The organism is Psychrobacter halodurans, assembly GCF_017498075.1.
Taxonomy (GTDB): Bacteria; Pseudomonadota; Gammaproteobacteria; order Pseudomonadales; family Moraxellaceae; genus Psychrobacter; species Psychrobacter celer.
Genome location: NZ_JAGBKN010000010.1, coordinates 57,672 through 101,422, shown reverse-complemented (window position 1 = coordinate 101,422; position 43,751 = coordinate 57,672). Strand labels below are relative to the sequence as shown.

At 37.9% G+C, this 43,751-nt stretch carries 32 protein-coding genes and 1 pseudogene (1 of these 33 only partly in view); 13 read left to right on the top strand and 20 right to left on the bottom strand.

All coding sequences use genetic code 11. The features are described from left to right. The first annotated feature begins 21 nt into the window (after positions 1-21). From J3491_RS06475 to J3491_RS06465, 3 genes are all read left to right on the top strand, one after another. Positions 22-639 (top strand): trimeric intracellular cation channel family protein, encoded by a 618-nt coding sequence (locus tag J3491_RS06475; RefSeq protein WP_207969578.1) that lies wholly within the window; start codon positions 22-24, stop codon positions 637-639. A gap of 550 nt (positions 640-1,189) precedes the next feature. Then, positions 1,190-2,569, top strand: a complete 1,380-nt coding sequence (locus tag J3491_RS06470; RefSeq protein WP_207969577.1) for a dihydrolipoyl dehydrogenase family protein — start codon at positions 1,190-1,192, stop codon at positions 2,567-2,569. Between the two features lie 52 nt (positions 2,570-2,621). Next, entirely contained in the window at positions 2,622-3,185 is a 564-nt protein-coding gene (locus J3491_RS06465) for a TetR/AcrR family transcriptional regulator (RefSeq protein WP_207969576.1), read from the top strand. A gap of 259 nt (positions 3,186-3,444) precedes the next feature. Here the strand turns inward: J3491_RS06465 and J3491_RS06460 are convergent, their stop codons facing one another. Beyond that, on the bottom strand, positions 3,445-4,422 hold the full coding sequence (locus tag J3491_RS06460; protein WP_207969575.1) for a zinc-dependent alcohol dehydrogenase family protein: 978 nt from the start codon (positions 4,420-4,422) through the stop codon (positions 3,445-3,447). Between the two features lie 168 nt (positions 4,423-4,590). Between J3491_RS06460 and J3491_RS06455 the strand changes: the two genes are divergently transcribed. The 3 genes from J3491_RS06455 to J3491_RS06445 all read left to right on the top strand — a co-directional run bounded on the left by J3491_RS06455 (position 4,591) and on the right by J3491_RS06445 (position 6,134). After that, entirely contained in the window at positions 4,591-5,484 is an 894-nt protein-coding gene (locus J3491_RS06455) for a LysR family transcriptional regulator (protein ID WP_207969574.1), read from the top strand. 203 nt (positions 5,485-5,687) lie between these two features. After that, on the top strand, positions 5,688-5,843 hold the full coding sequence (locus tag J3491_RS06450; RefSeq protein ID WP_207969573.1) for a hypothetical protein: 156 nt from the start codon (positions 5,688-5,690) through the stop codon (positions 5,841-5,843). Between the two features lie 66 nt (positions 5,844-5,909). Next, a complete protein-coding gene (locus J3491_RS06445; RefSeq protein WP_201546016.1) occupies positions 5,910-6,134 on the top strand; it encodes a hypothetical protein in 225 nt (74 codons plus the stop codon). Between the two features lie 343 nt (positions 6,135-6,477). Here the strand turns inward: J3491_RS06445 and J3491_RS06440 are convergent, their stop codons facing one another. Beyond that, positions 6,478-7,353, bottom strand: coding sequence for a LysR family transcriptional regulator (locus J3491_RS06440; protein WP_207969572.1), 876 nt, complete (start codon positions 7,351-7,353; stop codon positions 6,478-6,480). Between the two features lie 308 nt (positions 7,354-7,661). On the opposite strand from J3491_RS06440, the gene J3491_RS06435 reads away from it, so the two are divergent. Next, a protein-coding gene (locus tag J3491_RS06435) for an IS3 family transposase (RefSeq protein WP_207969571.1) occupies positions 7,662-8,827 on the top strand; the annotation gives its coding sequence in 2 pieces (ribosomal slippage) (positions 7,662-7,920 and positions 7,920-8,827; 1,167 coding nt in all). 330 nt (positions 8,828-9,157) lie between these two features. Here J3491_RS06435 and J3491_RS06430 read toward each other — a convergent pair. From J3491_RS06430 to J3491_RS06400, 7 genes are read right to left on the bottom strand one after another with little or no spacing between them, the layout of a single operon-like run. After that, positions 9,158-11,005, bottom strand: a complete 1,848-nt coding sequence (locus J3491_RS06430; protein ID WP_207969570.1) for a phospholipase D-like domain-containing protein — start codon at positions 11,003-11,005, stop codon at positions 9,158-9,160. Continuing rightward, on the bottom strand, positions 11,005-14,625 hold the full coding sequence (locus tag J3491_RS06425) for a DEAD/DEAH box helicase (RefSeq protein WP_207969569.1): 3,621 nt from the start codon (positions 14,623-14,625) through the stop codon (positions 11,005-11,007). The genes J3491_RS06430 and J3491_RS06425 overlap by 1 nt, the downstream gene beginning before the upstream one ends. A gap of 29 nt (positions 14,626-14,654) precedes the next feature. Next, complete coding sequence (locus J3491_RS06420; protein ID WP_207969568.1) at positions 14,655-17,633, bottom strand: type I restriction endonuclease subunit R; 2,979 nt, start codon at positions 17,631-17,633, stop codon at positions 14,655-14,657. A 1-nt stretch (position 17,634) separates the two neighbouring features. Continuing rightward, complete coding sequence (locus tag J3491_RS06415; protein ID WP_207969567.1) at positions 17,635-18,759, bottom strand: restriction endonuclease subunit S; 1,125 nt, start codon at positions 18,757-18,759, stop codon at positions 17,635-17,637. 2 nt (positions 18,760-18,761) lie between these two features. After that, a complete protein-coding gene (locus tag J3491_RS06410; protein ID WP_207969566.1) occupies positions 18,762-20,234 on the bottom strand; it encodes a type I restriction-modification system subunit M in 1,473 nt (490 codons plus the stop codon). Continuing rightward, entirely contained in the window at positions 20,234-22,033 is a 1,800-nt protein-coding gene (locus J3491_RS06405) for a DUF262 domain-containing protein (RefSeq protein WP_207969565.1), read from the bottom strand. The genes J3491_RS06410 and J3491_RS06405 overlap by 1 nt, the downstream gene beginning before the upstream one ends. After that, positions 22,033-23,511 carry a type I restriction-modification system subunit M gene (locus tag J3491_RS06400; RefSeq protein WP_207969564.1) on the bottom strand — a complete coding sequence of 493 codons (1,479 nt, stop codon included), beginning with the start codon at positions 23,509-23,511 and terminating at the stop codon, positions 22,033-22,035. The genes J3491_RS06405 and J3491_RS06400 overlap by 1 nt, the downstream gene beginning before the upstream one ends. A 466-nt stretch (positions 23,512-23,977) precedes the next feature. On the opposite strand from J3491_RS06400, the gene J3491_RS06395 reads away from it, so the two are divergent. Next, positions 23,978-28,831, top strand: a complete 4,854-nt coding sequence (locus J3491_RS06395) for an NACHT domain-containing protein (protein WP_207969563.1) — start codon at positions 23,978-23,980, stop codon at positions 28,829-28,831. A gap of 18 nt (positions 28,832-28,849) precedes the next feature. Continuing rightward, positions 28,850-29,743: a hypothetical protein gene (locus J3491_RS06390; RefSeq protein WP_207969562.1), complete on the top strand. Its 894-nt coding sequence runs from the start codon at positions 28,850-28,852 to the stop codon at positions 29,741-29,743. Between the two features lie 98 nt (positions 29,744-29,841). On the opposite strand, the gene J3491_RS06385 is transcribed toward J3491_RS06390, so the two are convergent. Together J3491_RS06385 and J3491_RS06380 are read right to left on the bottom strand one after the other, a co-directional pair. Beyond that, positions 29,842-30,294 carry an IS630 family transposase gene (locus J3491_RS06385; RefSeq protein ID WP_207969585.1) on the bottom strand — a complete coding sequence of 151 codons (453 nt, stop codon included), beginning with the start codon at positions 30,292-30,294 and terminating at the stop codon, positions 29,842-29,844. An 85-nt stretch (positions 30,295-30,379) separates the two neighbouring features. Further along, the gene (locus tag J3491_RS06380) at positions 30,380-30,682 is read right to left on the bottom strand and encodes an IS630 transposase-related protein (RefSeq protein ID WP_201587056.1); all 303 of its coding nucleotides are present in this window, start codon (positions 30,680-30,682) and stop codon (positions 30,380-30,382) included. Positions 30,683-30,916: 234 nt separating this feature from the next. Here J3491_RS06380 and acmB point away from each other — a divergent pair, with 234 nt between their 5' ends. Then, a complete protein-coding gene (gene acmB / locus J3491_RS06375) occupies positions 30,917-32,107 on the top strand; it encodes a methyl acetate hydrolase AcmB (RefSeq protein WP_207969561.1) in 1,191 nt (396 codons plus the stop codon). Positions 32,108-32,259: 152 nt separating this feature from the next. Here the strand turns inward: acmB and J3491_RS06370 are convergent, their stop codons facing one another. After that, positions 32,260-34,074 (bottom strand): NAD(P)/FAD-dependent oxidoreductase, encoded by a 1,815-nt coding sequence (locus J3491_RS06370; RefSeq protein WP_207969560.1) that lies wholly within the window; start codon positions 34,072-34,074, stop codon positions 32,260-32,262. A gap of 517 nt (positions 34,075-34,591) precedes the next feature. Here J3491_RS06370 and J3491_RS06365 point away from each other — a divergent pair. Further along, positions 34,592-35,317 (top strand): hypothetical protein, encoded by a 726-nt coding sequence (locus J3491_RS06365; protein ID WP_207969559.1) that lies wholly within the window; start codon positions 34,592-34,594, stop codon positions 35,315-35,317. A 148-nt stretch (positions 35,318-35,465) separates the two neighbouring features. On the opposite strand, the gene J3491_RS06360 is transcribed toward J3491_RS06365, so the two are convergent. Beyond that, complete coding sequence (locus J3491_RS06360; protein ID WP_243456187.1) at positions 35,466-35,762, bottom strand: hypothetical protein; 297 nt, start codon at positions 35,760-35,762, stop codon at positions 35,466-35,468. 38 nt (positions 35,763-35,800) lie between these two features. Then, complete coding sequence (locus J3491_RS06355) at positions 35,801-36,088, bottom strand: hypothetical protein (RefSeq protein WP_207969557.1); 288 nt, start codon at positions 36,086-36,088, stop codon at positions 35,801-35,803. 220 nt (positions 36,089-36,308) lie between these two features. Here J3491_RS06355 and J3491_RS06350 point away from each other — a divergent pair, with 220 nt between their 5' ends. Beyond that, positions 36,309-36,530 (top strand): helix-turn-helix domain-containing protein, encoded by a 222-nt coding sequence (locus J3491_RS06350; RefSeq protein WP_207969556.1) that lies wholly within the window; start codon positions 36,309-36,311, stop codon positions 36,528-36,530. Between the two features lie 254 nt (positions 36,531-36,784). Then, positions 36,785-37,135, top strand: coding sequence for a hypothetical protein (locus J3491_RS06345; protein ID WP_207969555.1), 351 nt, complete (start codon positions 36,785-36,787; stop codon positions 37,133-37,135). Between the two features lie 319 nt (positions 37,136-37,454). On the opposite strand, the gene J3491_RS06340 is transcribed toward J3491_RS06345, so the two are convergent. The 6 genes and pseudogenes from J3491_RS06340 to J3491_RS06315 form a co-directional block, all read right to left on the bottom strand. Beyond that, the gene (locus tag J3491_RS06340; protein ID WP_207969554.1) at positions 37,455-37,868 is read right to left on the bottom strand and encodes an AraC family ligand binding domain-containing protein; all 414 of its coding nucleotides are present in this window, start codon (positions 37,866-37,868) and stop codon (positions 37,455-37,457) included. 312 nt (positions 37,869-38,180) lie between these two features. Next, positions 38,181-38,291: pseudogene (locus J3491_RS06335) on the bottom strand (glutamine amidotransferase-related protein); the annotation flags it as partial. Positions 38,292-38,736: 445 nt separating this feature from the next. Next, positions 38,737-39,195, bottom strand: a complete 459-nt coding sequence (locus J3491_RS06330) for a hypothetical protein (RefSeq protein ID WP_207969553.1) — start codon at positions 39,193-39,195, stop codon at positions 38,737-38,739. Next, the gene (locus J3491_RS06325; RefSeq protein ID WP_207969552.1) at positions 39,195-41,561 is read right to left on the bottom strand and encodes a hypothetical protein; all 2,367 of its coding nucleotides are present in this window, start codon (positions 41,559-41,561) and stop codon (positions 39,195-39,197) included. The genes J3491_RS06330 and J3491_RS06325 overlap by 1 nt, the downstream gene beginning before the upstream one ends. After that, positions 41,561-43,123 (bottom strand): site-specific integrase, encoded by a 1,563-nt coding sequence (locus J3491_RS06320; RefSeq protein ID WP_207969551.1) that lies wholly within the window; start codon positions 43,121-43,123, stop codon positions 41,561-41,563. Before J3491_RS06320 ends, J3491_RS06325 begins: the two co-directional genes overlap by 1 nt. Next, positions 43,120-43,751: the 3' portion of a site-specific integrase gene (locus tag J3491_RS06315; RefSeq protein ID WP_207969550.1), read on the bottom strand. It continues 610 nt past the right edge of the window; only the last 632 of its 1,242 coding nucleotides appear in the window; its start codon lies off the right edge, out of view; the stop codon is at positions 43,120-43,122. Before J3491_RS06315 ends, J3491_RS06320 begins: the two co-directional genes overlap by 4 nt.

The following is a 43,751-nucleotide window of genomic DNA, read 5'->3' as shown; positions in this document are numbered from 1 at the left end:
TAGATTTAAGGTGAGTATTCCATGCTTTTGAGTATAGTTTACATTATTGGTATTACAGCAGAGGCAATGACGGGGGCACTAAGCGCGGGACGACAAAATATGGATTGGTTTGGGGTTATGCTTATCGCGAGTGTAACAGCGATAGGCGGTGGTAGTGTCAGAGATATCCTACTTGGTAACTACCCCTTAACTTGGGTAGAACATCCTAAATATTTATTAATCGTTTGTGTGGCTGGTCTTATAACGACTTGGTTGGCTAAATGGGTTGTTAAATTTAATGGCGTTTTCATACGTTTGGATGCTTTAGGACTAGCGGCCTTTAGTATCATTGGTTGTCAAGTAGGGCTTAACATGGGACTCCATTACGGTGTTTGTATAGTTGCGGCCATTGCAACAGGTGTATTTGGTGGATTGCTGCGTGATTTAATATGTCGCCAAACCCCATTGGTTTTACATCATGAGTTATACGCTTCAGTTTCTTTGATCGTTGCGTGTTTATATTTAACACTTCAGCATTTTGCTGTTAGTAGTAATATCAGCGTCATTATTAGTTTAGTTGCTGGTTACTTAATCCGTATGGCAGCGGTTAGAGCAAAGTGGCGATTACCCGTATTCCATTTGTTGGAAACTTCTAAATAAAATAGTGAACCCACCGTCATAAGAATGTCTACGAGCGGGCTGGGTTATTTTAGAGAGTCGTTAAGGCTCTCTATTTTTTTACCATCATACTGACTTAACGCCACTAATATGACGATCTAGCTAAGTTTTAACATGTTCATAAGCCTCATTAGGGCTTAGTAAGTATGGTATGTATAGCCTATTAGATGCTCACAAGACCTCTGAGATCTATTTTATGATCTAGGGCGTGTCCCTATTTTAAAAATGGTGATAAAAATGAGATAAATTAAAGGCAAACAAGGAAAATAGCGCAGGTAATATCAAGATATTGACCAGCTATTTGACACCGTTTGCCAAAGATTTAGCCATTTTTAGCCTATTTAGTCATAAACGCTTGAATTAGGGACACGCCCTAGTACATTTATTCAAAAAAGTCCAAACGAATACTTTAAAAAATACTGGTTATTTTTGAGTAAATCCATTAACCTACTAAAGGTAACCTACCTTAAGTAGGTTGACTTAGTAACAGGTTTCTTTAGTGAAATAAGTTTTGGTATAAAAGGGTTCTTTTATGAGCATAAGTGACTATAGTAAATCCAAATTGTTATACGACCTAGTGGTCATTGGTGCAGGGGCTGGTGGCTTGAACGCAGCATTGACTGCTATGGAATATGGGAAAAAAGTGGCTTTAGTAGAGCGTAATCAGCCAGGAGGAGAGTGTACATGGTCTGGCTGCATTCCTAGTAAAGCGATGATACAAATGGCAAAAGAGATTAAAATCTCAAAAAAATATGGTTCTATAGAGATAAACTCTGCTGACGTTTTATCAAAAGTACGAGCATTAATTCAGAAGGCACATCAAGCAGAAGCTGTACCTGTTTTAGAAGCTGCTGGAATCGAATATTTCTACGGTGAAGCCGTATTTTTGGATAAAGATACTGTTCAAGTAGGTACAAATACTTTGCAAGCAGAGAATATAATGATTGCCACAGGCTCATCGCCTGTCGTTCCAGATATCTTTGGTATTAACACAGTTGATTATCTAACAAATGAAAATATTTTTCTTTTGACAAACCTGCCTAGTAGCATCATTGTGTTGGGCGCTGGGGCTATTGGCGTTGAGCTGTCACAAGCAATGCAAGCGCTGGGCGTAGAAGTTAAACTGGTAGAAATGGCTCCTCATATTCTTTATCGAGAAGAAGTAGAGCTTTCTAAGTTACTACAGGAAGTCTTAGAAAAAGATGGGGTAGATATTCTTCTAAATCAACGTGCTATTGCTGTCTCAGAGGATGCTACAGGTATTCAGCTAACACTTTCTTCGCCTGAGGGAGAAGCCATCGTTTGTGCGGAAAAAATCTTGTTTGCTTTAGGACGGCAACCTAATCTGACGACGCTAAATATAGCCGATATTGGCATTAAAGCTACCTCGCAAGGAATCACGGTGAATGACTACTGTCAAACCAACGTCTCTAATATTTATGCAACTGGAGATGTGGTAGGGCCTTACCTTTTTTCTCATATGGCTGGGTATCAAGCACGAAATGTAATCCATAATTTATATGGTGTAGGAGCACAGCCTATTGACTTATCAGGTGTCGCTTGGTGTACGTTCTCAGACCCCGAGTTTGCTCGTTGTGGCTTAACTGAAGTTGAAGCAAGCACGGAGCATAATGATATCAAGACTTTTACGTTTGACTATGAAGATTTAGATCGTGCCGTTGTGGATCAAAAAACAATAGGTAAAGCAAAAGTAATTTGTGACAACAAAGGATTAATACTAGGGGCTTCTATTTTAGGAGAACGGGCGTGTGAATTGTTGGGTGAGTTACAGCTATTAAAGCAGAATCAAATCCCCCTACAGAAACTGCAGGAGAGCATACATCCCTATCCGGGATACAGCGAGTTACTTTTTTATTTAAGCATGGATGCAAAAGCATGTTTCATCGCTTAAAGTGTTAATCAATACGTATGAATAAAAGAAGGAGAGAGAGGTGGGTAAGCGTATGACAAAAGAAGAACGTCGTATTCAGTTATTGGCCATGGCTGATCAAATTGTTCAGGAGTCAGGTACAGAGGCTTTAACATTAATTTCATTAGCTGATTACGCAGGAGTTAGCAAGCCCATCACATATGAACACTTCGGCTCAAGAGAAGCGTTACTTTCAGCCCTCTATCAAAGCTATGATCAACGTGTAATTGAAGCTATTGAGCAAGCGGTGGCTGAGCAACCGCTCTCTCTCGAAGCCACCGTCGATAGTGTTGTTAAGTCATATCTTGCTTGCGTAGTACATTGCGGATCTCAATACGAGGAAATTATTGCCGCTTTACAAGCTTACCCTGGTTACCGAAACCTCAAAGCTGATATTCGATACTACTTTTCTAAAGCCTATTGGCAGATTTTACAGCCTCATTTAACAGGGTCTTTCCAAGAAAACAAGGGGGTGTTATACGCTATCCACGGTACAATCGATGCTATTTCAGATGCAGTAATGATGGAGGGGTTAAGTTATGAAGCTGCTGAAAGCCTTTTACGAAAATTAATTCTTACTGTAGTTAGGTCGCTATAAAAAATTACAGTGAGTCTGGAGTAAAGTCTTCGGAGTACCTGTTGGTATACTTCCTAAAGTGTTAGAAACTTCTAAATAAAATATGACCCTACCGTTATAAGGATGTCTACGAGCGAGCTGTGTTATTTTAGAGAGTCGTTATTATCTGTGAACACCTCATTTTTAACACAGCTATTTGACGCAGTTATTTAATACAGTCTGGCTGCAATTTATCTCGTTTTTATCGTCATGTTCAAAATGAGGACACGCCTGAATACTACTATACAGTGAGCGTAATTTTACCCACTGCTTTACCTGATTCAAGATGGTCATGCGCGCGTGCTACTTCCCAAATAGAGTAGTTACTATCATCTATGATAGGCGTGATTTTGCCACTATCAACCAGCTCTGCGATCATTGTCAGGATACGACCGTGCGATTCATGGTTGACGCCATGAAATAATGGGATGAGCACTAAAACACCGTGAAAGGATAAGGCTTTGAGAGCAACTTGCAATGGATCAGCAATCGGTAAAATAGTGGCGACATGGCCATTGAATCTAACGGCTTGAAAAGATTTTTGTATATTATCACCAGCTACTGTATCAAAAACTTTGTCAAAACCCACGCTGTCAGTATACGTCGCCACATAGTCATCAACCTCCGCTGTTGTATAATCCACTAGATGATCCGCGCCTAGTGTTTGTGCTAGTGCACGATTAGCAGGAGAGTAGGTAGCAGTGACTGTCGCGCCAAGTACTTTTGCTAGCTGAACGGCAAGATGACCAACGCCCCCTGTTGCACCATGAATCAAGATGTTGTCGCCTTCTTTGACATTCATTTTTTGTACGAGTGCCTCATAAGAAGTGAGTGCGACCAACGGCAGGGCTGCAGCTTGCTTCATACTGAGTGTTTTAGGCTTTTTAGCCATCAAACGCACATCAACCAACATGAATTCAGCAAGTGCACCATCAATACTGTTAAGGCCACCAGCCATACCGTAAACTTCGTCACCAACACTAAATTCAGTGACGTCGGCACCTATCTCGCTCACAATACCAGCTACATCACCGTGTAGTATCTCTGGCAAATTCTCCGACCAAGGCAGCTCGACTGAGCGCAGCATGGTATCAATAGGGTTCACACTAGTGGCTTTCACTTCCACAACCATATGACCTAGTGTTGCCGTTGGTTTTGGTTTTTCTTCCAATTGAAAAACTGCAGTTGTACCGATTTCTTTAATGATCATCGCTTTCATGTTATTACCCTTTACTGGTGTGAATGTCTTATTGTTTGTTTCAGGACAATAAGTTTAGACGTTGCTAATCCAGCAAACCATTACCCAGTAAACAAATTACTTTTGCTTTTTGAGCAAGCCATGGTTACAGTTAAATGAAATACCTATCAACTTAATAGAGGAGTGGCAATGAGCTCAATAAATCGACTGGCATACTTCAATAGTGTTGTCGAAACCGGTAGCATTTCAGAGGCCAGCCGCATCTTTGATGTACAGCCGTCTTCCATTTCACGGCAGTTAGCAGTGCTTGAAAAAGAGTTGGGCGTACGTCTGCTCAATAAAACGACCAGAAACACCAGTTTGACTGAAGCGGGGCACAAATATTACGAATACTCTCAGCGAATTGTGTCAGAGTTTGATAATGCCAAAAGAGCCGTTAATGATTTACAAATAACGCCACAGGGTAAGCTGAAAATCAGCATGACAGTTGGTTTTGGTGAAAGCATGGTATTGCCGTTAATACCGAAATTTATGTCGTTATATCCAGATATTGATATAAAAATTGAGTTAACAGAGCGGGTTGTAGATCTTATAGAAGAAAATATTGACGTGGCTATTCGAAGTGGACGCTTATCTGATTCGACCATGATTGCCAGACATTTGGTATTTAATGATTTTCTGCTGTGTGCAAGCCCCCAATATTTAAAAAATAATGGCACACCTCTTAGGATTGATGATCTAGCTAATCACCAATGTATCCGATATGGTTATAACGGTTGGAAAGAGTGGTTTTTGATAGCAGAAGATCGTAAAAAGTTGATGATTAATAGTCAGGTTTCAGTCAACTCGGTGAATGGTCAGAAGCAGCTGGTATTGAATCATACAGGTCTGACGCTAATACCATTGTGGGCTGTTAAAAGTGAATTGGCGAACGGGTCATTGGTTCAAGTCATGCCAGATCATATTTTTAGTCCCTATGAAAAACTTAGTGCTACTTACGCTATTTATTTGAAGCGAGATATGATCTCACCAAAAACACGCGTTTTTTTAGATTTTCTGGTAGAACAGATGATAGGGATTTGAGTTTGGGTCTACAGCTTGGTCGCACAAATTTTTATAGTCGATGATTGCTAAATACACTTTCATGAATATTGATGTTCTTAAAGACCGAGTATGAATAGTTTATGGAAAAATAGGAGAGCACCCAATCCGCGTATTATTTCATATACGATATATGCCTAAGCACTCATTACTTGATAGACGTACTTATTGGTTAGGATATTTATATGAATACTAAGATGATAATAATCATTGTTGTCACTGCCATCCTTGCGTTCTGGCTAGGCATCAAAGCCCATGAATTCTATTACAATGATATTTGTTTGGATCTGGGCGGTGGTCAGAATCCAGGAAACCATCATATTTGCGTCATTCAGCAATAACTATACTGCAATAACTTTTGAATAAAGATAAATTATTATTGCTAATTCTCATCTAACGGAGCTTTTATGACATCTAAATTATTTATCAGTGGTTCAATTATGCTGACCCTCGCTGCACTGTCTGGACTGATGGAGAGCTTATTTTACGGTGACATTGGTGCTGATGGCGTGCTCCAAGAAAGCTTGTTTTTACCTTTGGCTTTGATTTTTTTAGCCTTAGCCATCATCCTTTATGGCTTATCATTAATCATGCAGGTAAAAACAAGAGTGACAGGTACTCACATGAGCTAAACACTTATTCCCCAACTACATTATCAACCAGCATCACCTCTTCGCTCACTGTAAACGTTAGATCATGAACACTAGATCTGACGTTTTTATTTTGGTCAGTCTTTGTTGGGTATACTCAATGAAATCAGACAAACAGCCTCACTGAACATTTTTCGATACAGTACAGTTATAAAGTTCAATGCTAGGTACATATAATCATTTAGGGCGAGTCGTCAATTAGCACATTAATGCATTTAGTGGCCTTAAAATGGCTAAATTTTGCTAAACATTTTCAGTAATCTTGTCTATCTACCATTTTTCTCATTTTAAGCCTCACAATCTAATTGATGACACGCCCTAGGTTTCACTTTTTTAATAATTGTACGGCCATTTTTATAAATGCCTGTGCTGCAGGAGAAGCTTGCCGGGTACTGTGCAGTGCTAAACCAATCGTTCGTTTGTATTGCGGCGCTACTTGCCGAACCACATAGCCATCAGTTGGCAAAGCTTGAGGGAGTGCTAATTCAGCAACAAGGGCAACACCTTCTCCTTTTGCAACCAAGGCAATTGTCGTCATCAATTGGGTCGTTCTGTAGCGAATATCGGGGATCAGATCCTCGGATGCAAATAGCTTGGAAATGAGTTGCGCTGAACCAGCTTCAGTCAGAATAAAAGGAACATGACATAAATCTTGAAGTACAATTTCATCTTTATTCGCCAATGAATGTGTTTTAGGAATAAGAGCAACCATTTGATCTTCAATCAATGCAAAGGTATCAAAATGCTCATCAGGAAGTACCACAAAGCCAACATCAACACGCCGCTCTTGTAACCACTGTACGACCTGCTGATCATTTCCTTCATCAATACGCACCTCAATATTGGGAAATTGCTTACGGTAACTCTCTAGAATCTCAGGAAGTAAGCGCAAAGAAGAAGTAGGGCCGAAAGAACCAATACGCAGGCTACCTAGTTGCAATCCCTTAATATCAGCAGCTTCTTGGCGTATGGTCTCAGCCAACCCCAGTATTTCTCGAGCGCGGGGTAGTAATCGAGTGCCAGCGACAGTCAGTTCAGCTTGTGACTTATTGCGCTCGATAAGGCTTACTCCTAAATCTTCTTCGAGTTTTTTCAGTGTGTGCGAAACAGCTGACTGACTAATACCTAACTGTTGGGCTGCCAAGGTAAATCCACACAGCTCTGCAACGACCACAAATATTTCAAGTTGGCTAAACGTCATGACCTTTTGCTCATTTTACTATGACTTAACATTAGTGAAATACTATAGCACATATCAGGTTAACTCTTATATTGAGCGACATCATGCAACCAACTACCAGTACCTCTAACGACTTAGCTTTACCCTCTATCTGGCCAATATATTTCAAACTTGTCCTAGTCGCCTTACTGTGGGGAGGGACTTTTATCGCAGGGCGTTTACTTGCCGAATCGCTTTCACCGTTAATGTCAGCGATAGGCCGTTTGAGCGGTGGTGAAGAAACCTTACAACTAAACTTGGTAAACTAAGCGTATTGACAGGAGTTTACCATGACCAAGAAAGTAAGAACCTACAGTGACGAATTTAAAGCCGAAGCTGTTAAAAAGATAGCAGACAACAACGGCAATATTTCAGCGACTGCAAAGCAGCTTGGCATTGCCATGCAAACCTTATCGAACTGGCATAACAAAGCCAATCAAGGCAAGCTTATCGGCACAGAGCAATATGATCCTGACCTTATGAGTGCGCTTAAAGAAATAAAGCAGCTCAAGCGTCAGCTCAAAGTGGCTGAAGAGGAGCGCGAGATTCTAAAAAAGGCGACCGCGTACTTCGCGAAAAACAGCCCGTAAAGTACGCTTTTATCAAAGACAATCGTCAGATATTTAGCACCACTACTATGTGCCGTGTATTAAGCGTTAAGCCCTCAAGCTACTACGATTGGCTAAGTCGTGACATCAGCGAACAGCAGGTACACCGCAATCAGTGCGAGCTACTAGTTAAAGCCGCTCACAGTGAAATGAAAGAACGTTATGGCGTAGATCGATTGCATGCTCATCTAAGCAAACAAGGCCACAACATTAGCCTGTATATGGTAAGAAGCATCAAAGAGGAACACGGCATCAAATGCCGTCGTCATAAGCGCTTTAAAGTCACTACTGACTCAAACCACAACAAGCTGGTCTATGACAATGTTTTAGATCAGAGGTTTGACGCTAAGCGTCCTAACGAAGCATGGGTCAGCGACATTACCTATATCTGGACTGCTGAGGGCTGGTTATATTTAGCTGGAGTGAAAGATTTATACACCAAAGAGCTTGTCGGCTACGCTATCAATAAGCGCATGACCGCTGATTTAGTATGCCGTGCACTCAATATGGCAATCAAGAACAAACGACCTACTCAAGGACTGATTGTTCATTCAGATAGAGGTAGCCAATATTGTAGCCATGCGTACCATAAGATTATCGAGCAGCATAAGTTTACAGGCTCAATGAGCGGCAAAGGTAATTGCTATGACAACGCACCTATAGAAAGCTTCTGGGGCGTCTTGAAGAATGAACTAGTATATCATCAAGATTATAAAACGAGGTTTGCAGCCATTAGCGATATCATTGGGTATATTGAGCTGTATTATAATCAGACTAGGATTCAAAAGGGCTTGGGCTATCGAGCGCCAAGACAGGTGTGGTTTGACTACTATCGTCAGGCTGCGTAATTAAAATCTCCCAAGTTTAACTGTACGGATTTGACGGCAGGGGTCAGATGATGCCCCATCCAATTTTGCCAATAAAGCCGCCGATGAGTTCTGTGATGAATACATCGATTATCTCAGAAAGCAGCGTATGGAGGAATAATGACTATACCTGCCAGCATCGCAAAACAGCCGCTTATAGCGGCTGTTTTGCGTTTAGGATGATACCACCTTACAACTAAACCGGACTAACAACGCCCATAGAGCGAAATAACAGGCTTATCTATTAATCGTGGCTGGCACGTTGGGCTGTTTCAAAATCGTTTTTTGGTAATTGATAGCATTAGTTTGAATTTAAAGGCTTCTAAACACTTTAATAAAATCTTTAGCTACATCCCAACCTTTAATATAAATACCTATTTCATGATAAACCTCTAAGAAATTATTAGGAGCACTTGCAGACAGCCAATTTAAGCTAGTAATTAGCAAGTCATTATTATCCCAAGCTAATACCTTGGCATGACTGTTGGAGTGATGCGCACCCAATTGAGATAGAGAGTCGGCAGACTTCAGGTCATCATGCATCTCAACAATTTCTGAATGATCGATATAACTTGATTTCTTAGAGTAATAGTAATATTTTTTAGCTTCTGACTCTTTTAAAGCGTCAAATATAGGCCTTATAGGTGAGGTGTTTATAAAGTCACTTATAAGATATATCCTGTCTTTTGCTTGAGCGGCTAAGTCAATATAACTATGATGCTGGTGCTTTAAGACTAATCGCAGCTCTAGCTTTTCATTATTAGGAATATTAATGTCATTTGGTGTATCAACTATATTGCTTGAAAACCCTCGAAACTCCTTGCGCACTTTGCTGTCAAAAGTGCTTTTTCCGCAGCAAATATTAGCAGCAATCTCTAAAAAATATTTAGTAAATTGATCGTTATAAACAACAACTGACGCCTCAAATCTTTCAAATTTTGCATATAAGAAGTTGCATGAGCTGACCATAGTACACAACCCTCTGTCTCCATGATTGGTTATAACGAATTTTGCATGCGAGTCGGTACGCCTGAAGTCATTGTAATTTACAACATTTAGCATGCCTTCCTGATGGCAGCTTTCATTGAAGTCTCTTAATTTGCTTTCAACAGCCTTATCTTCACTATCTGATTTTTCAAAGTTTTCATCTGTTTCTTCAGCATTACTCTTTCCCCATAAAATATAAACTTGAACACCTCGTTTCAAAGCCTCTTTAATTTCTAGAAAAAAATGAGTATAGCCATCATCATTGACAATGCACCATTTACCTATGAAAGTAGAGTGAATGACTAGAAAGTCAGTAGAGGACTGAATTAGCTCAATGAGCTTGGCTTTGGCGTTTTGACCGCCGTAAACAAAATCTACATCGCCTCTCTTGGCAACAACCTTGATTTCATAGTTATTTTCATCTTTGCTCAAATGTGCTTTAAGCAAAGAATTATCGTCTTTGACTATAGTTGGAAGTGTATTTTCGATTTGTCTAATAAGCTTGTTATTCAGCTTCTTTACTTTGTTGTCATCGATTATCCTTCCTTTCTTACGACCTTCTATATACAACATATCTACCAGTAAATATTTTTTAGTAGTTAATGTATACACAGCCTCGTCACGTACGTTGTCTATCTTTTCATGCTCTCTGGCCATAACGCTGTACATTTTTGTGTATTTGGGATAAGAATTGCTATCATCTATAGGCAGGGTAACTATATTCTTGTTTTTATTAATCTCAGTCATATATCTTGCATGAGTAAGCAAAGTGGAGTCAAAACTATAAACGCTGTAATAGTTATCAAAATAATCTACAAAAACTTCTCTTCTTCTTTGATATTTATCGACCTTACAAATTAGTTCATGTTCTTTAACGCTTAAAGAATAGGCTATCTCACCCATCTCCGTTATTCTAAAAATAAAACTGTCTCTAGAAGTAACAATATCAATCCACCCAACATTACACATGGGTAGTAAAATCTGAATAACAACTTGAGTTTCTAGATTGGAGAAGTCGCTAAGACTCTTAACAGTCATCTCTCTTTGACTTAACTCTTTTAAGAAAAGGTAATCGATAATTGACCAATTGGTTTTTCTACTAATACTAAATGTATATTCATTAGTGAGGAATGGGATAGCAATCGTATATTTTATAGTGTTTTCTTTATTCATTAGAGGCCCAAAAATGATTTTGATTGAACAAAGTTAATGTTATTAAATACCTTATTTTCAGTATCAATTGAATGATCATTCATTAATTCAAAATCATCAATAAACATTTCAACAAAGATATTCAAAAAGTCCCTGTCCATATCGTCTAAATAACCCCTATTGTTAGCATAAGCTTTATTTTCAAGCAGCTGCCAATATCTGAATAAACCGAAACAGCCAACAATAATCATTTTATGTTTAGCTCTACTCAGCAATACGTTCATTCTGCGCATATCTGACAGAAAACCCAAAGCAGAAGTAATAGGCTGATAACTATTATGCCTTACTAGGCTAATGATGATAACGTCGGCCTGGTCACCCTGATAAGAGTCTACTGTTTTTGCTATGTCTTGATCATTATTTTTACTTAAAAAACAGCTATTTATCTCACTCTTTTCAACCAGGTTATTGATCATATTCACCTGATTGACATAAGGGCTCAGTATTTTGATTGAATAATCTTCATCACTATTAGTATGTATTTTGGATAATAATTCTTTAATAATACGGATTTCGTGTTTATTGACGTTCTTATTTTCAAGACTACGCATCCTAACGTCACTATTTTTATCAGGTAAATCGACCCATATTACTGCATTATCTTTATTTAGCCCTTCTAATTTAGAGTCCTTAAAGGCAAATGGGGATGCGCTATTATAGAAATCTGCGGTTTCAGGATAATCTTTTAATTTACCATCATATACAGCGTTAGAAACAATCCGAGAAATCTGAGGGTGCATTCTATGCTGTGTATCGATCATGCTACCAAAACTTTCTTTCCCTCGACTCCTAATACTTTCTGCACTTTGACACAGACTTTTGAATAAAGAAAAATATTTAGAAAGGTTGCTAAAATGCTCAGCTTTAGAGGTTTTGTTTATGTCAGCATAGTTAAAATCAAGATCAAAAATAATACCTTTTCTAAATCCTATATTTGACAGCTGCTCTATAACTAAGCCCATATCAAACTTACCAGAGTTTCTAATAATTTTTTGGACATCCTGTTCTGAAAATGCTGGAAGTTGCTTGTAATCACCAATAAGAACTCTTTTGCTGGATACTATCATTGGTGACACCAACTCGATACCTGATGTCTTACCGCACTCTTCCATAACAGATACATCAAAATTGATATTATTCTCTATCAATCCTTCCATTAATTTAGAGTTAGAGGTTGTAAATACTAGATTGGCAGCACGTAAAACTTGATTAAAAAACTTAGCGTCTGATTTACTAACAAATTTATCGAGCTTCTGCTTAATAAGCGGTTCTTTGGAGTATTTATTAAACATCTCGCTTTTTTTGAATTTATCAATATAAGGATTTGTTGCGTTCTGGATGAGTGTTTCTACATTACTACCATCGTCATTTTTTTTAGCCTTAAAGTTTGGAATGATAATTAGGCCATCAAAAGCCCCATGCTCTCTTAGCTTTTCAGTGATTTCATCGTAAAGCATATTGACAGTGGCATGACTCTGAGCAGACAAAAGCACCTTTGAGCTATTTTCTTCATGGAAAAGATAATCTACATAGGTGGTTATAAGGTGTGTTTTACCCACACCTGGAGGGCCTTCAATGAAGTAGTTTGGTTGGGTTTTCACCAAAGAAGAAAACACTTCTTTTTTGGATTCATCTAATGAAGTAAGAGAAGCCTCAAGATCAAATTTGCGAGAGGTGACAAAGAATTTTTTGGCCGGGTCTGCGATACTTGATATTAAAGAGCTTTGATTGAGTAAAAAATAAAATATTCTCGCCCGCCTTTCAATTTGGGCGATTGTTCCGTCATGGTCTTTAGGGTAAATTCTAACTAATTCTTCTGATAGATTGTTTATGCTCCGCTCTAACGGTTGTTTTGTGGAGAATATATAACCTAGCTTTGGTGACTGCCCTATATATTGCGCATCTAACTTGTCTTTTCTTTCCATGCTTCTACGAGGGTTGGTAGTAGTTTCAATAACCCATTTGTCAGTAAGTTTAGAGGGATCGCTAAAATGTTGTTTAAATCTATCAAAAGGCTGTCTTAGGCTTAGTGAGTCTGATAGCTTGTTATTAATATCATTATTTTCTTTTTTGTACTCTAATGTATAATAAAATAGCCCATCATCTAGGATTAACCCTTTTCCTTCTTTTAGCCGATCATCTTCAATGCGATCTAGGCTAACTAGGTACTTTTCCGTTTCCGAGCGCGCTACGTCAATCGCAAAAGATAACAATAACCCCTGAAGGCATTCTAGCTCAGAGTCTGTATACTTCTGCTCTTTTTTGAATTGTATTAACTTTAGCTTCCATGAGTTTTCATCCGAAAATTCGTTCTTTTGCATAAGCCTAAATGCATTAGGTACAAAAACCAAATTCCCCTTAATTTCAATGGTTTCTGCGTAGTTCAGCCAGTCAGGGACGCTATCATATATTGCCGTTATGTAGGAAACATACCAATCACCAAAGTTATCGTGCCTGAACTCTTTAAATCTATATAGAAAATTCTTCCCTTTTAAAATAAATTCATTGCGATACCTATCATTGAATACACGAAAGGGGTCTAATGTAATATCTTCTTTGATAATGTCGATAACATCAGACTTTGTTAGATTCTGAGCATCATAATTTTGAACTGCATTGTTGATTAAGTAGTTTTTAATAACCTCTCTAATATCACCAAATGTCTCAGATTCAAAGCTTGCTGTTGTGATATGAAATACCGGCGAGAATGAATTATCAACTTCTGACAAGTCTGTAATGGCTTGCTCTACTAATAACTTTAGCTGAGTCTTATCCACTAATTTAGTATGGCCGGTTGAATGGCCCTCTAGTAGAAGTCTTACCACCAATGCTTCGTTGCGCAGTAGTTTTTCTTGAAAACTGTCGGACTCAATTCCCAATAATTCTAATATTAAAACACCTAAGTCGCTCCAGTCTTGATGAGTCGTGCAAATAACATCCTTGTGCTCACCCATAAATATAGGTTTATTAATCTTGTTAAAATCTAATGACTTTTCAAAACCACTCAGCACAAATCTTTCTGTGTCGTCAACTTCTTCGCTTTCTTTATAAATAACGCTATTAGTACTGATGTTTCTGTGAATGATGTCTTGGCCATGCAATATCTCAATACCCTCTACCAGCCTTAATACGTTTTTCCATAAAAGCATTCTACTGGTAGTAGACATTATCTTGTTTTTGCTTAACCAATGACTTTTGCTCTTAGAAAACAAACCTATCCTTGCGGGCTTGGCTTCTACTTCTAGTAGCTTGGTATCCAGTATTTTAGACTCTTCATCAGTTGGGTAAATTAAGCAGTAATTACCACTGTTATCGATAAAGCTATCATGGATTACTTCAAGATATTTTTCTGCATTAGTAACAGACTTTAGCTTATTTAATTGCCGAGTTTCATTTAACCAAATCTCTTTGGCCAACTCTTCATTAAGTGAGTTTTTTGCATACCAAAATTTCAGTTTAAACACTGTGTCATTATCTAAATACTTCCACACTTCTAGTAAATCGGTCTGTGACTCTTCTTTAATTCTAATCTTGAGTTCATCATCTATTGAGTCTATAAATGCCATTGTTGTAAGTTCCATATGAATGCTGTAGCTGCATACTTAATAAATTAATAATACTCTTTAATATAAGCATAGGCTCGATTGAATAGCTCTTGGTCCTTATGTAGCTTATACTTCAACAGTGCTTTGCGTAAGGACTTTTGTACTTCGCGCTCGCCAGCGCTGGTGGTTTGCCAGCCAGGAAAGCGAACAATTCTCACAATGGCATCGATATCAGCCACAATGCGTTCGACCACTGCCGGTGTTTGATCTGTTTTTAGCTCTAAAAACAACTCAGACAAAGCGGCTGTCGGTGATTTCTCTTGAACATCAATCTCTAGCTCTTTTTCTGCTTGTACCGTTTCCTTAGCAATCTTACAAAGCTCTTTTACAAAATCAATTGAAGCTACTAAACCTTTCTCAGCTTTATCACGTAAAGCTTCGAGTCGTTCACTTAGAGATTTAAAAGTAGGTAACTCTCCGGCATTCTTGAAACGCTCAATTAATGCCTTCTCTAACTGCTTTACTTTTTTCGGACTAGGATTATTGAAGATTTCCTCGATGATATTTGCATCCATTACAAACTCATCTAATACATGCACGCTACCCACATGCACGTTGTCATGGATCAATTTGGTAGTCTGTGCACCCAGTGTCAACCAAAGCAGTTTTCCGGTACTGTCTGAAGCGGGTTTAACCGATTCATAAACCTGAGCCAGCCACTTATAGTCTTGGTTATAGCTATCTAACACTGAATCCGGTGATAACGACTCCCAAAGCTTAAATAAAAACTGAAAATCCAACGCAAAAGCATCTTTCTTTTCATTATTGGCTATAGCATTCTGTGCCGCTTCTAGGCCTTCAAAGCCTTCTAAGGTCCTATCCACACATTCAAAGTGAGACAAGGCATTGTTCATAGCTTGTGGTAGCTGTTCGCGTAGCTCTGACAGGTTAGTAATGATTTGCTGAGCACCTAGCTCATCGAACTCTAGTGCTTTTGCTGCATCATCAAACACACCAAAGTAATCAACAATGCAGCCAAAGGTCTTGCCTGGATATAGACGGTTGGTTCGGCAAATAGCTTGTAGCAAGGTATGGTCTTTCATGGACTTATCTAAGTACATGGTCTGACAAATAGGCGCATCAAAACCGGTTAAAAGCTTTGCAGTAACGATAATAAACTTCAGCTCTGAGCTTGCATCATTAAACTCATCAACAATTTTTTCTTGTTGGCTCTTGTCTATAGCCCATTTTTTCTTAAACTCAAAATCATCGTTAGCAGTAGTGGAGATAACTACCTTACTGGCCGCTTCATCAAAGTGCTCATCTAGTGCCTCTTTATACAAAACACAAGCGTGACGATCTGGCGTTACTATCATTGCCTTAAAGCCGTGAGGCTCTACTTTCTCCATAAAATGGATAGCAATGTCTTCAGCTATTTTAGTAATACGCTCAGGCGACTTTAAAAAGGCTGCCATTTTGGCTGATTTTTTGTTTAAGGCATCGGCGTCTTCATCACTCAGGGCTTGGCTTTCTTTAAAGTCAGCAAAGGCTTTATCGAGCAACTCTTTATCAATATGCACATCAACCAAGCGTGGCTCAAAATGCAAGGGTAGGGTGGCTTCATCACGAATGGAGTCATGGAAGGTATAGCGACTCATATAGCCGCCTTGGTCTTCCTCGGCACCGAACGCCCAGAACGTATTCTTATCCGCTTTATTAACGGGCGTACCCGTTAAGCCAAATAGAAATGCATTAGGTAATGCTGCGCGCATCTGACGCCCTAAGTCGCCTTCTTGAGTACGGTGGGCCTCATCTACCAGCACGATAATATTATCGCGGGTATTCATATTAGGCTTGGCGTCACGGAATTTATGAATGGTAGAAACGATTATCTTACGGGTATCACGCTCAAGCATCTGCTGCAATTCTTTGATGCTTTCGGTGCTCTCTACGTTAGCGATGTCTGCAGCGTTAAAGATGCCACTTATCTGTGTGTCTAAGTCAGTTCTATCTACCAGCACAATAACCGTTGGGCTTTTTAGCTTGGCTTCACGGCGCAGTTTTTGTGCGGCAAATACCATCAGTAAGGATTTACCTGAGCCTTGAAAGTGCCAGATTAGGCCCTTTTTGATTTTACCTTCAACGACGCGTTCAACAATTTTATTCGCGCCTTCATACTGCTGAAAGCGCGGTATAATTTTCATGCGCTGTTTTTTCTTATTACTGCTAAACAGTGAGAAGTTACGCATGATATCGAGCAGGCGCGCAGGGTTGAGCAGATCTTTTAATTCTTTACCGACTCCACCTAGACCAAAGCTTCTAGCAACAGCGTCGTCATCATTACTTAGACGCCAAGGTGCCCAAAACTCTAGTGGACAGCGTACAGAGCCATAAAAGAACTCTTTTCCTTCGGTAGCAAATGACAGGATATTAGGCACAAATAACTGTGGTACCGCGTTTTCATAAATATTATGTATTTCATGCGCGCCGTCTAGCCAGCTAATAGAGGGGCGAATAGGGGTTTTGGCTTCACCGACGACGACAGGAATACCGTTAATCATCATAACGATGTCGGGGATTTTGGTTTCTCTATAATGAATACGAAACTGGTTGGTAATGACGTACTGGTTGTTATCGAGGTTTTCAAAGTCGATTAGGCGAATAGACACATGATGATTATTCTCACCAAAAGGCATAGTCTTTTCGCCGGTTAACCACTGGAAAAACTCTTCGTTGGCTTTAACCAAACCAACTTGGTTCACCGAAACTAGAATAGCGCGTAAGGCGTGAATAACCTCATCAGCCAAGGCAGGATTCGCTTGGATCTCAGGATTTAAGCGCAACAGAGCTGCTTTTACTTGCGATTCAACCAATACTTCATTAACGCTACGACCAAGCTGTTCTGCCGATTGGAACTGCCATTGGGCACCATACTGACGGCGTGGTTCATTAACTTGGCTGCTGTCTTGAGACGCATTTAAATTAACACCGCTCATTTGATTGATGATGTAGTGCTCGACGCTGTTTAATTCAGTGAAGGACATTTTAGAAGACCTTGTTATTTAAGCTTTTTTGCAGCTCTTTATTTTGACTTATCTTTTCAATTGCTGATTTTTCTATACCCGCGTATAGAGCCATTTTATCTAAAACAGGTTTTTCATCCTTCAATACTTTAATGTTGTATTCACCTACTATCTTATGATTTACCCTTGGCATTTTTGTACCGAAGCCTTTGCTGGTAACATAATCAACAAAAGGTTTACTATGTAGATGGTACAAAACATACGGTTTAGAAGCCAAGGCAGTTTCGTATATCAATAGTTCTGTAGTTGAAACTGCATCAAAGTCAGCAATAAAAGCTTTATCTAAATAAGGTCTGAGTTTGCTATAACATAAGTCGCCTTTATCAATTAAATTACATTGTGCTAGAGCGTCTTTAGAGTCACCAAAATCAGAACAAAAATAAGACCCTGACTCAATATGCTCTAATCCAATATATTTTGACCTTTCGTGTGGAGGAAGGCTTTTGCTTTTCTTTTGCTTTAATATTTTAAATAGCGGTATCGATTCACCATTTGTTGATGCTACAAGTGATTCGAATACAATCCCTTTAGCAACCCTAGTTTGTGATAATAAACATTCATCTGCTTCTATTAGGCTATCAATTGAATTAAACAATTCCGCAAAACTTGATTGAATATGTTTTGGTGGAATTAAGAACTCTTGATGCTTCAACGTTCCCCAATTAATAGTTGGTGAAAGCGAACCAACAGAGATATCAACAGCCCGGTTCATAAACAAATCAGAGTGGATAAAGAATGGAAACAGGTCTGGATGAATTACATTAGGGTTAGCTCGTAACACTAGAGCATGTGCTGAGCAAAACCCATCCCACGTAGCAATACCGGCTTTGCGCTGATAAGCACGGCGACGACCAAAGATAATATCACCCTTATAAAATCTAATTTTTGTCCCATTTACATCATCAGGCGTACCATGCCGCTTAATATGCAGGGATTCTGAATCAATATGCTCTAGGCCAACATACACCTCTAAGTCAGTGTCATTAGGGTCAACACGCTCTGAAATGTTTTGGGCGATTTCATCAAAGCGGTAGGTTTTCCAGTCTGACTTATCCAAGTTATTGAGGTTAATTTTTTCTATTGCCATGATTAACCTAGCTCCTTAAATAATTGTTCCATACTGGCTTTTAATTGCTCAGAGGATTGAGTCCAGTTGGTTAAAGCGTCGTCGAGGCTTATTTGTTCTTCACTACTATCAACATTACTCACATATAGAGCCATATTCAGGCTGGCATTATGCTTTAGGACGTCCTCAGTGCTGACCACTTTGCAAAAGCCTTCTTCATCTTTGTACGTCGCATAGGCGTTATAAATGCGTTCAATATGACTGTCTTCTAAAAAGGCAATATTCTTGTCTTGACGCACTTCTTTGACGGCGTTGATTATAAGTATCTTACCTTGCTTGCTTTCATCTTTTTTAGTCTTAGTAATCAGCAGGCAAGCTTCCATTGGCGAGTTATAGAACAAGTTAGGCCCCAGACCGATCACACACTCCACCAAATCTTCTTCGATCATTTTGCGGCGCATCTGCATTTCAGCATCACGAAATAGAATGCCGTGCGGCCATAAAGAAATAGAGCGGCCATTACCTAAATCGAGACTCTTTTGAATGTGCTGTTGGAATGCATAATCCGCACAGCCTTGCGGTGGTGTACCCCAGAGATTTCTACCATAAGGATCGTTTTCAAAAAACTGTCTATCCCATGACTTAATCGAGTAGGGTGGGTTAGCCAAAATCACGTTGAACTTTTTCAGTTCACCATTTTCTATTAAGCCTGGATTGGCTAAGGTATCGCCACGCACAATCTCAAACTCTTCTATGCCATGCATAAACATATTCATGCGCGCAATGGCAGAGGTCAACAGATTAATCTCTTGGCCGTAAAGTTTTAGCGTGCGGTACTCTTTGCCTTCATCTTTTAAATGCAGCGCACAGTTAAGTAATAAACCACCAGAGCCACAAGTTGGATCGTAAACCGATTCGCCTGGCTGTGGGTCCATGATCATAGTCATCAGCTTGACTACCGTACGATTGGTATAAAACTCAGCCGCCGTATGGCCACTATCATCGGCAAACTCTTTAATCAGGTACTCATAAGCGTTACCCAGTTTATCGTCAGGGACAGTGGCGAGATTGAGCGTGTGCTGCGAGTAATGTTCAATAAGGTTGGTCAGCATGGCATCGGACAAGCGATCTTTGTTAGTCCAGCTGGCATCCCCAAAGATACCCTGTAAGGTATCAGGATTGGCTTGCTCAATAGCACGCATAGCGCTTTGCAATGCTTGACCGATATTGACCGTAGTTTCACGAACGTCTTGCCAGCGCGCACCTTCTGGAATTTGGAAATGGTGGTTTTCAGCAAAGGCAGCGTATTCCATATCTCCGTCTGACTCAGCTAGTGCTCTCTCAAACTCTTCATCGTACACATCAGATATACGCTTAAAGAATAGTAAAGGGAAGATATACTGCTTATAGTCGCCAGCATCAATGGTGCCGCGCAGGGTAGTGGCTGCGCCCCAGAGGTATTTTTCTAAGGATTTTTGGTCAAGTTCTTGGTTCATTATTTAGCATTCGCCTCCGCGCTAGTAGCTCCCTCTTGTTCCTTTAAAGTCACATTTAATATTATTGCCAGCCGGTTTTTTAAGTCTTGCCGACGCTTGGCAGTGAAAGACAAAAAGTCATCAAACTCTAAAGATTGGTTGGTGCTAATATGATTTTGAATTAAAAATGCATTTCGATCGCTTTGCTCTGGAAAAATTACAGAGAGCCATTGTTCAAAAGGCTTATCACGCTTTTCAATATTTTGAGTAGCTTGCAATAACTGCAAGTTTGGCAGGATATCTCGCTGAGAGATATACGCATCTACTTTATTTTCATCGTAGCCTTTAGCACGCAATGCTTTCTTCTTAAAAAATGCTTGAGGGTGAATATGATCTTGGTGATACTTATAATTATTATTTAAGCCTGCATACAACAATGATAATACGCTATAGGTCTTAGCTTTGCCGTAGCGAGAATCTAACAGGCTATCTATATCATCTTCAGAGAATGTAATTGATTTGCGACTGCCTTTGTAATTATTAATAATCTCTGCCAACGGAAACTTACCAATATTGGCACTTATAAGATCACGCATTTTGGGGTATACCGAATCTGGCGTTCCACCAAACGTCCCTTTTAACAGCACTCGCGATAACCATTCATTGAGGCTTTTTCTATCTTGCTCTCTATCTGCATGATGTAAGATGGTATTTTCGAAGTTGTTTTTATAAATAAAATAAGCTATTGGTATTAATGCATTATTAGCAGTTAAGTTGTCTTTGTTGTAACCAAACTTAGCAACCAGTTCAATAGCTGAACGCATAGCTAATGATGTTTTATCCCAGTTTCTTTCAATGGTCGCCATATTCTCACGATTGAAGTTATCGACCTTAAACTTTACATCTTTGAAATCTGCCATAACTAAGCATGACTTAAGTACGAAATCTTTATTGAAACTAAATCCATCACCTATATTGTTTATTTCATCAACATACTCGTGAATAACCTCACGCGCATCTTTTTCCTTCCATTGTGCGGTTGCTATCGATAACAATAAGTCTGAATAACTGAGCTTAGTACCACCGCTATTGATACGAATAAAAATTTGCAACACTTTGTCTAGTTCTTCACTTTCTTCTTGGTAGTAACTGATGGTGCCTTTTTGATGAATAACGTTAAAAAAACCATTTAGAGTATTAATGGCGAATTCTGATTGCTGCTCTGTATAGACCGATGTGTCCATAAGTTTGTTTTTCATGAGATACATTGATGTTTTACTCATATCAGTAATATTGAGTATCTCACTGCATTGAAACCAGAAGTATCCTTCTGTTGGTTCTGCCTCTTTTTCTGTCAGAAACTTAAATTCGTATTCTTTTTCCAATTCATCTGATGGTTTTAACAAGTTGAGGTAGAGTTTTTTCTCTGGGTAGGCGTGCGCACTGCTCTTACGGTAATAAGGCATTTTTTTTGCGTAACTTCCGGTTAAGCCAATACATAATGATGTCATTCTTTGCTGGCCGTCCAGTAGCGCTATTACGTCCTCATCGTTGCTTAGTTCAGCCTTACGGTTATGCCGACACTTTTTCTGATGGTACTTATTGAGAAACTCATAAAACTGAAATTCGTTAATTTTATTCTTATCAACCTTCCAAAATAAGAATGTGCTAATAGGGTAATCGCGCATTAAAGAATCAAACAGAGTCTCAATTTGATTTGTGCTCCAGACAAATTCACGCTGGATTGATGGCAAAACGTAATGACGCTTTCTTATATTATCTAGGGCATTTTTTATTGTAATGGGGATTTGATAGGCCATTATAAAAATTTCTCCAATACTGTTTTAAATTCTTTTTCCGCTTCCAGGCTGGCTTGCCATGCTTGTTTTAAGTCCGCCATCGCTTCTTCTACACTGGGCAGGTTGTCCTCTATAATCTTCTCGACATAGAGCGGAATATTGAGATTAAAGTCATTTTCTTTTAAGTCTTCAAAACTGGCTACCTTGGCGTAGTTCTCAACATCTTGATAGTCGCTATACCACTCATATATTTGCTGAACATGCTCGGGCTCTAAGTGGTTTTGGGCACGGCCCACCCGTATTTGTTCAGAAGCATCAATAAACAGCACCTTGCCTTTTTTATCTGCATCTTTGTTTTGTTTAAAGACCATGACACATGCGGCTAACTGTGTTCCATAGAATACATTAGGACCTAAGCCTATGACGGCTTCTAGAATATCTTGTTCTAGCAAGGCTTGACGAATTTTACCCTCGGCACCCTTACGAAATAGGGCACCATGAGGCAATACCACGGTCATACGACCTGTATTGTTCATGGATCTAACCATGTGCTGTACCCAAGCCATGTCGCCATTACCTTTAGGTGGCACGCCGGCGATATTGCGTCCATAGGGGTCATTAGCCCAATTATCTGCGCCCCAATCTTTGAGTGAGAACGGTGGGTTGGCGATAACACAGTCAAAGGTCTTCAGTCCATCTGCTTGAAAGAAGGCCGGCTCGCGCAGAGTATCACCACGGACGATCTCAAAGTCCTCTATACCGTGCAAAAACATATTCATACGTGCGATCGCACTAGAGGTTAGATTTCTTTCTTGGCCATAGAGCTTGAGCGTACGGAAGTCTTCATTGTTATGTTTCAGGTTATCGACACACTCGAGTAGCATACCTCCGGTCCCACAAGCCGGATCATAGACAGACTCACCTTCGTGCGGATCAAGAATGAGACCTAGCAAATGTACGACCGATCTCGGGGTATAAAACTCACCTGCTTTTTTATTGGTCAAGTCGGCAAAGTGCTTGATTAGATACTCATAGGCATTACCTAGCATATCTGGATTGGCATTTTCATGGCCTAAACGATACTGCGAGAAATGCTCAATAAGGTCGATCAATAGCTTATCTGGTAGCTTGTTTTTGTTACTCCATTGAGCATCACCAAAGATACCGTACAAGAAATCTTGATTGGCGTGCTCAATGCCGCGTAAGGCTTGCTCTATGGCTTGACCTACATTCGTGGTGGTTTCGCGTACGTCGTTCCAGTGGCAGCCTTGTGGGATTTCAAATCGGTGCATTTCTGGCATAGAGGCATATTCGATATCACCGTCAGACTCTGCTAAGGCTTGTTGGTACTCTTCGTCATAAACGTCGGAGATACGTTTGAAAAATAGAAGGGGGAAAATATAGACTTTGAAATCTGAAGCATCGACGGGACCTTTTAAGATCCAAGCCGCTTTGGATAGGTATTGTTCTAACTGGGACAGTGATAAAACGTCACTCATTAATAGATTCTCTCAATAAAGCAGGTATGGATAAAATGTAGTAGGCTAAAAAATGGCAGACTAAAATCAAATTTTTACTGTAAAACACTGAACTATTCTTATAAGAGGGGATACTCTACAACTATTAGCCTTAAATATCTGTATCTAGCGATGTTGCCTACCTCTAAATGATTTCCTTGAATGCGAACTCTATTGTAACTTGAACAGGTCAAGGAGCAAAACAGACTGATGTTTAACTGCAATCAAGCTTGCTTCAAAAAAGCTATTTTTAGTTTGATCAAGTTTATAACTATATCTAAGAGTTAAATCCTTATCTACAACAGAGCTTATTTTTTAAGACAAGGTCTGTCTTTATTTTCCAAAGTTTTTTTACATATTTGTCGTTACTAGGAACTAACGCATAATTATAGTAGATTAGCTGTTAATCATACTGAAACCCTAGAAAACACTTAGATGGAACTAAAGCATGACACTCAACCCTTCATATCTTTATACCCCTTCAAGCTCCAGAGTCAATCCACCTATAAAAAATAAAATAGATGTTTTGCCAATTGATCAGTTGAAGTGGGAAGATTTTGAGAGATTATGCCTAAGGTTAGCTCAAGCAGATCACGGAAAAAGCAACTGTGAAGTATATGGTATTAAAGGCCAGAAGCAACATGGAATTGATATTTTTGGTTATAAAGGTGCTAAGTATGCATCTTATCAATGTAAACGATACCAAACTATTACTGAGAGTGAACTTGAGGAAGCAGTAAAGGTTTTTCAAGGAGGGAAGTGGTTTTCTAAAAGCAATGAGTTTATCTTCTGTACAAGTTGTACACTTGAGAAGACTCAAGTACAAGACAAGTTCCTAAAATTGAAGAACGATCTTAGTGCGCATGGTATTGCTTTTATCAAATGGGATAAGATACAGATATCCTCTATTTTGAAAGAGCATCCGCAAATTGTGTATGATTTCTTCGGAAGGGGATGGGTTAAAGCGTTCAATGGAGAAGACTTCCTAAGTAATATCAGTAAGGAAAGGAGGTTAGACGCAGTCCAAATCGCCAACTATAGAAAGCAGCTCTTTAACGTATACGCTACTATTTTTCAAAAGTATGACCCGAGTATACCGGCAAGTAAGTTTGGCAATCATACTATAAACATTCAAGATAGGTTTATCGTGCCTGATTTTATTGAAAAAAGAACCACTCAACAATATCACCGAATTAAAGATGTCGAAAAACCAAAGCGTGAGACTAGTGAGTTCCGCGATAAAGATAGTCAACAAGTAGAACCAAAAGGCTTATCATTTGTAGAGTATGAAAGTGAAGTTAGGTTAAACCTAGATAATAATTTGGCGACATCTGATAGGTTAATGATATTAGGTGAACCAGGTTCGGGGAAAAGCACTTTATTACGCTATTTAATTTTAGACTTACTGACCGAAGAGCCAAAGCTATTGAATACTGCCAAGCAGTGGGGTGGCTTACTACCTGTTTGGCTACCTTTTGCATTTATTACTAAAAAACTGAATGAGAACGAAGATTTAAATCTAGCTGAGTTGCTAAGGTTATGGCTTAGAAGCATTGGGCAAGAAGCACTTTTTGAGCTAATGAATGACGCATTAAATGATGAAAGGCTTCTACTAGTCGTAGATGGTGTTGATGAATGGACAAACGCAAAAGTAGCAAAACTAGCAATTTCTAAAATTGAAATACAATCTGCTATTCAAAAGACAACTATAGTCTATTCAAGTAGACCCTATGGATATCGAGTACAAAAGAACTCCTTCCAAGGACTCAAAGTTCAAACCATAGCAGAGTTCTCAATTGTTCAACAGAAGAAGTTTATAAGCTATTGGTATCAAAAATGGATAGAGGAACAAGGAAGGAATGATATAAGCCTCGTCGAAACTGAAACTAATCAGTTCTTATTAGAATTACAGCAATCTAAGGATTTGTTGCAATTATCAAGTAATCCATTGTTACTTAGCATCTTAGTTTCTCATAGATTTGGCAGAACTACCTTACCAAAAAATAAAATAGAACTCCTAAGTAAAATTACCGCATACTTAATCACAGATCATCCTGAAAGAAGACGGACATCGGCTAATATCTATGATGAGAGCGAATACGACTTCGATATAATCGAGATCTATACAGTTTTGGCAAAGCATGTTCATCAAGACTACCATGATGGCATCATCTTAAAAGAGGATGCTTGTGACATTATTAAAGATTTTTTACAGAAGGATATGGGCTATGAGAAGGCTAAAGCCAGAAAGGCTAGTCAAGATATTTTAAATATTGGTGCCAATCATATCGGTATTCTCGTTGAAAAATCTCCTGATGAGGTTGCATTTATACATCGTCAATTTCAAGAGTTTATGACAGCTAAGTTTTTAATAGACTCTTATCCACCTCTTATTGAAGAAATGCTTGAAAAATACGCTCATGACCCACAATGGAATCAAGTAATTCTCTTCTTTTTTGGGTTGATAAAAATGCGTAAAAGCCAAGATTTTGAAGATTATATCTCTATTGTAGAGCAAAAGAGTAAAGGGCTTGGTGGTTATACTAAATTACTCACCTATTCCTTAGGGCTAACGCTAAATAATGCACCTATAGCAATTACAGATCGTTATTTTAAAGAATTAGTTAAGGATTTTGAGTACGAAACGCATCCTAGTAAAAAAGAAGCTTTATGGAACGTACTGCTAAGTGCTCTTTATAACCCTAGAGTTAATGAAAAAGTTCTGGCGTATTTATTCAAGTATTTCCCAAATAGATATAGCTTTAGCGATCAGCGTCTGCAAGCACTAGAGTATTTATCCGAGGATGAACTCACCCATAGTATAAGACAGTTCATGGTCAAGTCTCTTATTAATGGTAATGAATATCAAAAACTAGAAGCCTCAAAACAGGTTGTACGACTTATTACTGACAAGTGGTTGTCTAATAAGGTTTTAACGCTTTTGTATAGTTGCTATAAACCTGGAATCATTGGTTATCTCATAAATAGTCTGATTTCTGATGAATTGGATGGAAAAACTAAAAAGGATATAGTTAGGCGGTATGATCGTTCAGAACATCCTGAAATAGCTTTGTTTGTTACTAAGTTAAAAATTCACTTAGGTATTCATACCGATAAGGATTTGGAGGAGCTAATAATTAAACAAAAAAATATCAGCTATAACCTGCATAGTGAAGTAGTGCAGACATTGATAGCAGGTTGGTACAATAGTGAGATGCTTTACCAATACTTAATACAATCCGTTGATGAGCATATATCTGATTCAGTCATTAGACATGAGCATGCATGGATTATATTATTTAAATGTTTCAACCATAAAGAAGAAGTTATTGACAAAATAATTTATGAACTGAAAAACGAAAAATACCCTTTTTCACATATGCATAATCCTAAAGGCTGGAAAGCTTTAGCAGAAAACTTTAAAGACAATGTAAGACTTATTCCTATTATTGAGGATTGGCTAAAAAAAATAGGCGGGCATCGGGAGATGTGGATAGCCTACGCCTGCTTAATAGGAAGAACAGAAGAAAACAAGCATCATCTTCTTAAACAATTAACCGAATCAAGCTTCTCACATTGGCAACTTATGGCATTGACATCTGGTTGGTCAGATGATGAAAAAGTGAGAGAAGAGCTAAAAGCTTATTTTCAAAGCGATAATAAAGGTAGAGATTATTCAGCTGGCTACATCAGTAATGTATTTTTAGATGAAAAGGGTGAAGGTGTTAGAATAGCAGAGAATATTTTGTTTAATCGAGCATTACGTCAACGTAGTAGAGCTTTGCCTGCACTTCTCGAGCTAGACAAAGACTATTTCGAGCAAAATCTTCTTGATGGATTTGTAGAGAATGAGTTGCCCCTGCTAGATAAAAAATGGGAAAACTATTATGAAACCCTATATGTTTTAATAAATAATTTTCATGAGCATGAACAAATCAAGCTATTAGCAAAAAACAATATATTTAAGGTTCCTGCTCTTATTATTCATTATTATCCAGATATGATGCAAGAGTTTGAGGAGGTGATTTCTACCTCGCTACCTATAGCAGATAATCTTAGGTTAAAACTCATAGAAGAGTTGAATCATAGATACTTCTTGAATAATATACAAGTGATCGAACAATTAAGTCTTTTTATGGATGAGCAGAACCTACAAATCAGGATGGCATCAGCCCTTGCTAATTTTGACCATTTAAAAGAAACTGCTCCCAATGCTATTCTAGAAAGATGCAATAGTCTAATTTTTTATTCAGGGGAAGACTATGAAGTACAAAGGCAGATTGCTTTTAGCGGTTATTTAAAACTAGGCAAGCTAGAGGAATATTTTACACTAGAAGACCCTAGCGAATATTATGCTGATAAAGCTATAGAAGATAGGTTAGCAAGTCCTAAAATTGAGTTATTCGATCATCATGGTCATAGTAGTATTATCGTTAAGTTACTGATTGAGAATTTTGACTATATTATCAACGTTTTAAATAACGATTTAAACAGGATCTCAATGTTTGGTAATAAAGAAGATCAGGACCAGAATCAATGGGGATTCATAGCAAAGTATTCAGATAAAGACTCACCTAGCACACCTCATATTATTAACTATATCAACAAGGTAAAAGATATCAGTAATATTGATCTGATTGATTTCTTGATTAGAACATCGTCTGAACCTAGTGATCTAAAACAAATACTTATCAAAAATATTGATAATAAAGATGAAGTAACTGCTCTCAAATGCGGAAAGTTGCTTGGAGAATTATTTAATGATGATCAAGAGGTGTATAACTTAGTAAGTAAAATACAAAGCGTTCATGAAAATCCAGGTAGAGTAATGGCTTTATGTCATGGCTGGCCTAGCCATCAATTGCTAAAAGATATCGTCAATGATTTATATAAAAATCAGACACGAGTAACTGCTGATCTGGCGTATACCATTAGATTTATGTTTGGAGATGCGAATAATATCCTAAGATTTTTAGAGGCCTTATTTGATAATTATAACGAAGCTCTTTATAGCCATAAGTTCTTTTATCCACTTCTTTTACAAAGAGCTAGAGATGATAAGGAATTGAAATCGATAATCAAACGCCTATTGTTATCCACCAACTCCATATCTGAAAAGGTCTCATTATATGCACTGCTTGAAAAAGTGGATGGTATTGATCAAGATATTATCACGTGGAAACAACAAGAGTTGCTTTCTCAGGAAGTGTATCGCTTTGGATATAACATTACTAGTAATAAACTCACATCACTGATCGAAGTACTGAATGAGACGAGTAATGATTTGACAGTATATAATTAAATATCAAAGGTAAGTCTTATGAAGCATGATACTGAAAAATATAGAAACGTTTTTGAAAAGATGTCTTCTGAGAAAATAGAAGAGATAAATCGTTTGAATGATGAAGAGCATCGAAGGCAAGCGCAGGCATTTGAGGTTGGTTATAAAAAGGATATTTGCTATTTATGTAATAAGCCCTTCAAAACTATAAGCAAAGATGATCCATGTCTACATTGGTTACTACGGCAATGCAAGTTTAAGAAAAAAGACTTCCCAAAAATCTACGAAAAATACGGCTATGGGAGTATTGCTGCATTTATTAGATGGTGCGCAAATCAAGAACGTTTAGTTTCGAATATTAATGATCTTGAAGAAGAGAAGTCAGATAGGAAGATTCTGTCATATACAGTTAAGTGGAAAAACATTGAATGGACGTTTGACTGTTCTAAGAATGATTTTGAAGGACACGTAGGAACTTCAATTGACTATCCTCATTATCATTTTCAAATGAGAATTGATGGTAGGCAATTCATTAACTTCAACGACTTTCATATCCCGTTCACTGATCAAGATCTATTCGTATTAAAAAATACTATGGAACAAAGCGACTGGTTTAAACATGATTTTGGGGCCATTGGCTCAGGCATGCAAGATGCTGTAAGTGTCGATTTTGACGATATACTTGAGCATACGTGTCGTTCAGATAATGAAGAGGAAGCTACTTATCATTTTTCGACGATGATAGATGCAAGAGATAATCCAATTTCTGGCGAAGAGATATATCAAATACAGCTGGAAGCTGAGCGAACAGGTAAATCTTTTGCTTTTGTAGCACAAAAAAAATTAAAGGATCGTGTAAAACTAAATACTATTATTAGTCCTTCCGACTCAATTCCCAACATTGCCTCTAGAACAGAGCATAAGCGAAGATGAAAAAATTTAGAAAGCCCATGTGTTCGGAGTTATTTGAGGGATATTTACATAGACTCATGACGAAAAACTAGTCACCGTAAAATATCGGTGTGTTATAATCAATCCAATTTAAAGTTGTAACAGCAAACATTGCTGAATAAATGATTTAGATTATTCTCACCCCAGCCTTGCCTAAGCTTTTTTACCTCAGCCCATTTCTTCTCAATAGGATTTAGATCAGGGCTATAAGGTGGTAGCCAGAGTATGCGATGACCATGTCGGTTTAACAGCTTTTTAATGCGTTTGTTCTTATGAAATCGTGCGTTGTCCATTACAATGACACTTTTGCGACCTAGCCTTGGAATGACGTTATATTTAAACCAGTCATAAACCACTTGCCAATTGATATTATGAGTAAACGTGTCCACGGCAAATAGACTTTTATGATGTAGCGCCCCAATGACGTTAGTTCTTTTTGTTTTTTGATAGTTATAAATATCGATACAAGGTTTACCTAATGGCGTATAGCCAAAGGCTCTGATGACCTCTTTCTCAAAGCCGCTTTCATCCATATAAATAATAGGATAGCCTTGGCATTGATAATGTTTGAGTTTTATGGCGTATTCTAAACGCTTAAGCCAACTTGCTTTAGGATGTTTAAGACTTTTTTTTACGAGTATAACCCAGTCGCTTCATGGCGGCTTCTATACCCGATTTACTGCAACTCAAACGAGCGGCTCTTTCATAGTAGTAAGCATCAGGATAGTCTGTAATGTCTTGTTTTAGGGCATCATTAGATATTTTGCGTGGTGTTCTGACGATGGGCTTGATACTGATGTCTTTTTTCCAGTTAATAATGGTGGTAGGACTTATATCATAAAGCTTGGCTGCGGTGCGTACGCTCATGCCCTGTTCAAGAGCTTTTAGTACCTTTTTACGAAGGATGATGGGATATGTCATAGTAATCAGTAAGCTGGAGTTTAGAGTTATTGTATCAATTCTTGGTGGGATTGAATATATTTACAATTCGAATATACCACTATCGAAGACGGGTTTAGCTTGACAGTATGCGTATTGTGCGATAGAAGTTAGTAAGGCTCTTTAATACTACTTTAGAAGTTAGAGCCTTGATAGAGTTTAACTTTCAAAGGATAGATTGTGTTCTACATTTGTCATGGCTCACGGAGAGAGTAAATGAAAGATATTAATAAGAGAATAAATAACTTGTTACAAGATATTGTATCTAGCACACCTGGTGTGCCTGGAGTTTCAGCTGTTGTAACTAATAAAACTGAGAATATCTATGTAGGCGCAGCAGGCAAACGAACGCTTGGCGGTGATGTCGATATGACACCCGATAGCGTTTGTGCAATATTCTCTACAACAAAAGCTATTACTGGTACTGTATGTCTTCAGTTAATGGAAAAAGGGGAGTTGGACTTAGATGCACCAGCCAAAGAATACGCACCAAAAATTGGTGATCTAAAAGTAATTGATGGGTTTGATAATAAAGGAAAGCCTATACTACGTGAGCCTAAGACTAATGTGACGACTAGGCAGCTGCTATTACACCAAGGTGGGTTTGGGTATGATTTTTTCAATGAAACTTATCATCGACTGGCACAAGAGCACAATCAGCCAAGTGTCATTACAGCGACACATGCCTCGCTTAATACTCCGATGCTCTTTGACCCTGGAACCGCATGGGAATATGGTACAAGTGTTGATTGGGCAGGACAGGTTTGTGAAAAAATTACTGGCAAGCGGCTGGGACAGTTAATGAAGGAAGGTGTATTTGATCCTCTTGGTATGGATAACTCTGCTTTTACTATGACAGAATCAATGAAGGACAGATACACTACCATGCATCAACGGGACGAGAAGGGTGTATTAACTGCGCTTACTGACTTCATGTTAGATCAAGATCCTGAGGTTCATATGGGTGGGCATGGATTACATTCGACTGCGTTAGATTATGCCAAGTTTATTAGAATGTGGTTAAATGACGGTGCAAGCTCAAGCGGACAGCAGGTATTGAAGCCTGAAACAGTACGTGTGGCTGAAAAAAATGGCTTAGGGGATATGAAGATTAAGGCACTGCCAGGAGTAATACCTTCTTTATCAAATGATGCTGAGTTCTTCCCAGGTATGCCAAAATCTTGGGGTCTTACTTTTATGATCAACGATGAAGATGCGCCAACAGGTCGTCCAGCCGGTTCGTTGGCTTGGGCTGGTTTAGCGAATCTATATTTTTGGATAGATAGAAAAAATGGTATTGGGGGATATTGGGCGACTCAAATACTACCATTCGCTGATGCTACTTCTGTTAATGGATACCTTGAAATGGAAAGAATAGTTTATCAATCAATGGCCCCTAATGCTTAAAGTAAAAACGATATAGAAATGGTGTCCGCATAAGTTAAGCAAAGCAACTCTTAATAATAGCTTACCCAATAAAAATAGCCGTACTGAATCAAACCAGTGCGGCCATCATGCTTACCATTTTTTGTCCGTTATTTAGAGTAGTAGCGCTCAAATTATGCTAAATGATGCACTTCCTGCAAACCATAAACAGGTGTTTCTATCCCTTCCATTCTGGCCTTAAGTTGCAGTGATAAGTATTGAGAGTAGTGCCGCGACTGATGCAAGTTTCCGCCATGGAACCATAACGCCTCTTGCTGCGTTGGTTTCCACATATTTCTTAACTCACCTTCCCAAGGGCCTGGGTCTTTTTTAGTATCTGAGCCCATGCCCCAACACTTACCGACTTTATCCGCTACTTCCTGTGAAATTATTTTCGCCGCCCAACCGTTCATAGACCCGTATCCAGTAGCATACACAATTAAATCAGCTTCCAGCTCTGTACCATCGGTTAATACGACTGAGTTAGTTTTAATGTGATCAATACTAACGCCAGATTTAAGCTTTATCTTCCCTTCCGCTACTAGCTCAGAAGCACCGACATCGATATAGTAACCAGAGCCTCGACGTAAGTATTTCATAAAGAGACCAGTATGATCTTCACCAAAGTCGAGCATAAACCCTGCGTCAGTTAACTTTTGATAAAAGTCAGCATCTAATTCTGCCACTTTACGGTAAACAGGCTCATGAAATTGCGGCATGATTTTAAAAGGAATAGAACCAAAGGTCAGGTCCGCCTTATAGGTAGTCATTCCATTCTCAACTGCTTCTTCTGAATATAAACCACTCAATACTTCATCCATTAAAGTATCTGATTTAATAATATGCGTTGATGAACGTTGTATCATGGTGACGTCTGCGCCATTTTCCCAAAGGGCGGCACAAATATCATGCGCTGAGTTATTGGCACCTAGTACGATACATTTTTTTCCTCGATAAGCCTCACCGCCTGGGTGCTGGCTTGAGTGATGCTGCTCTCCAGCAAAATCTTCCATACCAGAAATTTCTGGTATGTTTGGCAACCCTGACATACCAGTCGCCAAAACCAATTGCTTAGGATGTAATACTAAAGGTTCACCCGCTCTATCAACCTCTACATTCCACTGCTGTAACTCCTCATCGAATTCAGCACTGATACATTCAGTTGCCCCCCAGTAGTTTAACTCCATAACCTTGGTGTACATTTCTAACCAATCACCAATTTTGTCTTTTGGGGTAAATACTGGCCAGTTCTCAGGGAAGGGGAGGTACGGCATATGGTCATACCAGACAGGATCATGCAAACATAATGACTTATAACGATTACGCCATGTATCACCTGGTCTAGGCTGCTTATCTATGACAATTGTCGGAACGTCGAGTTGCCGTAAACGAGCTCCTAGACCGATACCGCCCTGTCCACCACCAATAACTAAGCAATAAGGCTGCTCGCTATAACCGAGGTTTTTTTCTTCAATTTCCCGTTTTTCCTGCCACGTTAAACGATCAGGGTCAGCACCATGTTCAGCGCCTTTTGGACGTAATCTTTTACGCTTTTCAGGGAAATCTTTGAGCTCGGTCATAGTGGTTAATAATGTCCAAGCTTTACCATTACGCAGACGTAAGTGTCCATAGCCTTTTGCCACCTTGGTGTTGAAGGTTATCCAAGCTTCTATAACACCATCGTTTTCTACTGCATCTTCTTCAAGCTGCCAATTATATGGTTCAGCCGTTTCTAGGGTATGCGAGAGCATATCTTTAATTTCATCTTGTCCCTCTAATGTCTTGATATTCCAAGTAAATGAAACTAAATCACGCCAATACCCTTCGGCTTCAAAGTACTCAGCTGCTTGGTCTATATCTTTTGTGCGCAAGGCTTGATCAAAACCTTGCAGCCAATTAGTGACTTGTTGGCTTGCGGATAACTCATTATCATGCTTTTGAGTAGTCATAAAATTCCTCTCCATGGTTATTTTTATTTACTCTATTGCTAAGCTTCATGTGCAGCAGTGAAAATTCACTAAACACCAAATAGCATACTTTTCGAAGTGAATCGAAAAGTGTGAGCTTTTGATATCAGTGAGTGTCATTTCAAAACAGAAAGTTAATACACTTAAGAAAAAGAATATTCTCTATGGATAGTAACTCCTTATAAGAGCTATAGCCTTTAAGACTATAGCTCTTATAAACAGATGTTGTCAATTCTAGTGTATGGTTGTTCTCTCATCTGTTAGCTATCCTGATAAAATGTAGTATTTATATAGTGAGTCCTAAATAAAAAGAGTACCGCTTTTACGGCGTGCTACTGGTATAAATTTTCTTTGCTTGCTTGCTTGCTTGCTTGCTGTGCGACTGCGTCACTGTTCGATGCTGCATAAAATTCATCCCAGTAACACTGTATTTGTTTTAAAGTGGATCGACTATAATTTAGAAGTACGGCTAAGTAACTTTAGTTTACTAAGGACTTAAATGGAAATTAAGCAACAAGCATTAAGCAAATTAGCGAACTCTATGAGACTCTATGGAGAGGCTCATATGAGGTTCCACAAATTAAAATTAATTGATAGTGAGGAAGCTATCAACAATTTGGATCGTGCTTTCGAGGCAAAGCTAGAAGCATTCCATAGTTTATACGATGTTACAAAAGACGATTTTGATTATTTTTCTCATGGAGATACGGCCCTGTTAATCCTGCTAAGAAATGCGGTTCATCATCGAAACCATTTATTATTTAAAAGTTGGAATCAAGACATCGGACTAAATAATGGGTATAAAAAATATCTTGGTGCTGAGTTTATACTTGCCAGCCATGAGGTAGTTGATGCATTCCATGTAATGAAACACTTCTATAAGCTAGAAGATTTTTATTCTAGAATCGATCCTAAGCTAGATTCGCCTTACCTTGTAGACAGAATGAATGACAAGGATAAGCTTAAACTACTTAATCAAGTAAAAAATGAGCTTGGTTTCGATCTAATTACCGCTTATGCAAAAGAAGGAAGGTATCCAACCAAACAGATTTATGTGAACTTGATTCCTATCTATATTTCGGCAGTATGTAAAGCTTTTAAAGCACTAAGCGACCGAGGTATTGAATTTATAGGTTTTGATGCAAATGCCTACAAAGAGCTTTTCACAAAAGAGCTTGAGGTGGATTTCTCTTCTATTAATTACACTCCTATTCGTATTTTTTAAAGAACTAATAGTGTGCTTTGACTATGAAATATGATTCATCTATTGTTATTTGTTCGAACGTATTTAAGAACTGCAATTAAACGGTAGCATGCCAAACGTACAGGAATAGGGCTAGTACATTTCGCAAAGAAGCACAGTCTAATAACAGTTACTTATTGATTTTATGTTCCCGCCAAAGTGCATTTTCACAAACCGTACAAGACCAACTTATTTTCGAACGCATATGAAGTACATCTGCTGGCACTTCAACTGGACAAGCAGTTCCGCAGTATTCACAGAGAACATCATCCAAACAAGCATAACATTCTGCTATAGTCTCAAATAATATATAAGAACTAAGGTTGTATTGTTTACAAAGTGATTTTATATGTCTAATAAACTCACCTTTATTATCATACGCCCAATAGTCTTCGCAGATTTTTCTATCTCTTTCATTCTGCGTCATACCTAACTCAAGCCTTATACCCATAATAATTCTCCTGATTAATAGCTATATGACTGCGGTAACAGTGTATAAAGCTCGATTTGAAGCTGATTATGCATTTCATCTATAATATAGTCATCCTGAGCTTTTAGTCGTCTTTGCACCCATACTCTTAATGCCATGTAGTTATCAAAGAAGGGTTCTACTTTCAAAAACTGGGCTAGATTATTTCCCTGTTGGAGGCAATGTTCACGAATTAGCATATTGGCTATTATATTGGCGTCTACACTGATAGTACCTTTAGGCTTAAACTTACTACATAGTTGATCATAATCGATAAACTTCACGGTTAATCTCCTTAGTATTATTAATATTTTTTTTGCTTACTCTTTACTCTCTACATTACTAAAGGCAACTCTTGAGTGGATAGAGACGTCTGTGACATAATAGCTTTCTAGTTAGTATTAAATGGTTTCCTATAACTACTAAGTACTTTCTAACGAGTACTATATTAGCACAAAAGTACTCGCTGGGAAGTACTTAGTGCTTACCAGTGAGGACTTTATTGTGATTTTGTGTAACTTGCCCGTTCTTTTAGCAGAGCGAAGACTACGAGTAGCAGATTTGGTTAGAACAACAGATATTAGTAAATCTACTTTACATAGAATCTATAATGATCAAACCACTCGGATAGAGTTTGATACTTTGAGCAAACTATGTGAAGTACTAGAGGTAACACCAGGCGATATTTTGAAGTATGTACCAGAGGGGCATAATGAGGACTTATAATTAATATTATCTCAGGTGTCCTAAGCGAGAGTAGAGCTAAAAATTCGATTCATACACATTTAAATTAATTAAGCTTCATGAGGAAACGATTAATCAAAATGCTAACTTAGTAAGATTATTAATCTGATAGTCTGATAGACAGCTTTACTTAACCTGTATATTTTAAGTTTTCACATAAAAAATAATATATAGAAGAATGCAACTTTAAAAATATAATTCTCGGGCAAACTCGTTTTTTTGACTGAGAAATTGCCATGAGCTTATCCTTAATTTTACCGATGTCTGCCTTCGCCTTACTCGCTTCTATCTCTCCTGGCCCTGTAAACATCGTTGGTCTCAGTAGTGGTGCACGCTATCCTTTATCCAAAGGCTTGGTTTTTATCACTAGTGCGACACTCGTTTTTGTTATCTTGTTTTTAGCTATAGGTTACGGCCTTAGTGCTTTGTTAGTCACTTTTCCAGATTTTGAGAAGTGGCTGACAGGGGCAGGTAAAGTACCAAGGTTTTTTACCAGATTTTTGATGCAATGGCTCAATCCAAAAGCATGGATTGCTTCTGCCGCTAGTATCGGTGCTTATACTAATAATGGGGATATCGAGTTTTAGCCGTGTTGCTGGCAGGCAGTTGTATATCGTTAGTGCTTGGTTGAGGATTTGCGATATTCGATAATAGATATCCCTTTTTTCAGTTGTTGCTGACCGTATTGAATGCGTTTATTGACAATATAAGCATGGGGCGTCATGCAAAAGTTCTGCCTAAAGCTTCGGGGCTGGCACTATAGCCACTCAATGTACATAAATCATCAAGTGATAACTCTTTAGTGCAATGCTCATCCAAATAATCGGCTAATACGTTTAATGCGGCAGGCGTCTGTTTATCAATCTTCAACTCTTGACTATCAAGCGTGTGTATAAGCGCAGTTAATTATTCGATTACTTGGACTTGCTTACCGAGCAGTTCGTGCTTATCGTTTAAAAGAGTCGCCGCCATTGTGCAGTAACCATGATATAAATGTTTATTAGTAACAACTGCATTACTAATGTCTTGCCAGCGCAATTGTGGTAATAAACCTTCATCATAGCGCAACTGCGTTAGCCACGCGGTATCAACATAGAGCATAAGATAAGCCCAAGGTTGGTTTTCGATTGGGTTGCAGGCATGCGGCCAGTCTGGATTCATCAGTACTAGATCACCTTCTGTGACATGATAGCTATCATCGCGGTAGATAAAAGTGCTCGTACCCTCTGTAATAGCGCCTAGATACCGATGGGTATGGCTATGAAGATTGTAACAAACCTTGCGCCCATTCGTGACTTTACGCAGTTCTATATGTGGCATTCTAGAATTGCGCCAAAAGATAGGGGTGTGGGCGGTAGTTATAGTGTGTCCTTGTAAAATCTTAAAAGCTGCTATTAAGAGAATATAGTTCCGCTCTCAAATTGATAAAAACAAGACTGATGCTAAAATGGGATAGAGCAGCAAATAATGAGTAGGGAGGCGTTTGATAAAGGTATTCGCGATTTATATAGAACCTCAGAGGGTGGTGGCAGGATTGAAACAGCTAGGAACGTTTGGGGCTGGTAAGATGGCGAGGTTAGTGGAGAGTATGATCTAACGAGTCTTTCGTTTTTTGAATCAAGCTAAGTGAACTTATACCTGATTCAAAAAGTTAGCTAATAAGCGCTTAGCCCCTTCGGTCGCAAATGATTCAGGGTGAAACTGTACTCCTTGAATGGGGTAGTCTTTATGGTGTAATCCCAGAGACCATCCCAGATTCTGTGTAACTGTTATTTAGATTACATACTTATTAGTACGGTCATAAAAAATAACCATAAATCGACTAAGAGTAGCCATCTAATTATAAATTGACATAGATTACTTTTATACGTTTGTTGGGCTACTAGGTTAGGTACATTGGCTTGAAAGTTGCCTGATCAAAAGAGACTACTTAAGATATCTTGTGCAGCGCGATTTTATCGATCAGTAAAAATTACAAGCCAAACAGCTTCACTTTCTGATAGACACATGCTATGTAGGCCTTTTTTACCATCAAGACTCACGCTTAAGGAAAGAGAGCGATATTAATACCCTCTACTTATCTTGATAAACTTTAACTACAATATATCCTGAATAGACAAGAGGATAGATAGTACTTAAAGGCTACTCGATCGGGATGGGCTCAATTATACTAATCAATTATCGATATTCACTTACTAACTTTGTAGTTTCGAAGTAAATGAGGTGCAAGTAATAAGTCAATATCCACTTTACCCCTTAATTTCACTTCTTGAATAATGTTCATTAAGATTTCAGTATTAGCATCTAGTAGATATTCTAATTCTTGAACACGTTTCTCAAGTCTTTTATTCTTTTCTAGCAATGCTTTGTTACTTTTTCCATTAATATAGACTTGCTTTTCTCTTTCAGTAAATCCATTTGATTCTATTTGTTCAGTCATGTATCTGCTAATTAGTTCTTTACGTGAACTTAGAGTGCTTATCTTACCCTTGATGTATCCCTTACCTTTCAAACGATCATATAATTTCTTATGAGTTATCGGACTTATATCGTATCCTTCATCAAGCATTAGTTGTAGTTCAGACTCAATAGCTTTATCTAACTCTTTTCCTCTTAATGCTGGTTTATCAATACACTCTTGCAACATTAGATTAACTCCTTACTCTTAGACTTATCATATTCTATCGTAAATAACTCGCTAATCGTTATCGGTAGTCTTTTGACGCCTTCATCATGTTTATATATGCTAATTTTGGTTAGCCCTTGCTGTCGTTCAATCATCTTATCTTCTATAGTTTGTAAATTTTGTAATTGATTTTTAGTCTTGTCTAAAATCTTATTAGGATGCGAAATGCTATAGCTATTGCTAATAAACTCATACTGTTCCATTAAGCTTTTTTTAACTTCTATTAGATTGTTTAATTCACCCAAGCGTCCTGTAACAGTGAAATCGCTACATGGACTACCTGTTTGGCATGCTAAGCGTTTCGGACACCCATTAGCCCCTATATTACGCGTACAGGAACCAAAGGGTAGGGGGTATAGATAAGCATGCCTCTTTATTAGTTCGTCAGCTAAAACTTCACTATTAATAAGTTCGTTCTGATAAGATTGACCTAGACCTTCGATAAAATCATTGAATAAAACATCCGATGGTAAAGGTTTGAAAAAATCAGCTATTTCATCTTTGTTATCAAAAGTGTGTAAATTACTTCTAATATTATTTTCTAATGATCGATCGGGAGAAGCATATAGACTTAGATCTTCCAGCAGAGTATCAATAGGAGTTTTAACAAGGGGCTCTTGACTTATTAAAGCGTTATGTTCTGACAAAGTAACCGAATCTACTTTACTCGCAGCTTTTTTAGAAGATAAATCAGCTTTGAAGGTTTTTTGTCGTAAGCTAAGATGCTGATAACTTTTATTTTGACTGGGATTTGTACGACCCATAAGCATTGCTTGTAGATGTTCTGAGACTTCAGCAATTGCTAGAAAAGTGTTGATATTATGTCTAGGTATGTGGCTTGTAATTTTAGAGTGTACGTCATCTTTGTCCTTGAGATCAAACTTCTCAAATACTGATATATTTCTTGTAGCTCCTAAAAAACCATTAATAAGAGTATTAGTCAAGGGTATAATATTGGTCTTGTTGTAGAAGTTTCTTTTTAGGTTGGTTGATCTATATTCATGTATAAAGAGGAGATCTTCAAAAGGTACAACCTCTTGTTTGCCTTCATAATTAAAAATATAGTCTATCGGATTAGATTTATCATAATCTGATAGTGATTTTATAAATTCATTAATAGTTTTTTTGGAATAATATCTGAGAATACCTTTACCGCTAGGCAGCTCTTTATCTGGCACCACTCCCGCTGACTTGAAGGATTTCAAAGCCATATCTCTTTGTCCTGCACGACCTAGCTTACTTTCTTTCAAGTGGAAAAGTAGGTTCATCAAGTCGTCAAGCTCAATTAAATCTGACTCGATATCGTCAATAGCTTTAGGTAGAAAATCAATTAAATTTTTACTTCTTAAATATTTTAATGTGTTTCTAGGCTTTTCTGTAAGCTCAATAGTATCTAAAACTAGTCTTTCTATTAAGCTAGAAGAGGAAGGTTCAACCCAGTGAATTCTCTCTCCAGCACCTTTAGCACCATAGTAGCGAATACCGAGTGAATACTGTTCTATACCATTATGCTTCAAGGTGCTCCCACTTGAAGGATCAAGCAAAGGTTTTTTAATTAAACAATCCTTCTTTAGTAGAATTGCTTCAGTCGAGCGAAACCCAGTAACTATTAAAATAGTTAAAAGGTTTAATAATATCTTCTCACTGTTTGTTTGACATAAACTCTTTAATGATGCGATATTAATAAAAGTTTGAATCGATATAAGTTTTTTTGTGTCAACTTCATCTTCATCTATGTCCAGTTTATCTATTAGTTCTTTCGTCTTTCTTGCATTAGGTGTTCTATTTTCACTACTAAGATAGTTATAATCATTTTCAAATTCTAATCTCTTACTCAGGTGCATGTGCTTGTTAATAAGTTCTTGAAGTCTCAAATATGTACCAGCAATATCAGGTAGACTTTTGGGATTACTATTTTTAACTTGAATTTCAAAAGCGTTAACCAAAACTTCGGTACACAAGCTTTGTGGAGAGTTGTCGCCAGTTAAAGTAACTAAAGAATAATACCAACGTTTGAGAATTAATAGTTCAGCATGAAGTTTTTGCGGTGACGCTTTGGAGTTAGATCTTCTATAACTAAGTACTAATATTGATCTAAAGAAATCATAAAAATTTTCTGAGATATCAAACGCAGGCAAACCTTTTAATCGTTTGCCTTCATTAAATACTAAGTTTACGTCCTTACTTCTACAGTATAACCAGCCAGATCCTTTCTTACCACCTTGCCAATACATATCATTCCACGTTTGATTAAAGCCTGAGGATAAATGTCGATTAAAGTGATCTTTTTGCTCATTTATAAAATCGAGGTAAGCTTTATTTGACATTATATATCCTCCATTAAACTACATCTTGCTATCACAGACTCAATTTCAAACTTTGTACCTTCGTGTACTAATAAAAGAGGGTTTCTGGAACATTGTGTAGAGTCAGCGATAGTGATAATATCATTAACTTCTGACTGTATGCTCTCTAGCACTTCTGAATGATCTTTGTCCTTAAATGGATGAAAATATAAGCATCCATAGCAATTCCTGACTTGCTCGAATGGGCAGGTATCATCATATGCACAACCCCCTATTTCATGATGAAAATCTTTATGAACGAAGCCACTAACTTTTTTTCCTAACCATTTAGATTTTTTAACAATAGTACTTGTCATAAACATAGCTATCATTTGCTTGTATGCAGCATTTTCTCCTAATGCTTTAGCTCTAATAATTGCAGTTTCAGGTGATGAAAATATATAATGCCTAGCAACAACAAGACTTGAATGACCTAGGAGGTAGGCAATCTCTTCAGCACTCGCTCCTGACATTGCCATGCTATGTCCAACATGATGTCTAAATTGTGACATCGAATATTTTATTTGAAGTATATCTCCACTTAAAACTTGGGTCCTATATTCGACAGGTGAAAACTTAAATAGCTGATCGTTAATAGCCTCTGAGCATGTGACAGCGGATTTTTCTCCTAACTCGAATAGCTTATCTGTATCTGATAGTTTTAATCGATGAATATAGGTAAGTATGATAAAAGCAATTTCTTCTGGTAACTTTATAGCTACTTTTTTGTGCGTAAAGCGTGCTTGTTTTGCATAAGGGACCAAAAGGCTGTATCTTGCTATACCTAGTGAATCTTCTGGTATATCTTCTTTTAAGTCTCCAGCTGAAAGCTTTGACATTTGAACAGGGCGCATACCTGTAGTGAATGCTAACGCTAATATTGACGCATTTTTTAGCTCTGATTTGCTTATCGAATCTTTTTTCGCCGTATTTAGTATATGATTGAGCTCTATAAACCCCTTTTGAATTATGTTAATAGTTGGTAGGTCTATATTATCTTCATACTCTTCGTAATAAAGACTACTTCTTGTAGAATTAGGTTTTTTTATTACCTCTAGGTCATATTCATCATCAATAGAAAATCCTGGGAAGCCTTCCAAAATAAAAGTAGTTACAATAAATTTAATCGAAAAGTAAAATTGATTATCATCAGTTGATTTAATTAAAATATTCTTAGACTCCTTGAAGTTAATTCTTCTTTCAGCACCACTAAGATATTTAAAAAACTTTCTTATATTTCTAAACCTATCCCCTAGATGAGAGGGGGAGTTTTTATATATATACTTTATCAACAGAAACTTTGTTATTTTTACTTCTACGCAACTCATATCTTTAAATGAAATCCTTTCAAGATTTCCAGAGTATTTAAATTCCCAAACATCTTTTGAAGAATTTAGAAATTTATCATCAAATTTATCTGCACGTATGAATCGTACAACTTTAGGTAGTCTTATTTCATCGATAAAACCTAACTGCTCATTTGAGAATACTGACTCTTCAGTTGTTATTTCATTCGTATAGCTTGTTTCAATAGATAGGTTCATAAGACTTTTCCATGATTTTTAATTCTACTAATATTTGTACTGTTAGCACGCTCTGATAGATATCTATCAGCATATCTACTTACCATTAAGCTATTTGAACTCCAACCTCCAGCTTTTTTTAAACTCTCTATTGCTTGACTAATTGCAATCTCATGGCTAGAGGAACTATTCATAGCTGTAATATGTGCGTATTCTAGCATTAGCGTAGCCCAGGTATGACGACAGACATGCGCACTCAACTTGTCAATTGAATCAGTGTACTTAGAGTCGTAATAATTTGGATATAATTCTCGAAACTGTTTATCCCATATATTGAACATTTTCTTTATAGATGAGTAGCTTAATGGAGGAAATGGATATTGTAAGGACAGAAATAATAAATCAGACTTTGCATTATCAGGTCGATAATTTTCAATATAATAAGATATTAGATTATAATCATCGCGTGAAATTTCAATCCTTCTTTTTGACTGTTCATTTTTAATTCTAGGCTTAGGTGATCTATAGTCTTCGATATCTTGGGTGTCCTCTATAGTTAAAGACGTATTGCCTGAATATCTATTTAAAGTTCTTGAATTTATTGATAGCAGTAGTAGCTCACCTACTCTCAACCCATAATTTATTAATA

Coding starts and splice junctions, on each gene's coding strand:
- J3491_RS06475 (WP_207969578.1), top strand. CDS start 22: ATGCTTTTGAGTATAGTTTACATTATTGGTATTACAGCAGAGGCAATG.
- J3491_RS06470 (WP_207969577.1), top strand. CDS start 1,190: ATGAGCATAAGTGACTATAGTAAATCCAAATTGTTATACGACCTAGTG.
- J3491_RS06465 (WP_207969576.1), top strand. CDS start 2,622: ATGACAAAAGAAGAACGTCGTATTCAGTTATTGGCCATGGCTGATCAA.
- J3491_RS06460 (WP_207969575.1), bottom strand. CDS start 4,422: ATGAAAGCGATGATCATTAAAGAAATCGGTACAACTGCAGTTTTTCAA.
- J3491_RS06455 (WP_207969574.1), top strand. CDS start 4,591: ATGAGCTCAATAAATCGACTGGCATACTTCAATAGTGTTGTCGAAACC.
- J3491_RS06450 (WP_207969573.1), top strand. CDS start 5,688: ATGAATACTAAGATGATAATAATCATTGTTGTCACTGCCATCCTTGCG.
- J3491_RS06445 (WP_201546016.1), top strand. CDS start 5,910: ATGACATCTAAATTATTTATCAGTGGTTCAATTATGCTGACCCTCGCT.
- J3491_RS06440 (WP_207969572.1), bottom strand. CDS start 7,353: ATGACGTTTAGCCAACTTGAAATATTTGTGGTCGTTGCAGAGCTGTGT.
- J3491_RS06430 (WP_207969570.1), bottom strand. CDS start 11,005: ATGAATAAAGAAAACACTATAAAATATACGATTGCTATCCCATTCCTC.
- J3491_RS06425 (WP_207969569.1), bottom strand. CDS start 14,625: ATGGAACTTACAACAATGGCATTTATAGACTCAATAGATGATGAACTC.
- J3491_RS06420 (WP_207969568.1), bottom strand. CDS start 17,633: ATGTCCTTCACTGAATTAAACAGCGTCGAGCACTACATCATCAATCAA.
- J3491_RS06415 (WP_207969567.1), bottom strand. CDS start 18,759: ATGGCAATAGAAAAAATTAACCTCAATAACTTGGATAAGTCAGACTGG.
- J3491_RS06410 (WP_207969566.1), bottom strand. CDS start 20,234: ATGAACCAAGAACTTGACCAAAAATCCTTAGAAAAATACCTCTGGGGC.
- J3491_RS06405 (WP_207969565.1), bottom strand. CDS start 22,033: ATGGCCTATCAAATCCCCATTACAATAAAAAATGCCCTAGATAATATA.
- J3491_RS06400 (WP_207969564.1), bottom strand. CDS start 23,511: ATGAGTGACGTTTTATCACTGTCCCAGTTAGAACAATACCTATCCAAA.
- J3491_RS06395 (WP_207969563.1), top strand. CDS start 23,978: ATGACACTCAACCCTTCATATCTTTATACCCCTTCAAGCTCCAGAGTC.
- J3491_RS06390 (WP_207969562.1), top strand. CDS start 28,850: ATGAAGCATGATACTGAAAAATATAGAAACGTTTTTGAAAAGATGTCT.
- J3491_RS06385 (WP_207969585.1), bottom strand. CDS start 30,294: ATGGATGAAAGCGGCTTTGAGAAAGAGGTCATCAGAGCCTTTGGCTAT.
- J3491_RS06380 (WP_201587056.1), bottom strand. CDS start 30,682: ATGACATATCCCATCATCCTTCGTAAAAAGGTACTAAAAGCTCTTGAA.
- acmB (WP_207969561.1), top strand. CDS start 30,917: ATGAAAGATATTAATAAGAGAATAAATAACTTGTTACAAGATATTGTA.
- J3491_RS06370 (WP_207969560.1), bottom strand. CDS start 34,074: ATGACTACTCAAAAGCATGATAATGAGTTATCCGCAAGCCAACAAGTC.
- J3491_RS06365 (WP_207969559.1), top strand. CDS start 34,592: ATGGAAATTAAGCAACAAGCATTAAGCAAATTAGCGAACTCTATGAGA.
- J3491_RS06360 (WP_243456187.1), bottom strand. CDS start 35,762: ATGACGCAGAATGAAAGAGATAGAAAAATCTGCGAAGACTATTGGGCG.
- J3491_RS06345 (WP_207969555.1), top strand. CDS start 36,785: ATGAGCTTATCCTTAATTTTACCGATGTCTGCCTTCGCCTTACTCGCT.
- J3491_RS06340 (WP_207969554.1), bottom strand. CDS start 37,868: ATGCCACATATAGAACTGCGTAAAGTCACGAATGGGCGCAAGGTTTGT.
- J3491_RS06330 (WP_207969553.1), bottom strand. CDS start 39,195: ATGTTGCAAGAGTGTATTGATAAACCAGCATTAAGAGGAAAAGAGTTA.
- J3491_RS06325 (WP_207969552.1), bottom strand. CDS start 41,561: ATGTCAAATAAAGCTTACCTCGATTTTATAAATGAGCAAAAAGATCAC.
- J3491_RS06320 (WP_207969551.1), bottom strand. CDS start 43,123: ATGAACCTATCTATTGAAACAAGCTATACGAATGAAATAACAACTGAA.